Here is a 57,671-nt window from a genome sequence, read left to right as displayed (position 1 = left end):
TTTCGATTCTCTTCAGAAATAATCATGCTCCCGATCTCTCCGGCATACCCGTGCGCGCCATGGTAAATTTCGTTGTGCACAATCATACCGCTCGCGATTCCAGTGCTTACGGTAATGTACATCGAATGGCTGCAGCCCTTTGAGACTCCTTGCTCTGATTCTAGAATTGCAATCACATTCACATCGTTTTCAAAATAAACCTCGTAACCTGGAAAGTACGTATGAATTGTTTCAATCGGCATGTTCTCCAAACAAGGGATGTTAGTCGCATCCACGATGTATTCGGCGCCGTTCCTCCAGGGCACGGGCATAGCGATCCCGATCCTGCGAGCTCTCCGGTCTTCATCGACAAACTCGATCATCTGCCGGATTCCAGCAAATAACGCATCAGCGCTCCCGAAGCTATCCGTTAGGGCCGTCTGTTTCCTCGTTAATTCGAGATTCTCATTCACCAATCCGACCCTGATATTCGTGCCTCCAATATCTACACCGATCACACATTCATTCATGGTTCGTACTCCTCAGTTGTTAGTGCCTTCAATATATTTCGCCGCTTTCGAATCTAAGAAGAAATCAATATGCGCGTACCCGAGCAGTTCCTGAGCCGGCAGCTTCGCTTCCGGCTCGGTGAAGATATCTCTGACGATTTCAGCTTTTCGTTCGCCGGTAATCGCCACGATCACTCTCCGGCTTCGGACAATTTGTCCTAAACCAAGCGTGATCCCTTTCTCCAGTACCGTTGGGTTCCTGAAATATTTCTGGGCCACTTCACGGGTTATGTCCGATAAGTCCACGATGCTGCTGCGGCCCTGTACTGGGGAGCCCGGTTCATTTAATCCGATATGTCCGTTCATTCCCACCCCCATTAGACTGAACGTAATAGGAAACTCCTCGATATAGCGATCAATTCGTAAACATTCTTGTTGCAAATCTACCTTCGTCCCATCGAAGAATGTAATCTGGGAGCTATCCAGCGGAACAAGCGAGAACAGATCTTCGTTCAACATCTGATAACAACTGCCCTCTGAGCTTCGATCGATTCCAATCCATTCATCGAGACTGACGATCCTAAGGTCTTTAATTCTGCTGTCGGTATCGAGCTCATCGGCAAATTTTCGGTAGCTCTTCTGCGGAGTATTGCCGGATGCCAGACAAAAAACGGGATGCTCGTCTTGGATCAGGCAATGCCGCATTTCGTTCGCAATTTCCTGGGCCAGTTCCTCTTCACTATCAAAAATGCGAATCACGCCGTTTACTCACTTCCCCTCTGTTTGACTTACTAGAAATGAAATAATGTTTATATCGGCTCTCATCGTTTCCAACGATAAGTGGCCACGGTTTTAGCCGGTATGTTCGCCGTAATTTGCTTTCCATCACATAAGATACGGAATTTTTGCTCGTTATCCGTTTGGTTGATAGCAACGACAACCAACGTATGGTCCGGATTATAGAAGGCCACATTGGTTACGGTATCCGTTGATCCATAGTTGCTTTCCACTCTCCGAGCTCCGTGTTGAATGAATTTCGAGAATTGGCCTAATAGATAGTATTCAGGAGTCATCCAGTACTGCTCCGTGTCCGACGCATCTTGAATGATCATCGTCGCTCCGGGCGTATCGACCCATTGGTGCGTTCCGATACGGCTATCGAGCATTGTAACCCACGCGTTATAACTCGAGGCCCAATTGCGGAAATACTGGGCGATGCGATCAGCTCCATAGGTTCCCCATACGGTGCGTTCCGTCATATGCATCGTTTTCTCGGGGTAAGCGCTTTTGATCTCGGTCATGCACGTGGGCTGGCCGTTATAATCGTGAAAAGCGATGCCAGCCGTAGCGGCATAGCCCTCCGCGTCATTGAGGATCGGGGGCACATACATCCAGCTTTCGTAGAAATTATGATCGAATATCCAGATTTTTGTATCCAATCCGTGTTCGTCGAGTTCTTTTCTTGTAGCGACAACGAGCTCTCTTTGACGCTCAGGGCTCATGAAGCAGCTTGGATATTCAATTTCAAGCAAGGGTTCGTTTTGAAGCGTTATTGCGTAAATAGGAATTCCTTGCTCTTTATAAGCTTGGATCGACTTGCGATAATATTTTGCTAATACGTCGGTGAACGCTTTACCCTCTTTCAATTCCCCTTTTTGCAGACTTTCCGTTGTTTTCATCCACGCTGGAGGAGACCAGGAAGAGGCAAAAATCTTCAAATCCGGCGACAGCTTCAGCATGTTCTGAATCGTATCTACGATTCCGAAATCGATGTCCTTCTGGATCGAGAACTTCTCGAGTTCAAAGTCACTCTCCCCTTGCTCTAAATCATTATAAGAATAAAATGTTCGTGCCGTGAAATCGGAAGTTCCGAGCGTAATTCGAATGAAGTCGAACCCGGCGCCGTCTTTCTTGTCTAGAAGAGCTTTATAGAGTTCTTCTTTTTTCGTACGGCTCATTTTCGACATATTAAATACGGTTGTTTCTTCCATCGAAGTGCCAAATCCGAGAATTTCCTGATACACGATATCCGGATAAACGGAAATCGTCGTTAGAGCTTCCGTCTCGGGAGCGGTTAATACCAGATCGGGCTGTTGGCTATTACGATATAGAATGGGTTTTGGACCGTCAAACCAAGAAAATTGTCCGGGGTCTTTCTCTGAACTTAACCAAACCTCTGCTTTGGAAACCATTTATCATTCTCCTTTTCCTCCAGATGCATTTAGGTGCAAGCATCTATTCGATCGTCTAAAGAAGGATCACAATGGAAGCCTTCATTACAAGACTTCCATTCTGATCGAATTCATTGTTTCGTCTGCATATGACTTTATCGCCGTTAGCTTCCCAATCCACGCCTTCAATGCCGTATTTCGTCGTAATTTGGCCTTCCGGCGATGCCAACTAACATGTCCTCATCCAGCAAATAATCTTGAATGGACTTATTGTATGCGATATTATAGGTCAGCTATTTGACCACATCATAATTAGACAAGATGTTGAGCTTATTGGTAATTGGCCATATCGATATTAGATTCGACAACACCTTATTAATCCCTTCATCTTCCATTCTACTTCCCTGGCTCGTCTGATGACTTTCGAAACCTCATTTACAGGTATATTCAAATAACAACAAAAAAGCTGAGCAAAACTTACCGCTTATTTAGCGAAAAGTTTTGTCCAGCTTTCTTTGACATAATAGACAGTCTCACTGCATTAACCTTTGACCGAGCCTGCTGCGATACCTTCAACAATACGGTCACTTAGGAAAAGAAATGCAATCAGAATCGGCAAAATGCTGATCATAAGTGTTGCGCCGATTGCTCCCCAGTCCGTTGTATATTGACCTATGAAGTTCTGTACGCCTACCGTGAGCGTCTTATAAGCGTCCGAGCTGATGAATGTGTTGACGAATATAAATTCATTCCAGTTGTAAATCATGTTAATGATTCCTGTCGTAGCAATAACAGAGCCTGTCATCGGCAATACAATCCGGAAAAAAACGCGGTTCACGGAGCATCCATCAATAACAGCCGCTTCTTCCACTTCACGCGGCAGAGCATAATAGAACCCCAGCAGAATCATGATGGTAATCGGCATATTGAACGCCACATATGACAATATGAGTGACAATGGATGATCAATTAAATGAAGCTTATTAAAAATGCTGAACAACGGGATTAGCGTCGAATGGACCGGAATCATCATCGCCACCATGAACAAGCCTAGTACGAATGAGCTTCCCTTCCATTTCATGCGAGTAATCGCATACGTAACCAGACTTCCCAGAACAATTGTAATTACTGTCGTTACGACCGTAATCCAAACACTGTTCAAAAAATAAACGTCAATATTGCCAGCGCTCCATACCTTCTCGTAGTTTTCCCACCTTGGATTCATCGGCAGCGACAGCGGAGGAAGATTGAACACTTCCTGATTGTTTTTCAGCGAGAAAAACAGCAGCCATACGAGCGGGAAAACTTGTAATATGGCAACGGCGATTAGTACGATATACAACAAGGTATAGCCCAGGCTTACTAATCCCGCGCGGGAGTTTTTCGCCCCGCCCCCAAGCTGTTCTGCAGTTCCAGACATCATGAAGCGTCCCTCCTTACGAATATTGGATCGTATCTTTTGAAGCAGTCAATTTACGGATGATCCAAGTTACGATTAGACATATGACGAGCAGGAAGAACCCAATAGCACTGCCATAGCCGAAATCATACGCCCGGAAAGCTTGGTGATACATATAGGATGCCATTACTTCACTAGAGCCATTCGGCCCTCCATCCGTCATGACATAGATCAGATCAAAGTATTTAAGCGATCCAACGACGGCAAGTACGATCGTTACCTTAATGACTTCCATTGCGAGCGGAAGCTTGATTTTGTAGGCGATTTGGAATGCATTCGCACCGTCAATCTTCGCTGCTTCCTCCAATGAAGCCGGAATGTTCTTAAGTGCAGCATAATAAATCAAAATATAGAAGCCCGCATACTGCCATAGGATTGGTATAAACAAAGCAAATAACACAATCGAAGGCTCAGCGAGCCATGCGGGAGGATTTGCGAATCCAATGGATTCCAGAAGACTGTTCAGAATTCCATTCGTTGGATGAAAAATTTTCAGCCAGAGCTGTGCAATCGCTACGGATGACAGCAGCATTGGAATCAAATAAATTTTGCGGAACAAGTTCACTGCCTTTAACTTGGCGGATAGTACCATCGCAATAATTAAGTAAAGGATAAGACTAATGCCCGAAAATACAGCTAGTAGAAGGGAATGGCCCGCGCTGTTCCAAAACAATTTATCCTTAATCAGGGCCTGATAATTATCCAAACCGATAAAATTCATTGCTCCGATGCCGTTCCATTTATTTAATCCATAATAACCCGTTAGAACAATCGGAATGTATACAATAGCCAATATTAGAAGCAGAGAAGGCAGCACATATAGTGCGATTATCCATTTATTCGACATTACCTTATCCAAATTTACCGACTCCTTTCTCATCATCCGGGAGATGAAGCCTACCCAGCCTTAAGTGCTGGATAAGCTTCTTTCCCTGCTCCCTGTTCTAGAAGCTGTCAGTTTCCTTTGGAAATGGCTGCATCATGCTCTTCAGAAAATTTCTCTGGCGTCACAGCTTTGCCGAATAAGGATTGAATCAAATTAAGATGCGTCTCAGCGGCATTCGCTTGCATTTGAACGTCTGCAAATAAGGTGATGCTGCTTGCTTTACTCATTTCATTGAACAGATCAACGTACAGCTGCGGCAGATCAAGCTTGGAAGTATCCACTTTCGTTGCAGGAATAACACCCGCTCCTGTAACGGCTTGCTCTCCCCATTTCTCTACAAAATATTCGACGAAAGCTTTCGCTTCTGCTTTAACTTTGGAGTTTTCTGCTACGAATAGTCCGACACCCGGACCACCTACCCAGCTGTTGATGTCACCTTTGCCGCCATCTACCGTTGGGAATTTGAAGAATCCAACGCTGTCGCGGAATTCTTTAGGAATGTCTTCATTCGTTGTGAAGTTTGGAAGCTCCCATGTACCCATCATGTACATCGCAGCCTTGCTGTTAAGGAATTCCGATTTCGCTTCTTCATTCGACAAGCCATTGAAGCCTTTCACGAATGCATTGCTGTCCACTAGCGCTTGAACCTCGTTAGCAGCTTTTACTAGATTTTCATCCTTAAATGACCCAGAACCATTGATGGCATTAGCCAATGCTTCTTGTCCTGCAAAGCGGTCTGCAAGGTACATGTACCAAAGCGAACCCGTCCAGCGATCCTTGTTACCGAGAGTGATCGGCGCGATGCCGTTCTCAGATAGCGTTTTCACAACTTGCTTAAATTGATCGTACGTTGTCGGTACTTCTAGATTGTATTTTTCAAAAATCGCTTTGTTGTAATAAATCGGCGAAATGTTGAATTCGAGTGGAAGACCATATGTTTTACCGTCCACTGCATACGCTTCCGTCGTACCGTTAACGAATTTACCGTTCAGCTCTCCGCCCAGAAGATCATCAAGCGGGGTGAACAGCTTGCCCTCTACATAAGGCTGAAGAAAGCCTGCAGCCCAAGTAACGCCTACATCCGGCAGCTGATTAGAAGCTGAAAGCACTTTCAATTTATTCTTATATTGTTCATTATCAAGTACTTCTTGCTTAATCTTAACGTTAGGATGTTCATTCTGATATTCGGTAATAATTTGATTTACAATCTTGTTCTGGCCCGCGGAAACGCCTTCAGGCCACAAATGCATAAAGTTGACCGTCACCTTGTCTGATCCATTCTTATTTGCCCCGTCGCTTGAAGTATCCTTGTCGCCATTATTCGACTTTTGACCACAACCTGCTGCTACGAGTGCAAGGCATAGAGTCAATAACAGAACCGTCCATTTCTTTTTGAACACGTTTACAACCCCTTTTCTGCTGGTGATAGATTTGATCTTTACAAATCTAGTTTAACAACATGAAGATAGCATCGTAAGGGTATATGAATTGGAGATAATACTACTTTTATTGGATTGTCTCTTCGGAATGCGCGATGGTTTTGCGATATTGACCCGGACTCATTCCTTCCAGTGAGCGAAAAACCTTTACAAAGTATTTCGCCGTTTGATAGCCGACTTGATCCGCAATATCAGCTATCGTAAGTCTTGTGCTGGACAGCAATTCCTTGGCTCTTTGCACTCTTCGCCTTGTCAAATAATCACTAAACGTTATGCCCGTCTGCTCCTTAAACAGCACGCTAAGATAGCTTGCATTCATGTGTAAATGCTCTGCCGTATCGCGCATGGTGAGCGGTTCATGCAAATGTTCTTTTAAATACAGAATCGCTTCTTGCACCTGAGGGCTGTAGCTATCTTCTTCTCCCATGCTGTCTAGCAGTTTCGAATCCACCAGCTTCTCCATTCGCTCTATCCTATGCTTGCTTTCTTCCCTCTTCATAGCCGTTTCAACTGCTTTAATGAGTTTAGTCTTATCCAAAGGCTTCAGTAGATATTCAAGCACTCCGAACTGCAGTGCTTTCTGTGCATAATCAAATTCCGGGTGACCTGAAATAATAATGACAACGGGAGGATTCGGCAGTTCGATTATACGCTCGACCAAATCCAGTCCGCCTATCTCAGGCATACGAATGTCAGTGATAAGCAAGTTGGCATCATGTTCCTTCAACCAATCAAGCGCTTCAATTCCGTTTGATGCTGTTTCAATACGATACTGCCCTGTCGACCAAGACTCCAGCACTTTTCGTACGCCTTCTCTTGTTCTCGGTTCATCATCGACGATTAGAATGGTCTTCATTAGCTATACTCCTCCCATGTTCATTCGGTACTTCAAAGGTAATGGTTGTTCCAAAGCCTTTCTCACTTTGAATTTCCAACCCGTTGCTGTCAGAAATGTAATAGAGCTTCAATCTTCTTTCCACATTGCTTATGCCAACACCAGTACCCTTGAAGGAAGAATGATCATGTCCTTTGTCCATTGCTGTATATAAAGCCTGAATTTTCTCCTCATCCATGCCTGGGCCGTTATCTATTACGGCAATTCGAGTAAAGCCCGGACGCGCGGACGGCCCCACTCGAATGGTCACAGTTCCCGCCCCAATCCGCTGCTCGACGCCATGCAGGATAGCGTTTTCTACAAGCGGTTGAATAAGCAGCTTCGGAATCGGTATACTACGGCATTTCTCATCAGCTTCAATTTTCCAGGTCAGCCTGTCGACCATTCGCATATCCATAATTCTCAAATACCGCTCCGCATGGTCAAGCTCATCTCCGACCGTTACCCACTCGTCCTCGTCTGCACGTGAAATGACGTATCTGAACAAACCTGACATCGCAATGACGACTTGGCCCAGCTCCTCTTCCCCCTTCTCGTCAAGCGCCCAGTAGAATGCTTCCAGCGTGTTGAACAAAAAGTGAGGGTTGATCTGCGCCTGCAGCGCTTTGAGCTCTGTCCGGCTTTGAATAATTTCCTTCTGATAAACAACATCTATCAAATCATTCAGGGAGACAACCATTTGATTATACGTATTATTGAGTTCATTAATTTCCATGGTCTTCGAGGTAACCGGAATCGGCCTGAGCGTACCAAATTTGGCATTTCGCATCACTTTAATTAAATTTAGAATCGGCCGCGTAATCATCGTCGACAAAATAAAAGTTAAAAATAGAAATAGCAAGCAGCCGACCATACTTGAAACGATAATAACGGTCCGCAAAACCGAAATGCCCTCAGTAGCGTATTTTAAGGGTGTCAAAATAATAATTTTCCAGCCTGTTGCTTCCGATTGCTTCTCGATTGCCATGTATTTCTCGCCGTCCAGCGTTACCGTCTCATCTCCCTGCTTCAACATCTTCTCCACATCTACTTGCTTGGAAAAGTCGGAAGTAATGGTCTGGTTGTTAGCATCAAATAATCCCATCATTTCACTAGTTTCATTGTCATCGCTTCCATTTGCGTCCGTAAGTTCAAAATAATTTTTATCAATTTGCACCATTAAATAACCAGCATCCGAAAACGAATGGTCGATAAGCCGAACATGACGGATCGCAACGATTGAATCGGGGTACCGAGGGTTCATACCGAACCAGACGAGCGTTCCTTTTCCCTCATCCGCTTCGTTTATCCATTCCATTGGCACTCGGCTATCCAAGCTAATGTCCGTAAGAGGAAACAGCATCCGATAGTCCGTCGTGTACAGCTCCAAGGAACGAATACCCGTTGCGTAAGCTTCCTGCTTTCTCACCTCATGCTGCAAAGACTGCTGCTCGTCAAAGCTAATTTTACTTCCTTCCATCTCCTGTGTCATAAGGCGCTGAATCGTTGCATTGGTCGCCACCTGCATCGTAAACGTATCAATCTGACGCAGCAGCACATCCAGCTTGCCAGTCGCTTGTACAGCCGTTTGTTGAATATGTTTTTCCGCATTATTGCGCAGCAGAACCGACACCTGATCATACATAAAAAAACTAACCGCCCCAAGCACAATGATCATAACGAGCATGAAACCCAGGAAAATTTGATTGCGCAATGTATTCATCTGTCCGAAACGGTTCATGCCTTGCACCCCTGTCCCCATTCTTGTAGGTACTAATATACACAAAAACGGTAAAAAAAAGATACCCCCCGCCTTCCGAAAGTCAGCGAACCGGACGAAGAACAAGAGCCGTTAAGGCATGCTGTATATGGACTAGCCCTGGGCGGGAATAGTATCCATATCTCAACATGCACCTTAACGGCTCTTTTCATGCTTCTTAACTTGAATCAGCTTGAGTTAGTATCTATCTATTTCTGGTCCTTCTCTTCAACACTTATTTCTAGACCTCCGAATTTCATGGCAAATTTACTATAGATAAAAGCACTTAGCATTCCAATCAGACCGTAAATAAAAAGAAATATAATAGGTAATATGATGTAAGGGATTCCTGCTACCAACATGGCTGATTGACCTATCGCTAATCCGATAATCGTAATTAAAATTCCAATGGCACTCATGAAAGCTAATGGAATAAGCGATAAATATACGGTTGCTTTAAAGGCACTTTTTGCTCCAATTTCTTTTATTTCAATTTTCTTCATGTCATTAACCCCTTTCTTATTTAGATAAAATAACGCACATCCAATTCCGCTCACAGTTTTTTATTTCAAAAATAACTTAAAATTTGATTAATATTACATTGTATAATAATAACATGATATAACATTTATTTCCTTACATTTCTCCGTTCGCTAGCGAGGATCAAGAGCTGCTGATGCTGGCCAAGATTATTAATTAGATTAATAATCCATTTCCCGCTCTAATCAGATATAATGAACATTAGCAGCATAGTGCTACCTCAGAAAGGGGATTTTCGATGACTATCGACATTCTACTACGCAATAACGTAAAAGTGTTTGGCAAGGGCGATCAGCCGATTATATTCGCTCATGGCTTCGGTTGCGATCAAGACATGTGGCGTTACATCGTTCCTAGCTTCGAGGAAAATTATCGTATCATTCTGTTTGATTATGTGGGCTCAGGAGAATCACAAAGAGATTATTATCAATCAGACAAATACAGAGACTTACATGGTTATGCGCAAGATGTCATTGAAATTATGGAAACGTTGAATTTAAGAAATGCCATATTCGTAGGGCATTCCGTTAGTAGCATGATTGGATTGCTAGCTTCCATTCGTGATTCGAAATATTTCGAAAGAATTATTATGCTAGGACCTTCGCCTCGCTATCTAAATGACCTACCTGATTATTATGGAGGTTTTAATAGGAACGAAATAGATGAATTACTTCATATGATGCAGATGAATTTTATTGGTTGGGCAAGCTATCTTGCTCCTATTGTCATGCAGAATTCGGACCGAAAGGAATTATCCGACGAATTGGAAAAAAGCTTCTGTTCAAGAGATCCATACATTGCACGGCAATTTGCTGAAGTAACCTTCTTATCCGATTGTCGTGATAATCTTGTGCAGGCTTCGATCCCTACACTGATTCTTCAATGCTCAGACGATAGTATTGCTCCAATCGAGGTAGGTGACTACTTACATTCCCATCTTAAGAACAGTACACTTCGGCATATGGCTGCTACAGGCCATTATCCGCACTTAAGTCACCCAGAAGAGACGACACAGTTGATTAAACAATACTTAGCCAGCAAATAGTACCTGGAGAAAGGCAGTAGTTAAATGGATTCCCAATTAAATTATGCCCCCTGCGGCTATTTTTCTATTTCGAGCAAAGGGCTGCTTCAATCGGTCAATCAAACATTTTTGAATATGCTCCACTATGAGCGGCATGAATTGCTTGATCGACATATTGAATCCACAATGTCTGTCACGAACAAAATGTTTTTTCACACGTATTTTTATCCATTTATTCAATTGTACGGGCATGTGAATGAAATGTACTTTTCGTTTAGAACAAGTGATCATCAAGATGTGCCTGTGCTTCTGAATGGAATTCGACAAGAGCGTGATGGAGAAATGTTTATCGATTGCGTGGTTGTTGAGATGCGTAAGCGGATCGAGCATGAGAAAGATATTCTCCAGTCCAAAACAAAATTAGAGGAATTGTATAAAGCCACTAATGAAGCGAACAAAAAACTTGAATTATTACATCAAGAATACGAAACGAAGCAGCAGGAATTGATCAGCTTAAATCACAAGCTAGAATCACTAGCTTCCACAGACCCATTAACCGGACTAAATAATAGACGGTTTTTCCAAGAAAGCTTACTTGCTAACATCGCATTATTTCAACGAACACAGCAGCCCTTCTCGCTATTTATTATTGATATTGATCATTTCAAATATATAAATGACAACTTCGGGCATCCGGTAGGCGATTTAGTTCTGACCCAGCTAGCACGATTACTTGAGTCCACATCGCGAGAAATTGACATAGTTGCTCGGTATGGCGGTGAGGAATTCGTCATTATTCTTCCGAATACGAATCAAGAGAAGGCGCTAATCGCAGCAGAAAGATACCGCTCCAAGACGGAGAACGCACATTGGGGAGAATACAATATAACGGTTAGTATTGGTGTTGCGACTATTTCGCAGGAGGATACAGAGCAAACCCTGCTTAACAAAGCTGACCAAGCACTCTATAGCTCTAAGAATAACGGGAGAAACCGAATCACTCATTCGGCTGACTTAGAGAAGAACATTCCTTAAATGAAGGGCCGGGTTTCCTCGTTAAAGGAAAACCCGGCCCCTGTGTTTTTATAAAAAAATAAATATCAGTACCGTATTGTCGTCTATTTCGAATAATAAGTACTTAATGCATCCTTAATACCGAGCGGGTTTTTCCGAAGATCCTTGGCGCTGAAGTAGATGTCACCTTTTACTTCTGAATTCCTTTTATTGTACTCAAGCTGGTTGATGATCTCCTGAGCACTTTGCCAGCCCGCTTCGGTCGTTCCCAGCTTATACGGTGAGTGCCCGATATAAAGCTTAACTCCCGTTCCCTTCACTTCTTCTGCCCACCAGTCTACCAGCGTATCGTACCTTGCTTTAGTGAAGGAAAGGCTCCAGTATATTTGTGGAGTAACATAATCAATCCAGCCTTTCTTGATCCAGGTCCGTACATCTGCATATGTACTGTCATAAGCTGTCATACCAGCTTGCGTATCCGAGCCTGTTTTATCCACCGACTTATTGCGCCAAACGCCGAATGGGCTAATGCCGTAGCTTACCTGCGGCTTGGCTGCATGAATAGACTCACCAAGCTGACGGACAAATTCATTAATATTATTGCGGCGCCAATCCGCTTTGATCAGAATTTTCCCAGTGTTATAGAGCTTAAAGGTCGCATCATCCGCAAACTCCACATTCGATGGATAGAAGTAGTCATCCAAATGGACGCCATCAATATCGTAACCATTCACAACCTCCATTATCGTATCAATAATATACTGGCGCGCCTGTGGGATGCCCGGATTAATGTACAGCTTGTCTCCAGCGTTCACAATCCATCCTGCCTGCTGCTTCACGATATGAGTATCGAATAATTGATCCATTTTCGCATCTACACTTGCTCGAAATGGATTGAACCAGGCGTGAAACTCCATGTTCCGCTTATGTGCCTCCTCAATCATAAAAGCAAGCGGATCATAATCAGGGGCAATACCCTGACTACCAGTCAAATATTTCGACCAAGGAGCAAATTTGGATGGATAAAAAGCGTCGCTTGAAGGACGAATTTGAACAAATACGGAATTGAGCCCCATCCCTTGCAAATCATTCAACAGACTGATGAATTCATCCTTCTGCTTCGCTGTATTTTTATAGGATGCTGTGGAAGGCCAGTCCAAATTATAAACAGTAGAAACCCATGCTCCCCGCAGCTCCGTCACAGCCCCATTACCCGTTCCCGTATCTGGTGGTGTCGGCTGTGTGATATCCTCCGGTTCATTATCAATTAAATTTGATAATAATGTAATGAGCTGCTCCTTCTGATTCCAATTTACAATTAATCCTAGCTGCTCGCTGACGAACCGAAGTGGAACCATCGTCCGCCCAGCTTTCACCTGTGCAGCAGCATCCAGCTTAATGCTCTCCCCATTCACTGTGGCAATAGTGCTGCCGCTCGTCATCGTAATGGTTTTATTAACATTACCCTTACCCTGAATGGTTGCTATCTGCTTCACAGCATTCCAGTTCACAATGGCTCCAAGCTCCTCACTGATAATGCGCAGTGGTACCATCGTTACGTTAACCTTTGGAAGGATGAACGGCGAAATTTCACTCTCAATAACTTTTCCATTCAGAATAATGCGAATACCCGCAGCTTGAGCTGCTTGACTGACTGGTGCAGACATGGTCATGCATAAAGCGAATATAAGCAGCCATATGGTCCATTTTGCCGATTTCATGCGTCCAAATTCCCCTATCTGATATAATATTGCTTCCAGCAATTAGACGCTTAATCTAGTTCATTGGTTGCGCATAAAAATATGAGAAAAGCCTAATCAACAAGGTCATTGCAGTTGGATCATATGTATCACAGTAATTCTCCTCCTGTTTCGGTTTCATTTCTTCTAGGGCTTTATGTACATAACTAAATACGGTTAATTTCTGCATCGACAGAAATTAACCGTATAAATAGTAAAGCTCATTATTTCATCACAATTGCTTCCATAGCTAAATATCAAACATAACCTCATCCCGTCTACTGTCGGCTAGACCTTCAGGCGTAAGCACTCGATCCAAGATCAGTTTCTCGAAATGCGCGAATCCACTATCCTTCACACGCGGCCTAGCAAGAGTAATTGGAATATCGAGTGCAACACGGCCCTCTTCAATGAGGATTACACGATCAGCCAATGCAACCGCCTCGCTAACATCATGTGTAACCAAAACAGCAGTAAAACCGCGTGCTTCCCACAACCGTGCGATAAGCCGCTGCATATCGATACGCGTTAACGCATCGAGTGCTCCAAGCGGCTCATCAAATAGTAATAGATGCGGGTGGCCAACCAGAGCTCTAGCCAAAGCGATCCGCTGGCGCTGACCACCCGACAGCACTGACGGCCATTCCTTGGCACGATCCTCCAGTCCCACCAATTGGAGTGCGGAATAAGCCTTTCGATCTGCATCAGACGTGCTTGCTCCAGCCACTCCGATCTTCACATTATCGAGCACGGATAGCCAAGGCAGCAATCTCGCGTCCTGAAACATAAAGCGAGTATCCTGGTCAATACCTGTTACCTTCTGTTCCTGGCGCATTAACGAGCCAGAAGTAACACTATCAAGTCCAGCCAGCAGCCGGAGCAGCGTACTCTTGCCGCATCCGCTTCTGCCTACAATCACGATGAATTTTCCCGGCTCGATCGACAGAGAGAGATCGCTTATGACCGTCTTGTCGCCGAATTTTTTGGACACGCCATCGAGCTGTATAGAAACGCCGCCGCGAGCTATATCATGGGACGGTACAAGCACCTCGGGCATTGCCGCTTGTGCTGATTTTCTATGTTTCCGGTTAAACGATTCATTTTCTATGCCTCCGACTGCGACACTGCCTTTGCGAAATGAGGATGCCACTTCAGCCACCTCCTCTCTAACCATTTGGCCATTAGGTCTGATAATTTGCCTAATAGCGCATACAGTAAGATGCTGAGTACAACGACATCCAATTGAAAGAACTCGCGAGCGTTCATTGCCATATAGCCAATACCTGAGTCGGCAGCAATTGTTTCCGACACAATTAGCGTTAGCCACATAATACCAAGTGCAAATCGAAATCCGACCAATATGGAGGGCATCGCTCCTGGAAGGATCACTTTGCGGTACAGCTGCCAATTACTAAGTCCGTATACTCTTCCCATCTCGATTAAGCCCGTATCGACGGAACGTATCCCAAGCAGTGTATTTAAATAAATAGGAAACATAACCCCTAATGCTACGAGAAATATTTTCGCCTCTTCCCCGATCCCAAACCATGCGATGACAAGCGGAATCATAGCTAGATGAGGTATATTCCGAATCATTTGAAGAAATGAATCCGTTAGCTTCTCCGAAACAGAAATTACACCGTTTAACAAACCGAACACAAATCCAATACCCGCACCGATTAAGAATCCAATCATGGCCCTCCACGTACTAACGCCGATTGCCTCGAATAGTTTTCCGTTGCCCACTAGTGTAATGCCAGCTCGAATGACTTGATCCGGTGAGGGCAGTGTTCGCGTAGAAATAATTCCTGTACTGCTTAATACCTGCCATACCACCAATACGATTAATGGAATATACCAAGGCAACGCCGCAACCGTAATCGCCTTAACTGTCCTGTTCATACCCGCTTGCTCCTTTTCGTTAATGAGCCGAGGCTCTAGCTGTCGGCTTCGTTGCATTAGCGATGATTTCGCCGAATGGGCTAATGGAGGAAGGTCCCGGCAATTGGCTTCTCTCAAGCGATAGCAGCGGGAATAGCAGTTCTGCTACACGATAAGCCTCCTCCAGATGCGGGTATCCAGAAAAGATAAAGGTATCAATACCTAATGACTCATACTCCCTCATCCGCTCAGCCACAATTTCCGGACTGCCGACAAGCGCGGTCCCTGCACCGCCTCGGACAAGGCCAATTCCAGCCCACAGGTTTGGACTAATCTCTAATTGAGATCGGCTGCCTCTATGAAGATTCGCCATTCTTTTCTGACCTACGGAATCGAAACGCTCAAATATGCGCTGTGCTGCATCAATTGTTTCGTCATCTAAGTGTTGGATCAGATCATTGGCAGCCTTCCAAGCTTCCTCTTCTGTCTCCCGAACGATTACATGTAATCGAATGCCGAAGCGAAGCTGTTTCCCCTTCGCTTCAGCAAGCTTGCGCATCTCGACAATTTTGTTAGCTACGTCAGCCGGAGGCTCTCCCCATGTTAGATAAACATCAACATGGTCTGCTGCCACCTGCTGCGCAACCGGCGAGGAGCCTCCGAACCAGAGCGGCGGGTACGGCTGCTGAATGGGCGGATACAACACATGACCGCCTTTCACCTGTAGATGCTTGCCTTCATAATCAACGGTTTCGCCAGATAGCTCTCTCCGCCAAATGTCCAGAAATTCACTGGTAAGATCGTATCGTTCCGTATGATCAAGAAATAATCCATCCCCTGCCAATTCAACCGGATCGCCTCCCGCAACCACATTGATCAGCAATCTGCCGCCAGATATGCGATCAAGCGACGCTGACATACGTGCAGCCAGTGTGGGTGACATTAGACCTGGTCGCACGGCGACCAGAAACTTCAGCCGCTTAGTCGCCGGCACCAGCGAAGACGCCACAACCCACGGATCTTCACAGGATGTTCCCGTCGGAATTAATACACCTTCAAACCCAAGCCGATCTGCGGCAACAGCGATTTGCTGCATGTAGTCGGCATCCACAGCACGCGCGCCTTGGCTCGTGCCGAGATAGCGACCATCTCCATGTGTAGGAATAAACCAGAATACATTCATCATGATCACCTTCACCTATATAATTTTGTTTATTTTAGAATCGCGTCATTAATGTCTATCACCTTCGGAATGAGCTCCAAGCTGTGAAATGTATCCGCAATCGCTTGTTGGCCCTTGATCAGATCTTCATCAATTTTTTGTACGCCATAACTGCGCCGTCCAGCAGCCAACTGAAGCGACTCTACATCAATTCCAAGTTGAGGCGATAGCTTCTCTGCAAGCTCCTTGGGATGATCCTTCGACCAAACATCAATCTTATTCGCTTCTTCCAGCAGAATTTGGACAATATCCGGATACTTCTCTGCGAACGAGCGGGTTGCGAGATAAAATTCATGATTGGATACAACTCCGGTGCCGTTAGCCAGAAGCGTACCGCCAGTAGCTGTCTGAGCAGCAGCTAGGAATGGATCCCAGATCACCCACGCATCAACACTGCCTTTCTCGAAGGCTGCGCGCGCATCAGCAGGCGGCAAAAACTTCACATTAACATCCTTGTAGTCCACACCGGCCTTCTCAAGCTGCTTCACTAGCAAGTAATGCACATTTGAACCTTTGTTTAGCACTACCGTCTTGCCTTTCAGATCAGCCACCGACTTAATCGGAGAATTCTTCGGTACAATGATGCCCTCGCTCTCCGGACTTGCCGGCTCATGCGCCAAATAGACGAGCGGAGCGCCTGCGGCTTGTGCGAATATAGGCGGGGCCTCTCCTGTATGCCCTATATCCAGACTGCCTACATTCAGCGCCTCCAATAATTGCGGCCCGCCAGGGAACTCAATCCATTCAATCTTAATATTGCGCTCCTCCGCCAATCGCTTATCCAGTGCGCCATCCGCTTTCAGAATATTAATCGTTCCATATTTCTGAAATCCGATCTTAATCGTAATATCTCTCGTTTCCTTGCCAGCCGCCGCCTCAGCACTCTTCCCCCCACTGTTGCCACAAGCCGAAAGCACCACCGATAATGCGAGTAACAATACGACAGCTGCCTTGCGATTAACGAAATAATTGCTCCACTTCCTCATCCCAATAACCCCTCTCCCCTATTTCTTTTGGATCGATATAAAAAGACAAAGGTCTCCCGAATCGCAGTATATTGTGCGATTAGAGAGACCTCCGGTGGTCCGGTTCAGTCCGTTATATAATTAATCCTACGTGTTAACTATGATTTAAAGAAATCATAACAGTTCCATAAACTGGCGTCAACAAATAATTATTGAGCATACAATGCAGTAGGCTAATTAACTAAAGCATTGGAGGATTCCGAATGTATAATTATTATGTAGAACGACAGACCGTACCTCATCCCGTTGTAGTGGAGGCGAGACAAGTCGCTGCAAATCAAATTCTCGTTACGTATGACCAGAGGGCAGATGTAGCATCAGCAACAAATATCTCTAATTATTGGATTCGAAGCAATATGGGGCCCGATGGCGTTGCAAGCGTAGGAATGAGTGATGCACTTTCCGCTTCAAATTCAATACGGCCTGAAATGGGAATGATCATGCCTGCTGACAATTCAAAGATGAGATTTCTCATGACATTTAGTCGTAATGTGACGCCAGGATCCTTCTATATTGTACTCCCTTGTTTTGTTAGTTTAGAAGGTAATACAGGATATACAGGAGGCAATTGGGGTCCGTTAAGCAGAAATATGTTTTTTGGTATGTAGACCAGCGTCTACCCGCTTCAATTTGTTCAACTAATTTCATATTCTGATGTTAATCATATTCCGCTTGGAGCAGGCAGAAGCTGATCCGCGTACAGCAATATAACAAAGAAGCAAAACTGCCGAAGAGAAGTAGAACTCTGATCGGCTGTTTTGCTTCTTTCACTCTATAGTAAGGCTTACGGCTAAATTACTTCTTCAGCAGCCGTTTCAGTTCTTCATCCACACGTGCGCTGCGCTGCTCTTGCTGCTGGTCATGAGTAGCCTTGGCTAGCTCACGTTCCGCTTCCCATTCCATTACCTTCTGTTCAATTCGGTCGAAGCCTCTTGAGGCGGAGCTTCCTTGGAGCGAATGCATAGAAGAATGGCCGGTTGTACCAGTAGTTTGCTGTACACGGCTAATGAGCTCCGTACGCTTGCTCTGAAGTCGAATCTTCTCTTCCTTAAGCGTCTGAACGCGCAGCTCGAGGTCAAGCGCGGCTTGCTTGGCAAGCTGCTGCAGTCTCATCACTTCTTCGGCTTGCTCCTGATACAGGATTTTCGCTTCAAGCGCCATCCGTGCATCCACCTCGCGTGCCGCGACAGCCGCCTGCTCCGCTTTGCCTTCATAATAGCTCACTTGCTCATTCAGATCATTGAGCTTTGTTTGCTGCAAACGTTCTTGCACCTGCTGTTGTTCCATTGCGCGTTCAGTATTCATAATTTCCTCATCTAAATCTCTCAAATAATGATTAAGCATCATAACCGGATTCTCAATCTTATCCAACATCTCGTTGGCCGCTGCCTTCGTCATGCTAACTACCCGCTGTAAAATCCCCATTCTACCATCTCTCCTCTATATCATTTATTAGTATTAGTAATGGTCTACAAAGCTGAAATCATTGCTCATTGCTTTCGGAACAAACAATGTAGCGATAAAGTACACCAGTATTACACTTCCGAAGCTAAAGAACGCTGCAATGACGACAAGCAGCCTAATGATAGTTGAATCAATACCTAGCCATTGTCCGATGCCTCCGCAGAGACCAGTAAGCTTGCTGTCCGTAGTGGAACGAAATAGTTTTTTCATATTCGATCGTCCTTTCTTGTTCCTCATCTATATCTTTATTGTAGAGATCATTAGCGGTTTGCGTAACAGTCCTTGGTCTGTTCTAGAAACTAGGCTTTTGTCGGGGATGGACTAAGACGTCAGGCGTGGGAGAACAGCATATCTAGTATTTTCCATATAAGGATCAACAATATATTATTAATTCCAAAACATTCCTCTAACATTCAATCTTTATGCTTAATGGAGAACTTGGATGTGAAAGGATGATTGGAAATGGATATGCAGGAAGGAAAGCTTACTCTGGCTGTTCAGCGTTCCCATAGCTCTCATGCTGTAAGTCGACTGCTGGCTAAAACGATTCGCTGGAGGGAGAATGCTCTTGGTTATTTGTTCCTTGCCCCTTCACTTGTACTATTTACACTGTTTTTATTTTATCCCTTGTTGAAGTCGGTCTATTTAAGCTTTCAATTAACAGATCCAAGAGGAAGAGTAGCTGCCTATGTCGGGCTGGATAATTACACGCAGCTGTTCTCATCCGATATGTTCTGGAATAGTCTGGCCGTTACGGGCTTATTCACCTTGTATACGGTACCTGTTGGTATTGTATTAGGTATCGTGACGGCCGCATTAACGCATATCAAGCTGCCTGGAATGCGTATTTTTCAATTTATGTTTGCCATGCCGCTGGCGTTGTCAGTCAGTACGGCTGCTGTTATTTGGATGATTTTGTTTCACCCATCCCTCGGAATGCTGAATTATATATTATCTTTGCTTGGCGTTTCTCCCATTCAATGGCTTACTAACCCATCAACAGCATTATTATCGATATCCATGATGACGATTTGGATGCAATCGGGCTTCAACTATATCATCGTGCTGAGCGGTCTGCAGAGCATCTCGGATGACATGGTCGAAAGCGCGAAGATCGACGGCGCAGGTCCGGTTCGAGCATTTATGCAAATTGTGCTTCCACTGTTATCACCCACTTTATTTTTCCTTGCAGTCATTTCTATTATTGGAGCCTTTCAATCCTTTGGACAGATCCATCTTCTAACGAAGGGCGGACCAGCCGGATCAACCGAGGTATTCGTATATTCCATCTATAAGGAAGCGTTCATTAATTATCAATTCGGGACAGGCAGCGCTTTGTCACTAGTCCTATTCGCTATCATTCTCATATTGACGCTCATCCAGTTTGTGTTTGTGGAGAAGAAGGTGCATTACCAATGATCGGAATAACTCCTTTCATACGTCGTTCTATGGTATACCTGCTGCTCTCCTTGCTTTCTATTGCTATGCTGTTTCCTTTCATTTACACGTTTCTGCAATCCTTAATGACACCTGAGCAATCGAGTCAATTTCCGCCAAGCTTCTTTCCTAAGAGCTTTTATTTAGGAAGTATATCGAACGTATTTGAGCTGATTCCGGTCGGAACGTTCATCGGGAATAGTTTTCTAATCTCGACCATCATCATGGTTGGACAGGTTTTCATTGCAAGCATGGCTGCTTACGCTTTCGTCTATATCCGTTTTCCAGGCAAAAAATATTGGTTTTCCTTATTCCTGTCTACGATGATGATTCCGTGGGAGGTCACGATTATCCCCAATTATTTGACGGTCAAATCATGGGGATGGCTGGATTCCTATCAGGGCTTAACGATTCCTTTTCTCGCATCGGCCTTTGGCGTTTTTCTTCTGCGCCAATATTTCTTGCAGCTGCCGCGTGAGCTTTTTGAAGCAGCAAAAATAGACGGCAGCGGGCACATCCGTCATTTCCTCGTTATCGTATTGCCCTTATCGCGTCCGGCTATTGCATCATTATCTGTGTATGTATTTCTAAATTCATGGAATATGTACCTATGGCCCTTGCTGACAACGAATAGCGATAAAATGCGAACGGTGCAAATTGGCATTAGCATGCTGCAGTTCGAAGAATTCACAAGCTGGAACATTGTGCTGGCTGGTGTAGCCGTTGTGCTGCTTCCTTCATTATTGCTGCTGGTTCTTGGATTAAAGCAGCTCGTACGAGGAATTACTGCTGGTGCTGTAAAAGGATAGTTTAGCCGATGGCTGCGTCTTTTTAGACGATTCCATATATGTTAGCAAACTAAAAAAATGAGCAGTAGAGAGGGAGAGAAAAAAAATGAAAGCAAGGTTTAAGTTAGGATTGACGATTATGATGGCGGTAATGTTGGTTGTAATAGCAGCCTGCGGAGGCAATGCGCCCACAAACAAAGGCAATGCGGCGCCACCTTCTCCTACGAACACAACTGAAGCTTCATCTACTCCAACTGACACAGCTAAAGAACCTATTAAAGTGGTATGGTGGCACTCAATGGGTGGAGAGCTTGGCAAAGCGGTATCCCAGCTAGTAACAGATTATAATGCTTCTCAAACAGATGTAATCGTGGAGGATGTGTTCCAAGGAACCTATGACGAGAGCTTAAATAAAATGAAAGCATCCATGGATTCCAAATCTGGCCCTTCACTCATTCAAGTGTACGAAATCGGCTCCAAATTCATGATAGACTCAAAGGCAATTACGCCAGTACAGAACTTTGTAGATGCAGAGAATTATGACCTTTCTCAGTTAGAAGAAAATATTACAAACTACTATACATTTGACGGCAAGCTGCACTCTATGCCATTTAACACATCAAACCCGATTTTGTATTATAACAAGGACTTGTTCAAAGCTGCTGGACTAGACCCAGAGAAGGCACCAGCGACGTTCGAAGAAGTAAAGGATGCTGCCGCTAAGCTTACGCAAAATGGACAGACTGGTGCTTCGTTCGCTATATACGGTTGGTTTATGGAACAACTGTTTGCTAATCAAGGTGTAGATTATGTTAACAATGGCAATGGACGTACTGCTCCAGCCACCGAATCAGAGCTGAACAATGAAACAGGTGTCAAAACTTTGACATGGTGGAAGGATCTTATCGACAGCAAATCAGCACTTAATTTAGGACGTAAAACGGATGATACGAAGAAAGCTTTCGCAGCAGGCCAAATTGCGATGACATTAGATTCTACCGCTTCACTACGCGGAATCGTTGATGCAGTAGCTGGCAAATTTGAAGTTGGAACCGGCTTCCTGCCTAAGCCTGCAGATGCTAAGGATGGCGGAGTTGTTGTGGGTGGAGCAAGCTTGTGGATTCTGAACAACAAGCCTGAAGCAGAGCAGAAGGCAGCATGGGATTTCATCAAGTTTCTAGCTAAGCCGGAAACACAAGCTTATTGGCATATTAACACGGGCTACTTCCCAATTACAAAAAAAGCATATGATGAGCAAATCGTAGCTGACAATTTAGCGAAATATCCGCAATTCCAAACCGCTGTCGATCAGCTTCATTCATCTACACCGTCTCCAGCTTCGCAAGGAGCCGTTATGGGCGTATTCCCTGAAGCGCGTCAGCTTGTTGAAACGGCCATTGAGGAAGCATTAGCTGGTACAAAAGCACCGCAAAAAGCGCTCGATGACGCTGCTAAAGCGATCACAGAAAAGATTGCGAATTATAATAAAACAGTCAAATAATAAACGAACAAGGTCAGAAGAGACCTCTTATCACAAAATCTGATGGCACTGACGGAATAGAGCTAGAAACTAGCTTTATTCCACCGTCTCAGCCTACTTTTGGAAAAATAGAGCTAGAAATTAGCTCTATTTCCAATAAAACCAGCATTAATGTGCTCATATGACGGTAGATGAGCAGAATAGAGCTAGAAACTAGCTCTATTACACCATCTCAGCTTGCTTTTGGAGAAATAGAGCTAGAAATTAGCTCTATTTCCTATAAAAGCAGCAAATACAAACACATACGAAGATGGTCGCACAGTCCCCTCAAGCAATGCAGTGAATTCCGCGCTTATCGAGAACGACACCTAGTTATTCTCCAGCTTTGGTAAGGACCTCTTCATACACATCACTCACTACAATGATTTCGAAGCGGCTCTCCTCGTTCCTACACCAGAGCTTAAGGTATCTCGACCTCTTCACCCTTACTATCCGTATACATCCATCTTTGATAACCAGTCTCTTTTTCTTCAGGGGTTGCTTCGTTATTGGCAGCATTATAATAGCTGGTGTATTTATGATATTCGGTTTCTTTCTTATTGCCTTGTTTAATCTCAAAGTTTATTGTGATACTAGGCGGCGGGTAGTTTTCCTCTCCGGGATACATTTTAATATACAATGATTTAATCACTTCATCCTGAAATTGAGCACTTTGAACAATATCCCTCGTTTCAGCAAATATCTCCTCACGGTTGGCTTCCTCAGTGCCCTTCTTCATCTCATAAATAAATCTCACATTTGTTGGAACGAACTGAATCTTCAGATTGTTAATTTGTTTATGCTTCTCTACCATACTTGTTTTGAATTCATCAAGCTGATCCGTCTTCACTTTTTTTGGCTCTGAGCAACCTATAATTAATATCATAAACAATAGCGCAAATACAATCAGGTAGTGCTTTTTCATAGCATTCATCCTCTCCTAATAAATAATAGTTCTATGCAACTTTTTTGCATAGAACTATTATTTATTCTCGCTATTTGTCCTATTGGAAATACATGAGTCCCCCCACAAGCCAACCATTCTGCATAGCGTCAAAATGCACTCGATAATCAATAGAGCGTCTTTGGCCCCATGTTGATACAGCAATCCACCTATTATCATCTATTATTGGCAACGAAAACCATATTGGTATTTTCCGATCGAGCTCCTGCGGAGCGCAAAATAAAAATAGGACGAAGCAGCGGCTACCCTCTGCATCGTCCTATTTTTCTTGCAATTTCAAATTATATACCTTAGGCTCGCGCCATCCTTAGCTGCTCTTCTGCATATTTTCCAGGTGGATATCCAAGTTATCCAACGTTTCCGACATACCTTGAAGCATCCCCATATTGAGCACCGTTTGCAACGCTTCTGGAGATATATATTTCGCAGTGTTAACCAGCTTCGTCTTACCATCTAGCTCAACGAAATCAAGTGTGACCAGCGTTTCTGGCATATTTTCCGCAATATTGCCTTCTGCATCTGAGAACCAATCGGTATAGACTACTTGCTCTGGTACCGAAATTTCCTTGTAGAGTGCCTTGCCCCAAGCCTCCATGCCGTAGAAATCTCCTAGGTTCTTATCCTCGCACTTCATGCAATAATGCCATATACCCCCCGGACGGAAATCGACGTTGCATACAGGAATGGTCCAGCCCTTCGGCCCCCACCAACGTTTCAAATGCTCTGCCTCAGAAAAAGCCTTGAATACAAGCTCACGCGGCGCTTGGAAAATACGCTCCAGTACAAGTGTGCTGCCTTCAACTTTGGATACCATCTGGTTATTCAGGTTAGAATTAGTCATTATAGATCCTCCTCATATTTGTTTGTATAACCAAGCCATATACAGCCTGCTGCTACTCTTGCTTTCCTGTTTCCTTACTTTGCAGCTCCTGCAAATAATCATCCAGCCGATCGTATCGTTCCTCCCATATATGCCGATACGATTCCAGCCAAGCGTCCAATTCCTCAAATGGATCGGGACGCAGCTTGCAGATACGTCGGTTAGCAACCGCCTGCACCTCAACAATGCCGGCATCGCTAAGGACGCGCAAATGCTTGGACGCTTGAGGCTGACGCAGCCCGACCCTTTCGGCAATCTCCCCAACCGTTAAAGGATTCTCGCGCAATAGCTCAACAATCTGCAAGCGGTTTGGCTCAGCTAAGGCACTCATAACGTTAGCATTCATAAGCAAATCATCCATTCGCTTTATTTCATTCATTCGGCCTTATCACAATGTAAACATTGCATCGTTTTAACGACTCCGAAGCGCCTCCTACTTGTATTTCCTTTTGTTGATATGAATATACCATAATGTGAATATTCCCGTAAAAGAATATTTAAACCAACTAAACTCCCATCACTTAAGCTGTCACATTCCTGTTGCATTCATTCTCTCTCATGGTAAAATGAAAGCAAAATAACTGGAAACGACAACCATGTATATTCTTGAAGCTTTATTTCCGGAATTTTCTCGAATACAGAGCTGCGTGCAAATAAATTAGCGAAAACACTTGGGGAGGCATTCCAATAATGAAAAACCGCTCCGTACCTACCGATTCCATTCTTCCTCACCTCTATTATGAGAATATGGACGACGCGCTCGCCTGGTTGATCAAAATGTTTGGTTTCGTCGAGCATTTCCGCTTCGCGTTGCCCGATGGTCAGCTCCACGGTGTAATGATGCATCACGGCGATGCTTGGATCATGCTCAAAAACTCAGGTCCAACGCAAACAAGCCCCGCCAAAAACGGCGTTAATACGCAGTCCCTTTCGGTGTTCCTGGATGATGTTGAAGAGCATTATCGTCATGCGAAATCTTCCGGTGCCCAAATTGTGGAAGAGCTATTTAACACGGAATACGGTGAGCGTCAGTATTCGGCGTTAGATCTGGAAGGCCATTTATGGACGTTCTCGAAACATATTCGAGATGTTAGTCCCGACAGCTGGGGAGCAAAAATAGCTGATCCGGAATAACCATACAAATGCGTCTTACTAAAGAAAGGGTCGGAATGAACCTCAATTGAGGCGTATTCTGACCCTTTGCCTTACTGCATTTATTCTAACTTCTTGCATTAACTAAGCCGCTTGCCGATTTCCCAATGGTGTCCAAACGGATCGACGACGCGCCCTATCCGCCAGCCGTGGCCTTCGCCTATGGGTACGACTTCTGTTGCTCCAGCGGCGACGGCCTGATCAAATACCATATCCGGATCATTAACTGTTAGAATCATTCGAATCGAGCCTCGCCCTCCGAACTCGGGGCTTGAGTCAATGTCCTCTTGAATCCAAAAACCCGCTCCCAGGATGGAAAGTTGAGCTACAGCGAGCTTCCCGTCATCTTCCTCTAAGCGATACAACTCGATTGCGCTGAACGCGGCCTTGTAATATTGTACAGCCTCCGCCGCGTTACTTACGGAAAGCCAAGGCGCGATACTAGTCTCGAACAGCTCAGGCTTTAGCATATCTGTATTCATCATTGTACGGCTCCTGTCTATATGTTATCTACATATCCATTGCTTTAGTTACTATCGGAAGTAATCGGCAAAGAATATCGCGCGAATCCTTCTGCATTGTAACGATACCGTTCGCAGATTGTATAATTGCGTCCTTGGTTCTCGACCCTTAAGCCGTTCTCAGCTATAAATGTGTCAATTAATCGTCCAGTCCCGTCAAAGTCTCCATCTTTACTAGCTGCTACGACACAGCGTTGAGCTGGAATTGTCATCTGTACAAACCATTCCGGCACGCCATCAAATGTAGAAACCTCTACGCTTAAAATATAGGCATGTGTATGGGGTGTATCTTGACCGGGGGCTTGCGGCCACATGCCAAACTGCACATTAGCGTCCACGATTTGGGGCATATGATCGGAGAGACCAAGCAGGCTGTCCTTTGCAAGTCGATACTTACTACCCATATCATTTAAGCCGATACATGGAATGCCGATCAGCTTCATCTCCGCCTGCTCAACAATTTGCGCTTCCATCTCCGGTAAAATAGAAACTATCATCTCATTCATACAACCCCTCCTACAAACTAATATTTACCAATAATCTATTCGTCAATGATTGCAGAACTCCTGTTACGGTTCAATAATCTTAGTAAATACTGCATCGCATTTTAAGTCATTATTCAAATCGTTTTAAACAAGCATCCTTACTTGTATGGCATAAGTTTCAGCAGATACTCATATTCCTATAGTAAACAATCAAGAATCAGCATAAACCAACTAGACAGGTGCACAAAAAAAGTTAGGGAACCCCATTAAGGAGGCTGTTTCTAAATGAAGGTACTTAACGTAATCAGTCTTATTCTGATCATCCTGGGTGGCTTAAACTGGCTATCGGTGGGCGTGTTCAAGTACGACGTCGTTAGTGAGATTTTCGGTGGAACAGAAGAAGTTGGATCACGAATTGTATACATCGTTGTCGGTGTTGCTGCGCTCTACGCACTCTCTCTCTTCACGAAGGTAGCAAGGGAAGATTAATGAAAAACGCAGAGCACGTTCTGTTTAAAGGTCGTGTTCTGCCGTTTGTGTTCGTCGTATTCGATTTGCCAGAAGCTGGCTCTTGATTCCCATTAACTATACTAGCTGTAGACAAGTTTTTCTGCATTGTTTGCACTGGTGAATTGTTAGGCCATCCCAATCGGGATGGCCTAACTTGATTTTTAAGATATATTAACTAGCTGGGTTGCTCTTTGCTCTTCTGAAAGTAAGTCCTCCATTTGCAGCACAAGAATACGTATACCTTTGCCCTAGAATATATACTTGAAACTTGTAATACGATTCGTCTAGCCGTCTACAGCAGCAACTTATTCTTACTGTAATCTCAACAACTCATCTGGAGGTATTTTCTCTACCACCTCATAACCTTTACCCTGTCCTCTTGGCTTTATAACTACGGTACCTAAATAAGGAATTTCGCCCAAACCAACACCATCAGGGAAACTGTGAGCAATGATTACAGTGTTCTTCCCAGAAGGCGGGACTGTCTCCAGCAATGAAGTTAGCGCTGCTAATGTACTATTCCGCTCTGATGGAGTTACATTGCCGCTCAGATTGTAAATTCTAACCCAGAATGGATCTATTTGAACATTATTCACTCCAAAAGCTAATTCAGCCGTTTCCCTTGTTCGACAAAAGGGACTTGCCAGAACTGGAGTTTGAGTCGGAACTTTTAATTTCCTTAGCGCTTCCCCATAACGGACCGCATCCCTTTTGCCTTGCTCGGAAAGATTTCTTTGGGTTGAGCAATCGCTGAAGACCAGATTCTGTTGGTCTTCTCCTACCGTTGCTTCCCCGTGTCTAACGTACAAAATGTAACCACCCTGACGAAGTGATTGTAATAACGATGGGTTCACCGGACTTGCTTGCGTTGTATCTCCTGTCATACAAATCATTTGTGTCAGAAAAATAAGAAGTAAAGTCACCTTGTATGTAAAAGCTAATAATCTTCTCATCTTCGCATCTCCTTTCGTTGAGAACACAAGTTCTAAGGTATATTGTGCGCAAGATGGAAAATAAAAACCTGAATTGTTGTAATTAGCTGTATCATAAATAGAAATTGAAGAGCATGCTCCTTGGAAATACGCTCTCTATAGTCACTTATAATACCGAATATACTATTGAGAAGCTGATATATATCGATTCAAAGATTGTAATAATTTGGAGCATAGAAGAATACATCGCTCAAGAGATATGACTCTTGTGGCGATGTATTCTGAGCTTACATATTGGTATATGCCTTTTGACTTTCTCTCGTCTCCCACAGCCACCGGATTCTTCAGTTCTGCGGAATATATTTTTCATAATATACGATTGTCATTTTGTCGTTTATTACTTCTGTTTTTTCCGTTCGTTTATAACCTAATTTTTCATACAAATAGCAATTTCCCTGTTCCTGCAAAATAGTATCTAATTCCCATTTCCTCGCATCATTATATATCTGCTCAATTGTTTCAAAAACTTTCTGAGCAACTCCTTTCCCTTGGTGTTCAGGCAGTATAAATACTGGACTTACGCGATACGTTTTATTATCTTTCCGTACAATTCTAATACCGCCAACGGGAATATCAAAGCTTTTGATGATGTAATAATCTGTAAACGACTGATTTATTCGACTAACTATTCTCTCTAAAGACTCATTGGCAGGGCTAGTTTCATAATCCTGATATTTTTCCAGTAAGGGCATAAATGCTTTAATCTGCATTTCATGAATAGCCGCAGCATCTCTTAATTCTGATCTACATAACGAAATTCTCATTACGTTCATCCCCCAACAACAACTGTATTGAAATGGGGTGTCTGGTAGAGAAAATTATTCTTCCAGCACATCCGCTTCTAATTCACTCGCAACCTCAATCATTATAGGAATCACAGCTTTATTAGTACCGGATACGTATATATCACCCTGATAATGCCTAAATGGGATTTTTGTATTATCATAGCTCCACATAAAGAAATCCCCCTCAATAGACATGGTGGTAGCGCCCGCAACCGTAAAAACGGATGTATAGGAAAAGTCAGGCTTGGACGAGAAATACTGTTTACACTCTTCCAAAGATATGGTTTGCGATGAATTTCCATTTTCCTGAAATGCTCTTGTAATTCGATAACGTTGACTCATGAGATACCTCCAATATTGTTCTAACAAAGACAGCTCGAATTATTATTAATAACACTATAATACCAGCTTTGCACCCCAAATGCTCTGTATTCAAAATCGATATCAATGCACGACGCCGTACTTATTCCCGTCAGGATCGTAAAGAGGAAAGCCGCGAATGCCATCGTCAAAGCTTTCAATTTCCCCAATGTCGGCCCCCTTTTCCTTCAGAGTCCGATAAGCTCCATCCACATCTTCGGTATGAAAATTGAAATATTGCTCGACTTGGTAATTGTTCCTTGGGAAAGGCCGTTGCTCGATATCAAATGAGAGCACGAGACAGAAGATGATTTTGTAATCGTTCATCATCATCACCGTAGCGTTCGATTCATCGCGATGGGTAATCTCGAATCCCAGCATCTCCTTATACCACTTTGTGGAGTGCTCCAGGTTGCTTACCGGAACAAATATCCCTACGCCAAAAAATGATGGTTTGCCCATATGATCATGCCTCCGATTGTTTGATTAATGGTGAACTCACAGTTAACACATTGCCATCCGGATCCTTGAAATAAAACCAGGCACGCCCATGCATGAAATGCACACGATCAATTTTCACACCAATGTCGGACAGATCGCGGTAAGTACGGAACATCGATTTCGCATCTGCGCTCCGGAACGCTTGCACGAACGCTTCTAACAACTCCGCATCAGCCTTTGATTTGGATGACGCTTCCACAACATGATCTACATCCGTCAGTAAATGAATATGTCTATCAGCTGCTTTCTTGAGCCGTTTCCGCGCCCTGTGAAGTGCAGCTTTGATTGCTGTTATGGGCTGGCCTAGCGCACTCGCGGTGTCCGTGGGCGAAAAACCGAATACGTCCGTTAATACGATTAACGCCGCCTGCCTCGGCTCAAGCGCATCCATTAACACTTCCAATGATTCACGGATGTCATACTTGCTCCAATCCGCGTAGGATAGATCGACTTGATCGGTCAGAAACTCCGGCAGGAATGCGATTTTGCGCCTTCGGCAAATATCGAACCATGCGTTAGCTGCGATGCGGTACATATAGGGCTTGCTCATCTCACGCTCCGGCCATCTTCGGAACCTGCGAAACGCCTTGATAATCGTCTCTTGGAACAGATCGTCGCCGTCCCATTCTGAACCCGCCAAGTTCCTGCAATACCTGCGCAGCTCTGGCTCGAGCGGCAATGTTAATGCCTCGAATGCTGCATCGATCGGCTGACGCGTCATATCTGTCAATCCTTCCGATACTTCCGCTTATGTGCGTAGTAAGCATCAGAGCTTGGCAATTCTTCGACGATCCCGATCAGGTTGCAGTCCGGATCCAGGCAATCAAAGAATCGAACCCCGTCGCTATTCTCGATCGGCATCACTTCAATACCTTTCTCGATCAAAGCGGCATGCGAGTATTCGATATCGAATGATTCGAAGTTGTAGTAGGGAATTTTATACGCCCCAGTGTTGAACTGCATCGGCTGAGGCCGCTCGACTTTCCACAGGTTGATATAAGTCGCTTCATCCGGAAAGGCAAGCCCCGTGCATACATCGGAAGTTTGAATTACCTCCAGGTTGAATACTCTTATGTACCATTCTGTCGAGCGTTCCATATCTGTAACGGGGATAAAGATTCCGCTGATCTTGCTGACGATTTTGCCCAATAGCGATCCCTCCATTATTTGTATTTTCCTTCCTTTACTATAACGGAAAATAGCAGCGTAGAGATACGGGGGTTAGATCAAAAAATTTTCTTTCACTGCTCTTAACACAGCAAAGACCAGTACTACGGGGTTATCAAATCCCGCGTCTGGCCTTCTATATATTCTAAGTGCGTGCATATGCATCCAACAACTGTTCGATTAGTATTCCATTGATCATTAACACTTACATCTGGCATCCTTCTATGTGTAAACCCGACAAATCCACCTCTTTATTCGACGATGCGAATATCTTTCTGCTCCTGACGGGAAAAGGTTAAATTCTCAAAAACGACCTCGCAACCCTTGCCAATTGGCGATTGCGCAACTACGCCCGCCTTCAGCTCGCCCGGACATTTCATTCCGAAGTAACGCACCAGATTCCAGTTTTGAGCGTCAACAGAATAATGAAACGCAAAGCAATCTCCCGATCTAGCTACTCTCAAATACGGCTTTAAGGTACCTGCTTCTCCCGAAATGCAATCATCGGAGTCTCCTTTGGTCACAACGCTTATTATGGAACGCTTTGCTGCAAAAAACTCATTGCAAAGCTTCGCCCAGTTTTGGCCATCCGCCATCACCATCAGACACCCGGAATCATATTGCTCCTTCATTTCAACGCTCACGCGAGTCGTCATGACGAAATCACCTTGCACGGTCGTATAGAGGAATGGCGCAGATGACTTAACCTCTTCTCCGGATGGATTAATGAAGAAATCTCCCATCGCCGGTGCTGAAATAAGCAGTGCTTTACTATCATCAAATGCCCATGTATGAGGTTCATTCATCCATTTCAAATCGGAAATCACCGTTTGCTTTAAACCATTTTCAAATAAATTCACCAACCTACATCCACTCCCTGTTCTGATAGAATAAAAAAATTCCACAATATGCAAATTATATCATTTTTAGAGAGGGGAATTCCAATTTTATGTTACGTACGACTATATTTCAACGATGCGCGAGTTCGGGTGCAATAAGGGGGATAAGGGGAATTCAGCTTTTAAACGGCATATCACTTGTATAGTGAATACATCGGCAGTATTACAGTATATGACGCAAAAAGACTGCTGAAATATATTAAAGGAAGATGACAATGATAAGCAATCATAAATGTGTATCCATCCAATTACAGTACCTTATTTTAAACACAATTCTAGCAGTCAAGGACTATCAGACTTACGGTATTAACGTTCGAGACTTGTGTGCAACGCTAAGTGAAAATTCACAAATTTGGAAGGAGGTTGGATTAAGCAAGGCAGGTAAGTCGTTTCACAAGAGGATGGCTTGGGCATTATCTGCTCTAACGCAAGAAGAGGCCTTGTATTGTAAGGGCAACAAACAATATGGCATGGGTTCCCGTTTCTACGATGTGATGAAGAATCTAATCTCGAATATTAATCATAAGCTCGAGCTTGAGCTAGATTACAGCCATCTGCAGGATGAGTATCAGCGGCAGCTTGAGTCAAATCCACAATTGTTTATACCCGCATTAGCCAGCGGCAACATTGTGGTACAAATGCTAACTTCCGTTTGTGGTAATAAGCTTCATTTGTTCACAGATGAGCAGATTATGAAACTGGCAGAGAACTGCATTATTTATGAGATCGCTATTTAACAGAGGAGGATTACATACACAGATGGCTCTTACAAATGGGCATCCCAAGGAATTCAAGCCAAAAACAATGCAGGATGTTTGGGCGACGGAGCAAAAGAACTTAAAGGTAATTATTTCGAGTTTGTCCGAACAGCATTCATCGTTAGCGTTGTCAGCTCTGAATGAGTATATGATGGATAAGATCGATAGTCAAAGACATGTTGATTCCGAGGTTTTTTCTCGCTGGGATCAAGTGCTGTGGTACGTGGAGGATATTTCAGAGGATGATCTGCCTCCAAATATCAAGCAACAGGCCCGCTGTGTTTTGCTAGCTAAGAATGCAGATTATTTGGGAGAACTGGTTATCTTGTCTAATAGCCTGATGGAATGGCTCGGCAACAGTCACAAGCTAGAGAGCCTGATGCACGATTATGTATTTGAACTTGATTGCCTTCGCAGGAACCTTAATGCTTGGATGAATAACAACATGAGCCCTATCCCCTATGATATCCATTTCGAAAAATTGTGCGAAGCGCTAAGAAGCTTGGATTCATTGATCCGATTAGTCGAAACAGGGATCACCTCTTTATTCCATAACGGCTGGCTATGCTCATCTAACGAGCAAAGGTTTCTCACACAGTTGTATGACGACCAGCTCGTATTCCCTGAATATGAATAGTAGTTTACAATCTGAGGCGGTCCTATTTCATGTTGATCCAAATCACCGCATAACTCCGGAAAAGGACAGCCGTAGTCTCACCCGGGCATGGAGCTTAATAAGTCGGTTCAAGGTCAGATTAAAACTGGTTGGTCACAGCAGCAGCTCCCTTATAGCTATAACGTCAATTGTTGACTTTTTTGAACGTGAATGCCCGGTTGAGCTTGAATGGAGGTTTTCACCAAACGACTTGATGCAGCCTGGAGATATTGTTACAATCCTGATACCTATCGATGGAAATAATAGAGATGATGTGAGGAGCTATTAAGTATGATATGGAATAGTACACGCAATCCGCATGAGTTTGTTCAGAGCATGGTAGCTGGAAGAGCAGGTCTGCAAAAAAAGGAGCTCATATCCATTCTGGAGGATGGCAGCAAAGCTTTGATTGCATTGTGTCAGAAACCAAGATCTGAAAAGAATGAACTCGAATTGTCTCTAATGGAAGAAGAAGAATACTTTAATTTGCAAATTGACATCAAGCGCAAGCTCATTGACCTTAGGAAAATCCGATTAGAAAGCTTTAAAAGCAATGCAAAAAATGGATTGAAATTTCGAACACAACTTATAGCGTATTGCCGGATGTTTTGTAAAGGAATCGAATTGAAAGAAGGACTGTCCCAAGATGTTATAACGAGCATTCAAAGTGAACTTGCACAAATGATTGAATACATACAGAAGTTCGGGCAGAGTCAACAAGCTGCAGTTACTTTAGCAGAAAAAAAGGAGGAGCAACATATGAAGGTAGAAATAGCCAGTCTACGTGAAATTATGGAGAGCTATTTGGATGAATTGACTACCGATCCAGGGGATGAGGCATGGGAAGAGCTTGAAGAGAATCCCGAATATGAAAAATTGGTAGCTTTTCGTCAAAAAACAATTTTGCGTATTCACTCTGAATATTTCCCTGTCGTTTTCATGTTATTTGAAGCGCCGTTGGAGCAATGCTATTATGTCATATGGATTGAGGCGTCGGATAACTATGTAAATCTGAAAGGCTATAGTAATCCGCAACAAGCGTTACTTCACATTCTGGACTTTCTCAATGAAAATGAACAATATTCCATAGATCCGCCTGTTACTGAATTTACAATTAAATATCATCTGGGCGAGCAGTCCTATAATGAAGTGACTTATTACAACGATAATCGGCTGACGCTGGCCCAAAAGATTGATCTTATATTGCAATAATCGGCAACAATTAGTTAAAGATACGGTAGCTAGTGTAGTGTGGGAAAAAGTTATAAATCAGCCGCGGACCAGATTCAGTTTGTACTGTATCTGGTCGTTTTTTTTGAAGATAATAAACCTAGTTACTTCAATTACTCCTGCTATCAAATTCACTCCTATATCCAAGGGATTCAGTTTGTATTAATAGCTATTTAGATTCATTTAGGTTCAATACTGCCCGTTCTGTCCTCCCATTGGAAAATACTCATTCTTTTCAATTGATTGAAATCTAATTTTTGTTTCAGACTCTCCAGTTAGTTTATCAAATATATTTTCAATATGTGAAGAGTATCTGTTATAAAGCCACTCCGCCGAGTACCTTACGCATAGCAGTCTTAAATATTACCCTAACGTTTACTTCACCCGAAACGTCCTCGCCCCATACTTACGTACAAGAATAAGCGCAACAGCCAGGTAAATCAGCGTCACAGCAAATATAATAACAGTAAATGAAACCGCCGGTACCCTCAGTATAATGCTAATTCCGCCCGCGAACGATACGACCATGTTCACGATGAAGTACAGCGGGTTTTTCATATTAAGCTCCGTGGAATACGGTTGGAAAATATAATACATAAACAAATGATGCACGCTGAAAAAAGCAGACAGCGAAATAACGCAGACCCAAAGCATGAGCAGCTCTGTACTCAGCCACTCCTCTCCTGCAGCTGCGGTGATAGCTGTCAGTGACACCCCAAGAGCGGCGGCAATCCCCAGGTTCAAACTCATCACTCTTCTTAGTCGAATCAGAAAGTGCTCATAGACCGCGCTGCGATAGAAGCTGTACCTCATCAGGCTAAGATCGCAATTATAGAATATAGCTTTGCATATATTCTCTCCTATGGACATGAAGTACATAATCAGAATCAAGAATGGGAAGATCTTCTCCAAACTCCATTTCTGGTCCTCTAACTGCTCACGGAATAGGATCATGAGAATGACGCCCACCACTCCGAAAGCACCGATGATAGCTAATCGCTTGTTAATAGGGCTGCTGATCAGGCTGCGATGTCTGAGGAAGAAGAGCGCGTTCAGATAACCATAGCCTTCCTTTGTTTTAAGCTTGTCCTGCTCGTTCAGGTTCACGGTATAGTCGCTATCCTTCGACTTGACACTCTTCTTCTGAGCTTCCGTCATCATACGACCCAGATCCAGCAGAGGGTCATCTCTTTTGGTTGCGGCATCAACAACTGCTCTGTAATCAGAATAACGGGCCAGCCGAATAGCTGCGAACAGGCCACCAGCGGTAATAACGATACTGGCAGGCAGGCTCAGAAGAAACGAATCCGTTGATAGAACCTTGCCCAGCAGAAGCGGCAAATACGCAGCAGCATATCCCAGTAGAATGACGCTCCAGACGAGGGCGGTATGTTTAATCAATACAACGCCGGTTTTCTCAAAAAGCTTGAGATGTGCATATTCCACTAGAATTCGCCATAGCGTGATCAATATCGTTAGAAGAACCGCTTCTATAATAGAGGCTCCCAAGAGTGTACCGAATACAAGCATGGCTGGCAGTAGATACACCATAAAAGTTACATAACGATATCCAAGTGAAGCCTGCATATATCTCGCCCCAGACAATCTCATCAGTTTAACAGCTACATATTTCTCCCGCTTTGGTTCAAGCACAGAAGCGCTGCTGACGGCTGCCACCACAAAGCTAATGACGGTAAATATATGTACAAACTGCTTCAGCTGATCCTCCTCTGACAATCCCTCTCCTAATCCGATTACAGGTAAGTATATAAGCATCCCTAGATATATAAATCGGAGCATTACTCCCCATAGCTGAGTGAACAGTAGCGCAATGACAGTAATGATCTTTTTGAAATCCAAATTACCGTAGAAGCTGTCCCGCACTAGCTTACCGATCAGCGGCAGCTTCTGAATGTAATAAATGAGCAGATTTGCCGTAATGGATATGCGAATAGCAAGCAGTGTATTAAGGGTTCTCAGCATGGGTTTCATCCTTCAGCAGGTTAATGACGGATTGCTCGAATTCCGCGCTGTGCAGCAGCTCTGACGGAACAGCGGACAATTCCCCTTTGTTCAATACAACCAGCTCATCACATAGATCCGAGGCCAATTGCAGAATATGCGTGGAGAAAATCAGAATATGGTCACGCTTCATTTCCCTTAACATATTCTTCATTTCCAGAGCAACAATGACATCAAAGGAGGTGAGCGGCTCATCGAGCAGAATGACTGGCGGCTTCGTTATGAGAAATAGCAGCATCTGCAGCTTATTCTTCATTCCGTGCGAGTAACCTTTAATCAGCCGGTGGCGATCCTCCGTTGTCATGCTCATCATGTCAAAATAATCGTCAATCCCCTGCTCCATCTGCAGCTTGTCCCGGTTAATTTCCATAAAAAACTTCACAAACTCATAACCCGTCAGAAACTCGGGCAGAATCGGCAGCGAATACACATACCCAACATCCCGATCGCTTAGCTTCCGCGTCCGGCCATTCTCTTCCAGCAGCACCTGTCCATCATCCATGCCCTTCTCTCCGCTCAGACAGTCGAACAACGTCGTCTTGCCTGCCCCATTGCGGCCTAGCAGCCCATATATCTTCCCTTTCTCAAAGGTGAACCCGGCTCCTTGAAGCACTTGTTTATCCTCAAATCGCTTGACGATATTCTCTAAGACCAGACGCAATTGCAGCTCCTCCATTCGTTTCAAAATGCTTATCTCCTATTTTTATACGAAAAAGGGAACGGAAGGTCTCGGATTCTAGTGGTGTTCCTCAAGTTATACATCATCTAGCCAGCAGTAAAGCCAGCCCGATGTGGGCTGGCTTTACTAAGGGTTTAATCTAAGGGTCCTTCATAATGTGAGGTTATTTAACTAACAATCCCGCATCCATTGCCTTGTTTTTTGGCTTGCGGTGGAAGAGATTATCGAGTCCTTTGTGCATAAGCGGAAGGACGAAACGGTCTAGTCCGAAGCGGCCTGCATTAGCGCCAGCGAAGATGACAATCATTCCAAGAAGCAGCAGCCAAGGGTTAGTGCTTACAGTACCGGCGAACATAAACATGAAGTTCATCAAAACTCCGAAGAATGCGGCGGTGACAGTCAGTGTACCAAGGATGAGTCCAAGTCCTACAAGAAATTCTCCCCAAGGAATGGCGAAGTTGATGATCTTAATGTTCGGCAGTGCAAAGTTTTCTAGAAAAGCAGTGTAGGTTGGGTAAAGCGCGCCGCCTGTAGCTTTATCGATCACCGGGTTGTTAACAGCTGCATTGAGGAAACCCGTTGCATCGAAAGGCTTTGCTCCCGTAAGCTTATGCCATCCGGCGGTTAGCCATGCAATCCCAGCTACAATCCGGACGATAGTGACTAATAAACCAGCGATTTTATGCTCTCTCCAAAATTTTAACATGATCCTCACTCCCAATTTTCATTTTATGTTTAGGTTGCTTTAGATGGTAAAAGATAAGATTGATTTATAGATATTAGATAAGCTTTGGATTCACCGACATTTGAGATCGCATTCTATTCATCGGAATCACCATCCTCGTTTAGTTTCTGGCTTCTGTTAAACTTGTAGTATTTGATGTCTTTATTATAAAACATAAAACGACCCAACATTGTGATTTAAATCACAATGTTGGGTCTAGACGGTGAACACTTTGTGAATATATTCACTAACTATACTTTTTATCGTATGAATTCCCCTATCCCTATAAAAAAATATCGCTACAAGTGTATGACGCTTGTAACGATGTATCCAAATTCTATATACTGTTATACGCTTTGTTGATTCTGGGTTGACTGCCTTTTTATCTTATGCCGATAGATAAACAACCCGTGGGGAACTGGGTAGTATATGACTATCTTTAAATCTCTAATTTATTAAATAAAAATGGTGCTCCACTTAAGTAATTTTTTATTATAGCCTGTGCGTAGGGCTGTTCTTCTTTTAGTCCCTCTGTTTCTCTTGGGTCAGGAGCATGATGACAATAATTTTCGATCATGACCATCACTGTAAAGCTCTCTAAATCTAGAAGCCAGTCATCTCCTAGTCCCCTAATGCTCCGGTATCCCTTCACTACTAGTTCCCTTTGAGTGGGATAAAGCCCCAAGATTGTATGCGCTATATCATAAAGAAAATATCCAAAACCACATCTTCCAAAATCGATCGGGCGAGGCTCTCCATTATAAAATACAATGTTACCCTGGTGTAGATCACCGTGAATTAACCCGTAGCTTTCGCCATCCTTACGAAGCTTAGTAATCCTAGAGAGTATCCGCTCAGCCGCCGATTGGTACAAAGAAAATTGTGCATCTGTCAAAAATTTATCGTAATGCTGCGTCAACCGCTCCATTGCTTGTTTAAAGCTTTGCTCTCCCCATACAGGGCGTGTAAAGTTAGAAGGTATCTCGAATGACTGTGAAGCTTGATGAAGTTTTGCCAAGAGAACCCCCTCTTTATAAATCTGGTCTTCAGAATATCCTCCACTCTCGTGCACGCCCTCAACCCAGCGCATCAGTGATGCGTAGACGCGGAGACCATTCTCTTGATCAACTGTTACGGTTCTGGAGCCATTGCGATCTAAAACTCCCTTAGGAAGGATAACATTAATCTTTTCATTCAAAGCATCAAGCCAAACAAGTTCGGAATTAATTTCTTCGTGATGATTTTCTGAATGAATACGCAGTAAAAAAGACCCGTCTTTATTTGTCTGTATTATAAATGTACAAGTATCTGATAGTTGATTAAACCGAATGTGTTCCCAATCCAAGTCGAAGTTTTGTAATGCTCTCAAAGCTGCATCTTTTGACTGCATTATTGTTTTCCTAATATTCTCATCAGAATCTATTACAAAATCCCCCACTATGACTGTCCCCCTATTGCATTAACACTTCAACATTACACTTGCGGGAATCCACCCCACAGGTGAATACGGTTCCCATCTAAATCGTAAATTTTAAAGTTATAACCACAGTTTCCATCATTGTTACATTCACCGACCTCTAATCCTTGCTCTTTCAGTTTGCAATGTAACGCCTGCGCATCATCCACTTTGAATGTTACAGCAAACATCTCGTAGCCTTCCGTGTTAATAAAATTTAATGTTTGCTTTTCACGGGTCTCAACAAACATGATGCTTTGTCCTCCAGGCATCCGCAGGGTAGAGAAGCTTCCCTCTCTGTCCGGATTAAGTCCAAAGTGTTTCGCATACCATTGTCCTGCTGCCTCCGTATTCGCAACAGGGACATATAGAGTGTCCAAATACTCGATCAAATCAATCATCCTCTCCGTATTTATTCAATTTAAATAATACGACAAAAGATAATTTTTTCCTTTTTTAGTAACCGTTTCTCCGCCTTCTTGTTTGCAGAAAAACCAAAGAGGACCGCAACAGCCTGCCCTCTCAGCAACCTGTCAAAGCCCCCAACCTTTCAACCGTCTAAGTTTGGCGAGAAATTTGATATATTCATTTGGCTTGTCCGCAACTTACCGCCAGCACAGAACAATAGATTAACTTCAATTTATTGGGATTGAATAAAACATTCGATACCCATTGTTGTCGGTATACCAAACAATTTTATCGCCAACAAGGATAGGATTGCTTTCTGATAAAGCAAAGTTCTTAATCGTATTGATTTTCCCTGTTGCGTTTCCATCTCCATCTATTAACACGTATTTCAAATCACCCGGATGATTGTTCTTATCAAATTCCTGCCACAGTACTATCATCTTGTCGTCTGTTACTTTTACCAGTTTAGGTATAGATGCGATAAGGCTAGTGCCTATATATTTAGCCAAAGTGATATGTTTGACTGAATCGCTGGTCACGTTGGTCTTTGGCAATATACTAAGAATGATATCCCTCTGGTCCGTTTCCAAACCAACCATATCAAATGATGTAAATTCCCTAACTAGAGAATGGTCAATGGTATTCATTGCGACAATATAGTTAGCCGTAGACATTTCAAATCCGCCTATAGAAACACCAGTGGTGTTCGCTCCTATTTTACCGGGAATATTAAACAAGTCTACCTCGCTGTAACTTGTTCCATCCCCTTTATTAAGGGCAATCGAACGGGGGTAAGCATCACCATGATCCACGAGGACATGGGTATTGCCATCGAACAGTACATACTGATCAAAGGAATGACTGACATGGTTTTTTTGAAACCTTCCCATATCATTGGTCACGGTCATAGTAGATGTATTCACAATAATGGTAAGCTGGGATTGATGATTTAATTTATCTTCTGTTGTGTATCTTGTACGAGAGGTGTGAAATACAAGCGTATCTCCATGCTCAGCCATTCTTCCAGAGCCCGCATCAAAAGGCTCTACCGTATAACTCTCACCACCCTTGATAGAGACACTGTCAATTCTATTGAAGCTTTTATCATAACGGACTATCCGAATCACTTCTTTTTTATCATTCTCTTCTCGATTGCCTTGTCCAAAAGCAATATAGTTGTACTTCTCACCGCTGTAAAAGCCACCAAACAGGGGAAGCTCGAAGGCAATGCTTTTATTAGCAATTAGTTCATATTTCTCATTATACGTTTCAATCGTAAGCTCTTTATTAGCCTCAATGACACTAACCGTCTGGTCATTATTGTTTACAAGGTATGAAGTAACCGTACTCCTCCATCTGGGAAAATAAGAAGATACGCCATTACTCGTAGCATTAAATGCTGTTTTAACTCTCTTTGTATTCTTAATAGTCTGAGAGAACAACGATATTTTATTAGATTGAATGTCATATTCAATCTCAAAAGGAATCTTGTCCGCCAAATCTCTCAATTGAAAATAGTTGTTTCCATCAATATTGTAAGCAGTAATACTTTTCAAATTCCCGTCGACTAGAACTTTTGAGGTTGAAATTGTGGCATTATAAGTTCTATTACGGCTATAGTATACTGAATCATCTGTCTTCTCAGGCGAATAACGTTGTCCTGTTATAATCTCTATAGCATTATTCTTATTATTCCAAGATACATCGAATTGGCTTGAAGTACCCGAGAAGTTCTTTGCTATATCCCGCAATCTAAAATAATTGCTGCCTAATATATTGAATCCGTAGCTGTCGCTCTCTTCACCATTAAAATATGTACTACTTACCGTGACCGTAGCCTTCGCAGTATTGCCGGCAAAGACAACCGTGCTCAACATTGGTGTCACCATAAATAGGACCAGCAGTATATTGAAAATCTTCTTCATTCTTTGTTACCTCCATCGAGTATTAATAATTCGTAACGCCAAAACAAAACCAACTAAACAATTATTTAACAGATTAATATAGTGTATGACATGTCAGTGAACTGGTCTACCTAAAAAATGACAAATAATGCGTGTATCATGCTCTTGCAAAGGATTCTTTTTGACGAAACGACTATCAAATTGGACTATTCATGAAGGTAATGGTTTAATATAAGCGGGTTAGGAAAATATGAGGATTAACAATCCGAGGAGGAATAGCCAATGCCGACAGTTCAAGTAGAAGGAAGAGACGCCATTCAGGCAGTTGAAGGCACGAAACTCGTGCTTGCGTTAGAGGATAGTGGGATCGACATTCTGCACCGATGCGGCGGGAATGCCAGGTGCACGACATGTGCCGTAGAGGTGCTCTCTGGTAATGCGGGCGAGATGGAAGAGGCAGAAGCGACAGTCCTTCGTAACAAAGGAATCGAGGATGCCGCTATCCGATTATCTTGCCAAATTCGACTTCATAGCGATGTATCGGTTCGGCTTATCAAGACAGCAACTTCTACAGGCTTAGAACCCGGCACTCGTCCCCAAGAGTGATCGAAATTACCTCTTTATCGCGATATACGGTGTTTGGGAAGTAAGTTGCGAGCACCATGATAAGGTATAGCAGAGGCTAACTGCTAGTAATTTGAAGGGCTGGGATTCCTCGTTTGAGGGCTTCCAGCCCCTTTATTTGTCTATATAGTGCTAGCACTAGCTTCGCTCATGAAACCGATTCCATCATTTTCATAGAAAATCCCCGATTTGGGCTCCGTTCTTGATTGCTTATGCAAATCGCACCCCCATAACCCCAGTGATCAAGCCGAAAATAACGCCGAATAGGCAAGCCGCAAGCCAGATTTTTCTGCTCTGCGCTTCTTTCAAGAAGCACCACCCTACACTGCCTAATAAAATCCCCTCAATCAAAAACCACGGTTCAAAGAGCAATAGATCCCACAACACATAGGCATCTTCATGAATATGAAATGATCCCGACTCCAAACCAACTACCCCACTGATTTGAAGTATGCGATAAACAATTCCAAAAATGCCGTGCGAAGTGGATAACGAACACCCTGCCCAAGATATAAATAGCAACATATAACTAGAAACTCTGCCCTTATTCCAATAAATAAATGCAAGACCAATGAGTCCGGCACCTGTTAGAAATACGGTTGCAATCCAATTAATAAATTCAAAATCAGGCGAATGTACGATATTAGGTTTTAGAATACCCCCACCCATTTTGCCACCTAAAGCCCAATAAAGGTGTGGAAGCATATAGGCAATGGACCAAATAAAAACGGCGTAACCCGACCAAACCAGCGATTTTGTTTTCGATTGTTGAGTTTGTGAATACATATCTATCGGAACACACCTCCTATGACTCTTTCGTTTGATCTACAGTCATTGAACGGGTTTGATACCATATTATACACAAAATGATAAGAAGTATAGCACTCCTGCTGCAGATAGAAATAAACAAATTATATATATTACGGAGAAGACAAGCAGAGTGTTTCGCCCATTCATGTAAAATAAACTTGACATCTTGAATGGTTTTATATACATTATGTATATCGGGCTTTACTTGTAAAAATAACCCAATAGGAGGTATACGGCATGACCTATCAAGAAAAGAAAAGCATCGTATCCATCATCAGCACCATCCTCATTTTCATTTCTTTTAGCGCGTACAAGTACGTGCAGTATCCGAAGGAAGGACTGGAGTCGACGGAAACCTTGCACTATTGGGGCTCCTTCGTCCTCGTCTTGACTTTGGTTTCCATCTTCGCGCATATCGTGATCAGCATCGTTTTCAACATCGTTTTTCGGATCACGACCGGGGAGAAGGAGCCAACGTTCGCGGATGAACTGGATAAACACATCGAATTGAAGGCGAATCGAAACGGGTTCTTCGTATTTATCCTCGGCTTTCTTCTCGCCATGGGATCGCTGGTCATTGATCAGCCTGCACAGGTGATGTTCATCATCTTAATTATCTCGGGATTCATATCCGATCTCACTGGCTCCGTGTCGAAACTTTATCACTATCGGAGAGGAGTCTAAAATGGGCAAAAATCTTGTCGGCAATCACATCCGCAAATTACGATTCAACCATGACGAAATGACGCAGCAGCAATTGGCTGACAAGGTGGGCGTAACCAGGCAAACCATCGTAGCGTTGGAAAAGGGCAACTACTCCCCCTCGTTGGAGCTAGCTTTTCGCATCGCTCATGCCTTCAGCTTGCATTTGGAAGAGGTATTTTTCTACGGGGAACACCCCAGTAAAGAAGAAGATGGAGGTTAAACGTGAAATCAGCCAATATTGCTGGGAAAGTCGTGGGCGTGCTGTTTATCCTTGCGGCGGCTTCGTCGATCGTTGGGCTTGTGCTGTACGATCCGATCCTCAATAATCCCGATTATTTGGTTAAAGGTGCTGCGCACGCCAACCAGGTGATCCTAGGCGCTCTGATGGAATTGATTCTTGTTGTTTCGGCGGTTGGCACGTCCATTATGATGTTTCCATTCTTGCGTAGGTACAATGAAAGCATCGCGCTCGGCCATGTCTGCTTTCGGTTTATGGAAGCCGTCATCATTACCGTCGGCATCGTCAGCGTACTGTCCTTATTAAGCTTGAGTCAGCATTATGTTGCGGCAGGTGCCCCAGATGCGGCCTCATTCCAAGCTTCGGGCACTGTATTGCATGCCGTTCACGACTGGACATTCTTGCTTGGCCCTAACTTCATGCTTGGGATCAATACAATGATGTACAGTTATATTTTCTATCAATCCAAGCTCGTACCGCGTTTTATCTCCCTCTTGGGCATGACGGGGGCGACTCTCGTTTTCATTGCGGCGTTGTTGGAAATGTTCGGCGTATTTTCTCAGCTTTCCGTCTGGGGCGCGCTATTGTCGCTTCCTGTAGCGGCGAACGAGATGATATTGGCGGTATGGCTTATTGTTAAAGGGTTTAATCGGTCTGCGGTTGCACAGTTATCTGCGACAAAGTGATGGCCGTAAATGAATAAAATATAGAGTAGCGGACGCCAAGTATCCGCTACTCTATTTAAAACTCACAAATGATTACAGACCTTTCGGTTTTTCCTCTTCCCCCGACACAAGCAGATTCCTACTATTAGAACTCCAATCGCTCCAGTGTCTTTGCCCGTTAAATCAGCTAACAAACTCGTGAATCTGTTGGTTTTTCCAGAAATCCGAGAAGCGTCCATTAGCTTTAAGCAAATCTTTAGGTGATCCCATCTCCTGCACTCGGCCATTCTCAAGAAAAATAATATAATCGACATCACGAATGGTCGATAATCGGTGTGCGATTATTATTTTCGTGCTGTTACCGGCCCACTTGGGCAAATCGCTTTGAAACATAGCCTCTGTCTCCACATCAAGCGCCGACGTAGGCTCATCAAGAATAAGAATTGATGCTCGTCGAAGAATAGCCCTAGAAATACCGATGCGCTGCCTTTGTCCGTGAGATAGCTTAATTCCCCGTTCCCCTACTCTCGTATCCAATCCTTCCGGCAGCCGTTCAATAAAAGTAGATTGGGAAAGCTTTGCGGCCTGTATGACGTCCTCAATCGCTGCATCCGCGGCGCCAATCTCTATATTCTCCCGAATGGTTCCATCGAATAAATAAACATCCTGTGTGACCGTAGCTAGCTGCTCTCGAAGCGAAGAGACCGTATAGTTCTCAATGGGGTTCTCATTGAGTTTGATCGAACCGCCATCCGGTTCGTAAAACCGATATAACAGCTTAATTAGTGTACTCTTCCCGCTACCGCTCGGACCTACCAATGCCACGGATTTACCTGCTGGAATTTCAAAGCTGACATTGTGCAATACCGGGCGATCAATTTGATAGGAAAAAGATACATTCTCGAACCGAATGGAACAAGGCTCATTGGAAAGCACTTCACCTTGGGTTTTCAGTTCCTGCTCCTTTTCCATAACATCCAACAAATTTTCAGCTCCGGCAGACACCCTCTGAAGGGAACTAATAATAGAAGTAATGCTTATGAAAGGTTCGCTTACCTTATCCAAGAGAGTCAGAAAGGCTATGACCGCGCCAGGCCCAATATGACCATTCACTAGAAGAATTGCGCCAACGGAAATTCCCATGAGATAACCCAGCTTTTCAGGAACCAGACGAACGAACTCGCGTAAAGCCTCCATTTTTTCAACAGAGACCCAGAGACGTATACCCTCCTTACACACCCTTTCGAATCTACTATACACAGAGTGCTCTAATTGATTCATCTTGACTTCACGAATGCCGGAAAGGGTCTCATTCATGTGAAAGAACACTTCTCCCCCATTCGCCTGCTGCTGCGCTATTAGATCTTTAAAAGAGCCTTTTAACACCAGGTTGCTAAGCAGTTGAAGAGGACCTACGAGAATGGCAATTGCCCCGAGCAAAGGATTGACGGTGAACAAATAAACTCCAATCGCAATAAATGAGAAAGGCAAAGAGATTAATCGTAGAACATCAAACACAACAAACTGCTTGAATACTTCTAGTTCATTAAATAGGATATTCTGAGTATGGGCGCTGTGATTACTTTCATGGTATTTAAGCGATATGTTGGTCAGTTGGTTCAGCAACATCTGCCTCATTCTGAACACGATATTGGTATTTACGATTTGGTTGCAAATACGCGCCCCTAGCGAAAAAAGCATGGCCAGTATAACCATCGTTACAATTCCGATAATTAGTTTTACAAGCTCAGGGTGTGATAGTTGTGTTCCGCCATCAAAGATTCTCCTGCTGAACTCAGCGAGCAACAACGTTGCTCCCGTTCCGCCAAGCTGCAAAACCAACACGGACAAGTATAGAAATTGATAGCGTTTACAAAGCATTAAAAACTGTTTAAACCCTTTTCTGTGTATCAGGCTTATGATGCTTCTTTGCTTTTGATTCAAGTAATGTCCTCCCCCCGGTAATAACATCTGCAAAATACAGAATTGTTTGGTTTAATTAGGATTAAAAATGAATTAATAATATCGGAGGAAGAAATGATTACATTTATCCAACCAATAAATAAAAGGAGTGATTTCATATTACCTGATACAAATAACGAAGTAATAGCTGGCATTACCGATAGTCCGATATAGGGCAAACTCATAAAGACCCAAAATCTCTTCTTGGATAGAGTTGCATTGGTATTAAGCCAAAAAAATATGCCTCTGAATGTTAGGCTAATATCACCTTTAGTGTTTATAACAAGAATGTGAAGGATTTCATGTGTGATAAAAACAGAAGCGATAATTAAGATAAGAGGGAACTTCGTAATAGGAGTGAACTCGGCCCCAAGCCAAAAGGGTGCTAGAAAAAATATAATCATCAATAGATAAACAAACTTCATATAATGCTTTCTAAACCAATTATTTTGGATGAATGGTTTCCATTCTGACACATCCATACTCATCTCTGGCAAATGTCGAAACCACACTATCATAACTTCCCCGCCTTCTCTAGCACCTACTCTCATCAAATCAAAAAAATTATAACATATATTTCATTTTTTGTGTGATGATGCACTATTAGCGAGATACTATCATTTCAATCGCCTATCAATCTGCCGATACTCGGCTGCGAGCTTTAAGCAACTACGAAAAAAAAGCCGCTCATCTACGCCGTAACAGGCAGAGACAAGCGGCATTTCTTAATAAACAACTGAAAGTATTTTCAGAGAGCGAGTATTGGGCAAAAACATTCGGTGGACGATCATCTATTTCTAATTTAAATGACAGGTGTCTGATTCATCCTCAGCTCTTCTTCTGTTGTAAGACCGTCCTTCAACGCATCTTGGCGTAATGTTAGGTAAAGCTCCGCCTTCGTGGCATTAATATACGGCATCACAAACAGGACACCGACGAAGAATACCAACATGCCGAGAAGGATCCAGCCGAGAAAGCTTAGATCAAGAACGAATATGCGAAATTTGTGTCCCCTTGTCATTTGCTTACTTAAAGCCACCGCGCGCCTATACCCAATATTGGGGTTGTCCGCCAAAATAAACGGTACCATGCTGTATGCGTAGGATTTTACGATTCCAGGGATGATGAGAAGCAAAAACCATAAGAAATTCAGAAAAGCTCTCCACAACATCGATTTCACGATATCCAAATATCTGTGTTTGTTAAAAGCGTAGCCTAATTGGTTTAGATCCGCCTCATGTTCCGAAGCTTGCTTGAAGTAGCGCATCGAACCGACCTCAAGTGGAAAACAGAGAAAGATACGAAACGCAAGTGCAAACAAAAAGATAACAATAATGACGATTATCGCAATAGCAAGAAAAGGCGCGAGGATTCCCCAATCCACATCCGCTCCGGAGGATCCGGAAGTACCTGAGAAACCGGATGATCCAAAGTTAAAGGTCGGAGGACTGCCTCCTCCACCGACAAATGCCAATATAATACTCACCAAAAATGCCTTCCAATACGATGTTCGCAGCACCTCCTTGGCTTTTCGTTTCAATTCTTTACGATTCCACATCGCTATCCCTCTCCCCTTCAATACTTTGTTTTCCGTCTTACAATAGATACCATATTTAATATAGTACGACATGCATGGAATCATTCTTGTAATTTTAACTATGAAGGATTGTGGATACAACAAAGTTGGCAGTAATATATATCCAAATGGATCTTTTTTGCATTGTCATTGCTAATATTGATCCTATTATTATCAACAATCCAATAGTCTTATTAATCAAAATCGCCGCCTTCACTCATTAGCTACAGCGTTTAATAAGATCTGCCCATTTGCATAAACAATATCCGATATAAAATCGGTTCCCTCCGTGTTGAAATGAGCAAAGTCCACCATGTTTGATATGGCTGCCCCAAAAAGGGTCAGGCTGCCGTCTCGGTTATTCACTAGTGTCATATCCGCATTTAAATGTGTGTACGCTAAGGTTTTAATTTCTTTGGTTGCTGGACTGTAATAAGCCGCATGAGAGCGATGAAGGCCGGAACCCCATGAATAAGTAAAATACAATTCCGATTCCCCGTCATTGTCCATATCTGCTAGAGCCATGCTTGTTAAGCCAAGGCCGCCGAACCACTCTCCGAGCGGATAGACTTCTCCCTTATATAGCAAAAATGATGCGGAAGATTTGTCATATTTGAAAATGCTATAATCAGAGTTTTCTTTAATAGATTCAGGTGTGATGTTATAGCACTTGTCTGCGTCATAGCCTGAATTAAAATCCTTTTGCAAAGCTAAAAAAGCCTCGACACCATCCTGAGTTCCCGCTATAGCTTCAATCCCTGATATTTCATCGTCAAGCTTCGAAATTTTATAAATGCTCCACATATATTCACTCTTTAAAGTATTGACGGTATCCTTGTGTATTTTCGCCAACCATAGCTCATCATCCAGCAGAAAAAGACGATATTGAGGATCAACGGCTGAATCAGTCAGTACGTACTCATATCGCTCCTTATACCCGGAAATATTGGGAACATTAATGCTGGGCAGCATAAAGCTGTCTTTAAACTCCTGCTCATCTAAAGCTTTCCGTTCATAAGCAGCCTTCAATTTCTGTTGATTGCCGGCTTCGTTGGTTATGGTAAGCGAGTCTTCGGTGAGTGTATAGTATTCCTTAAACCCTTCAAAAGGCATAAACGAGCTCAGTGGATTCATATACACCTGCTTCTCAAAGCGATAGCTGCCGTACGGTTCTCCAGTCTCTTTCAAGGTTCCGTTCACAATTGGATTCGTAGCACAGACGGCAACAGCTATTATACAGGCACCGGCGGAGAAGGCGATAACCCGTTTTTTGGGCGCCCTAAAGCGTAGTATATTTTTAACGCGCTCCCGGATGCCCGTCTCTCCGAAGGCTAGCGGGCTTGCAGACGGTAAACGGCGGTTTGTCGCAAAGGAGAGCAGTGACGTGCAATATTCCTTCGCGATGCCTGAACCGGTCTCCGACAGAACCTTTTCATCGCAGCTCATCTCCATGTCTTTGGCCATCAATGCGAAGGCAAGCCAAACAAGCGGATTAAACCAGTGAAAGGCAAGTATAACAAATGCGAGCGGCTTGATTAGGTGATCTTTCCTTTTTAAATGGTAGGCTTCATGCTTCAGGATGTAGACGCGTTCCTGCTCCCGAAGTCCAAAGGGTATGTAAATTCGCGGATTGATAAAGCCAAGAATAAATGGCGACCGAATGATGTCAGACTCAAATATATGGTTATCTAGACGGATTGCTGTGACCATGCGGCGTTTCAAGTGGAAATAGGACACCATGCCGTAAATAAGCAACGCAAGGCTACCTGAGAACCACAAAACTGTGCCGATCTGTATCCATATTTGCAGAGGATTCGCGCTAGCGGCCTGATCAGCCGAAGGAAGGGTGTCGCTTATCATCACATTCATGGTCGGTATGCCCACCGTCATCCCCGGATTCTCCATATAGCCAATATCCGCAGGGACATAGCTCAGCGAAGCTTGGCCGCTCTTTTGCGCTGCGGTCATATCAAAGGGAGGAGCATTAAAGAGGCTGAGCTCAGAGGAAATGGATACCGGACAGACAAGGCGGAACAGAACAATAGCCCACAACAAATAGGAATACTTCTTCGGTGCCCTTTTCAGCAGCAGACGAATGAGAAGCACCGCTACGATCACATAAGCCGCTGTGAGGGTCATATTGAGTATTTTCAAAAACAACGTATCCATACTCACCCCTCCTTATGCGCGTCAATCAAACGCTTTAGTTCATCAGCTTCCTTATTGGAGAGTGCTTTATTTCCGAAAAAAGAAACGAGAAACTGGGGCAGCGAGCCCTCGAAGGTCCGCTCAATAAAATGCTCGCTCTCATACGCTTGGATCTGCTCCTTTGGAATAATAGAGCTTACAATCGTATCCTCATTTTTAAGCAGTCCTTTTTCACACATTTTCCGAAGCACTGTATAGGTGGTGGGCTTCTTCCAGCCGAGCTTCTCTGAACATAAGGTTACCAGCCTCCCCGACGCCACCGGCTCGTTTTCCCACACTACAAGCATAAAGCGATAATCACTTTCACATAGCTTCAAATTATTCATAATAACCCTCCTATCAGGTTTATGATTATAAACCTACGAGCTTAGTTTATAACTATAAACCACAATAGTCAATAAGATGGTTGATCTTGCTCCTCTCGAGTAAACATAAAAAGGTAAGGGGAAATTCCCCTTACCTTTGCCCAGGCGTACGGCACCAACTTATGTGCTTCCTCATGGGTCTCCATGCTTCACCAGTCACATATGTACATCCCCTGGTTAACCTGACAGCATAGCTCAATCTTAATAAACCAATATCGTTGAATGGAAGGTTCTCTTAAATACGTTTCCGATTATTCAGGTTGCTCAGTGATTTCACATTCAAACCGGGCATTCTCCAGCCACTCGCCTGCAGCGAAATCTCGCCCCCTGACGATAACACAATCTGCATAAACTTCGATGAACAGCCCCTGGCTCCCTTCTTTATGCTCGTCTTCATCCGTCCATAAGTAAGCGACAGATGCTGCATTAAACATAGCTGGTAGTCGTTCCTGCCCGTCGAACATCGTATGCGACGCCTCTAGCTCCCAGTGAGTATGTCCGCTGAACAGGATGGCGTTCCGATGTTTGGACAACACTTCCTTGAGCGCTTTATCCTGAGTAACACCGTACCATCGCTGCGACTCGTAAGATCCCGCGACCGTGTTTTTGAGCGGTTGATGCAGGAAAACGAAGGCTGGGCGAGCCGCGTCCTTCCTCTCGGTTAGCTTGGCGTCTAGCCATGACAGCTGGGCTTCTGACAAGGATGCGAATAGCTCCAGCCCCTCTTCGGTTCCGAGAAAGATAAAGTGATACCCATTCACCCAGTGATCATGATAGGGTCCTCTCATCTCCGTGGCATCCAAAAAAGCTCCCAAACGCGAAGGCCAATGACCCAAACCGACATCATGATTGCCGGATGCGAAATAACTGTCCGGCAATCCCGCTCCATTCTCCCTCCATATTCTGAGAAACTCCGCGTATTCCTCCGCATGCCCGTGGTCAGTAATATCACCTGCAAGCATAATACCGTTGCTGTCCGGTGCTTGCCGTTTAATATCTTCCAGCGCCCTTGCCAAATTACGGTTGTACACATGTTCAGGGTCGGCCTTCACGTGCGTATCGGTGATAACCTGGAATTGGAGAAGCATATCTCCCTTCCGGTTTCCTCCTTCGTCGTTCCATATTTTCAAATCCTTCTTCCCCCTTCATTACATAAGGATATTTAATATAGCCATCTGCGTAGCTTTTAAAGGCATGAGTAAAGGCTAACACGTCTCCTAAAAAAGAGAAACCTGATGTCCTCAAAAAGACTCAGGTTTCTCTACGATTTAACTGACTGCTGCAAGTAAGCATCGGTTTCTATATTAAAAGAAGAGATATTTGATAATGACAGAACTTCATAAGTTCATTCAGGCTAAATTAATAGCTTTGATTGTGGCCAATGGAATTTTCGGCTTGCGTTCTTCAGTGAGAAGCCCGTTAATTTCCTGCTGGACGTCGGTAAGCTGCGTATAGCAGTATCCACTTATATACTTAACGTCCTTAATCGCTTGGGTGATGCCGCGGAAACGCTCAATGAATTCCTCTTCCGAAACCACTTGATCTCCGTAGCCCCAGCCTTTGTCCGACTGGAACGCGATACCTCCGAATTCACTGATGATGATCGGCTGACCTTGGTATTCGCACCCTTCGGCTAATGCGTACTTCCATTGATTGCAAGTCGTTTCATTGGCCAAGATCGCTTCCTTGTCGGCATAACGCTTCAGGAAGCCGTCACCTGTAGCGACATAGTCATGAAGAGTTAGAATGTCGGACACCGTATGCTCCCAGCCATCGTTCGTAATGACCGGACGGTAAGGATCGATTGCTTTAGTCAGATGATAGATGCCCTCGGTAAACTTCTGCTGCCGTTTATCGCGCAGAATTAACGGGACGCCCCATGATTCGTTAAATGGTACCCAAGTAATAATACTTGGATGGTTATATTGCTGCCTCACAATTTCCAGCCATTCCTTTGTGAACGCATCGACCGCCCGGTCATGAAACTCGAAGGTGGCCGCCATCTCGGACCACACAAGCAGACCTTTCACGTCGCACCAATAGAGAAAACGAGCATCCTCGATCTTCATATGCTTACGAACACCGTTATAGCCCATCGCTAGAATATGATCGATATCTTCTATTAAAGCTTCCTCGCTTGGTGGCGTCAAATGGCTTTCTGTCCAATAGCCCTGATCCAGAATCATTCGCTGGTAGATGGGCACATTGTTCAGCAGCACCTTTCCGTTCTTAATGGAAATTTTCCGCATGCCAAAATAGGAGAACACCCTGTCTACGACCTGATCCTTCGCATACAGCACAAATTCCACGTCGTATAAGTTCGGATGCTGCGGCGACCAGAAGCTTCTTTTCCATGGCCCGTTTGCCTCATGCAGCAGATCAACCTCGACGGTTAGGCAAGGGCGGTCGATCGCTAGACTAACCCGTTTCACAAGCTTGCCTTTGAACATAACGATAGCTTCCAGCCTTAAGTCACCGGCTCCGGCTTCCTCTACCCCTTGAACCTCATAGTCGAAACGGACGATGGAACGGTCGAAATCCGGTGTGATTTTAACCGCGTCAAGACGTTGTTCCTCCACGTATTCCATCCATACCGTCTGCCAGATCCCTGTCGTCTGAACATAGAAGCATTCGAAATTGTTCTCGGTCCAGCGCTGCTTGCCACGGGGCTGATAGCAGCTATTGCTGTCTTCAGCCTTCACCGTGATTTGATTATCAGCTCCGAATGCGAGATACGGGGTAATATCAAACGAAAAAGCCGCATAGCCGCCCTTGTGCTGGCCTGCTAACGTTCCATTCACCCACACCTTAGCTTCGTAATCCACCGCTTGGAAATGAAGGATGACCCTTTTCCCTTCGACTTCCTTCGGGATATAGACAGCTTTGTTGTACCATACTTGCGGATGGAATTCTTCGACTCCAATTCCGCTCGCTTTGGTTTCATATGTAAAGGGCACGTTGATTTTGTGCGTCTCTTCGAATTTCTCGTGCCACTTCTCTTTCTCCCCCACGCTATGGTCATCGAAACGGAAGCTCCATTCGCCGTTTAAGGAGAGCCAATTATCGCGTACGAATTGCGGCCTGGGATAGTCTTTAATATATGCCTTTGTTGTCATGCCTTGCCTCCTATTTATAATGCTTTGCCTTCATTTCTAGTACATACACGGAAGCAGGGCGCAGCGGGTAGCCGCGCTGCCAGTCTTCGGCAGGAACGACTCTTTCCTTGCATATAATCCGTTCTGGCTCGAACACGGAATTGATATCGTCATAGGAATCTCCCGTAATTTCATAAAGAATCGTTTCTTCCGAAGCTTCGAACGCTTGCAGGTCAAGCGCCGCCTTCACCTCGTTCAAGCTGCGGTTCACGATATATACGGTGACGGAGCTGCAGTCGTCGTTCGTACCTGCCACAATGTCAAGATCAGGCAGCGCGTTGAGCGCGATAGGAGTCTCCATAAGCGACGGAACGGCAAACGTCCCGCACTCGGCTGCAACGGGGAGAATATGCCGAACATCCCGATTCGCATAAAGCTTCATCACTTCATAAGTTGGCGTTCCGTATACAGTAAGAGGCAATCCACTCCAGCCGGGCTCCTTGCCGCAATATTGGTCGGCATAATGATCACCTACGCGAATGCATCCGCCAAGCCAGCCATTCACCAGATCAGAGAAGCTGCCAATGTGAACCATATCGCTGCAGCGTATCATTTCGTTCAGGTTAGCGGCATTAGCGACAGCCGCGCCCAACGTATGCTCGTTCGGCAGCCCTTTCCGAATCGTGTTCGGATAATACATCGTATTGTATTCGGTAATAGCCAGCTTCACATGGCTATGCTTCGCGTCTGCTAGAATATGATCGGCCGTCTGCTTGATATGATGACGGGTAAACTCGGGATAAGAAGCGATCGCCTTATAACGATCCTCCGCTGGCGTATTTCGATTCATGCCGAAGGGACCGTAGCCGTGATACAAGTGCAAGGTAAGATAATCGAAATGCTCGCCGGCTATATCAAGAACGGTCTTGTTCCACTCCTGCTCGAAGTGGCCGCAGGCCAAAACCACGATTGAGGGATCGGCCGCCTTCATGGCTTCGGCGAAGGAAACCGTGCGCCTAGCGAACTGATCCGCGGTGCAAGTGCCTACCTGCCACTGTCCCCACACCTCGTTGCCTATCTCCCAATAGCGGACGTTATACGGCTCGGGATTCCCGTTCGCCGCACGCAGCGCTCCCATGGGAGTATCGACGCCGCCGTTGCAGTATTCAATCCACTCAGCGGCTTCCTCGGGCGTACCTGATCCATCATTTACACAGATGAGGGGCTCCACCTGAAGCTCGCGGCAAAACTGAATAAATTCGTCCGTGCCGAAATATTTGCTGGTCCAGCCGCCCCACGCTTCGTTGTACATAACTGGCCGCTCAAGAACCGGACCTATGCCATGCTCCCAGTGATAGGCGCTGATGTTGTTGCCGGCTAGCCTCATCATCCCCGCATTCAGATCCCGCGTCATGTCGATTACTTCGCGCTTCACCATGGCAATACTGTCGACCGGCAATAGAGACATATGGTCGAGCCACAGCATACCGGTGGACACATGATCGATCCACCTCGGGTGATCGGCCGGAACGTATACGCGGATTTCGGCGTCGACGCACTCGCGGATAATAGATAGCCGCGCCTCATACTCGCGCCAGTTGTGGCTGCCCAGCTCGATCAGGACTCTTCCTAGAAGCTCTTCCGAGCGCCGGTCCACCGCTTCGACGATGATCGACTTCAGTTCGACGGAGGCACGGGCCACAAGCTTAACCGCGTAATCCGCTGATCCCTTGAGCGCGGCCTTCTGAGCGATTCCCGCATAGGCTTCATCATCACTCAGAAGGCGAATGCGCTGGGCGCGCCCTGAATGCTTCGGTGCTGGAGCCTCCAGCGCGTACTTAGTGTTCCGCCCGTTCGTATAGGCGTACCAGCTACCGGATATCTCTTTCTTCGTCTCGGCTTCGCTTTCGAAGTCCATATCCTTCAGCGGGAACGCGAGCATCGCTTCCATATGATCCCGAATGTCTTCAACGAAATGACCGAACAGGTAAGGGTTAACCGTATGCTCGCTCGCCTTGCTGCAATCAATCGTAATCTTTGCGTTAGTTTTCAAAATAAACCTCCAGCTGATTTGTCGTAATGGTTGCGGATTTAACCTTTAATAGATCCGATCATAACGCCCTTGACGAAATGCCGCTGCACGAATGGATACATGATCAATACCGGCAAAGTAGAGACGATAATGACCGCGAACTTGATGCTCTCGGCAAGCAGAATCTGATCCTCCAGCCCGACACTTCCGCCCTCGATGCCTGCCGATTGGCTGATCATAAGAATTTCACGCAGCACAAGCTGAAGCGGATGCAGAGCTTCGTCGCGGATATAGATCAGCGCTGCGAAGTATGAATTCCAATGGCCCACCGCATAGAATAGAACCATGACAGCCAGTATCGGTTTGGATAGAGGCAATATAATGCTAAACAGCAGTCGCCAATTGGAGCAGCCGTCCATGTGAGCTGCCTCCTGCAGCTCCCATGGAATACTTGATTGAAAGTAAGTCCGCATAACGATCAGATTGTACGTGGCGATCGCCCCGGGGACGATCAGTGCCCACATGGTATTCACCATCCCCAGCTCCTTAACCAGCAAATAGGTTGGAATCAATCCGCCGCCGAAAAACATAGTGAGCGTGATCAAGATCATAATTGCGCCCCGTCCGGGAAGGTCTGGCCTGGACAACGGATACGCCGCCAGTATTGTCATGATGATATTGATAACCGTGCCGACCACGGTATAAACAATCGTATTGCGGTACCCTGTCCATATTTTATCGTTGTGCAAAATGCTCTTGTACGCTTCCAAGGTCACGCCCTTCGGCAGCAGCCATACATCTCCATTCAGCACCTTAGACGGATCGCTGAACGAAGCGCTGACAATAAAGAGCAGCGGATACAGCACAATGATGATGATGATTGCGGCGATCACGTATACGACGAAGTCGAACGCCCGTTCATCCGACGGTTTTCTTATGGCTTGTTGCTTCGACATGCCTGGGTTCCCTCCTCTACCATAAGCTCGTCTCCGATGTCTTGCGCGCGAACCGGTTCACCATAAACAGCAAGATGAGATTGATGACCGAATTGAACAGTCCGATAGCCGCCGTGTAGCTGTATTCTCCCTTCAATATGCCTGTCGTATAGACAAACGTGGAGATAACGTCGCTTGATTCCAAATTCAAGTTATTTTGCATGAGCAAAATTTTCTCAAAGCCGACGTTCATGAAATGGCCGATATCCAGAATGAGCAGGATCACGATGACCGGAGCTATGCCCGGAAGCGAGACATGCCATATGCGCCTCAGCCTCGACGCTCCGTCCATCTTGGCTGCTTCATATAGCTGCGGATTCACTCCGCTGAGTGCCGCAATGTAAATAATCGATTGCCACCCCATGTTTTGCCATATGTTCGAGCTGATGAAGATCGTCTTGAACCAGCCGGCTGCCTCCATGAATCGGACCGATGTGCCGCCGAATGCCTCGATTAGCATATTGATCGGTCCTGTTGGCGATAGGAATACGTTCAATATGCCTACGATAACGACAACCGAAATGAAATGGGGGATATACGTAATATTTTGCAGCCATTTGCTAAAGGTTTTGCTTCGGATTTCGTTAACAATTAGAGCCAGCATAATCGGAACCG

Annotated in this window: 61 protein-coding genes and 1 riboswitch (2 of these 62 running past the window's edge); of the genes, 15 read left to right on the top strand and 46 right to left on the bottom strand. The window is 44.4% G+C overall.

Going from position 1 to position 57,671, the window contains the following annotated elements; genetic code table 11:
* The 10 genes from CEF13_RS03160 to CEF13_RS03120 form a co-directional block, all read right to left on the bottom strand.
* Window positions 1-509 carry the 5' portion of an ROK family protein gene (locus tag CEF13_RS03160; protein WP_102709379.1) on the bottom strand. 412 nt of this gene lie to the left of the window's left edge, so the window shows 509 of its 921 coding nt (coding positions 1-509); its start codon is at window positions 507-509; its stop codon lies beyond the left edge, outside the window.
* Between the two features lie 12 nt (window positions 510-521).
* Window positions 522-1,247, bottom strand: a complete 726-nt coding sequence (locus CEF13_RS03155; RefSeq protein ID WP_102709378.1) for a 6-phosphogluconolactonase — start codon at window positions 1,245-1,247, stop codon at window positions 522-524.
* A 62-nt stretch (window positions 1,248-1,309) separates the two neighbouring features.
* Entirely contained in the window at window positions 1,310-2,680 is a 1,371-nt protein-coding gene (locus CEF13_RS03150) for a glycoside hydrolase family 30 protein (protein WP_102709377.1), read from the bottom strand.
* A 55-nt stretch (window positions 2,681-2,735) separates the two neighbouring features.
* Window positions 2,736-2,888, bottom strand: a complete 153-nt coding sequence (locus CEF13_RS28670) for a hypothetical protein (RefSeq protein ID WP_166742842.1) — start codon at window positions 2,886-2,888, stop codon at window positions 2,736-2,738.
* Between the two features lie 312 nt (window positions 2,889-3,200).
* Entirely contained in the window at window positions 3,201-4,082 is an 882-nt protein-coding gene (locus tag CEF13_RS03145; RefSeq protein ID WP_102709376.1) for a carbohydrate ABC transporter permease, read from the bottom strand.
* Between the two features lie 13 nt (window positions 4,083-4,095).
* On the bottom strand, window positions 4,096-4,977 hold the full coding sequence (locus tag CEF13_RS03140) for a carbohydrate ABC transporter permease (RefSeq protein ID WP_102709375.1): 882 nt from the start codon (window positions 4,975-4,977) through the stop codon (window positions 4,096-4,098).
* Window positions 4,978-5,072: 95 nt separating this feature from the next.
* On the bottom strand, window positions 5,073-6,404 hold the full coding sequence (locus CEF13_RS03135; RefSeq protein ID WP_102709374.1) for an extracellular solute-binding protein: 1,332 nt from the start codon (window positions 6,402-6,404) through the stop codon (window positions 5,073-5,075).
* Between the two features lie 106 nt (window positions 6,405-6,510).
* The gene (locus CEF13_RS03130; RefSeq protein ID WP_102709373.1) at window positions 6,511-7,299 is read right to left on the bottom strand and encodes a response regulator transcription factor; all 789 of its coding nucleotides are present in this window, start codon (window positions 7,297-7,299) and stop codon (window positions 6,511-6,513) included.
* Window positions 7,274-9,058, bottom strand: coding sequence for a cache domain-containing sensor histidine kinase (locus tag CEF13_RS03125; protein WP_102709372.1), 1,785 nt, complete (start codon window positions 9,056-9,058; stop codon window positions 7,274-7,276). Before CEF13_RS03125 ends, CEF13_RS03130 begins: the two co-directional genes overlap by 26 nt.
* Before the next feature lie 227 nt (window positions 9,059-9,285).
* Complete coding sequence (locus CEF13_RS03120; protein ID WP_102709371.1) at window positions 9,286-9,579, bottom strand: hypothetical protein; 294 nt, start codon at window positions 9,577-9,579, stop codon at window positions 9,286-9,288.
* Between the two features lie 275 nt (window positions 9,580-9,854).
* Between CEF13_RS03120 and CEF13_RS03115 the strand changes: the two genes are divergently transcribed.
* Both CEF13_RS03115 and CEF13_RS03110 read left to right on the top strand, forming a co-directional pair.
* Window positions 9,855-10,661, top strand: coding sequence for an alpha/beta fold hydrolase (locus CEF13_RS03115; protein WP_102709370.1), 807 nt, complete (start codon window positions 9,855-9,857; stop codon window positions 10,659-10,661).
* Window positions 10,662-10,685: 24 nt separating this feature from the next.
* The gene (locus CEF13_RS03110) at window positions 10,686-11,675 is read left to right on the top strand and encodes a sensor domain-containing diguanylate cyclase (RefSeq protein ID WP_102709369.1); all 990 of its coding nucleotides are present in this window, start codon (window positions 10,686-10,688) and stop codon (window positions 11,673-11,675) included.
* An 83-nt stretch (window positions 11,676-11,758) separates the two neighbouring features.
* Here the strand turns inward: CEF13_RS03110 and CEF13_RS03105 are convergent, their stop codons facing one another.
* From CEF13_RS03105 to CEF13_RS03085, 5 genes are all read right to left on the bottom strand, one after another.
* Window positions 11,759-13,375 (bottom strand): family 10 glycosylhydrolase, encoded by a 1,617-nt coding sequence (locus CEF13_RS03105; protein WP_102709368.1) that lies wholly within the window; start codon window positions 13,373-13,375, stop codon window positions 11,759-11,761.
* Window positions 13,376-13,643: 268 nt separating this feature from the next.
* Window positions 13,644-14,450, bottom strand: coding sequence for an ATP-binding cassette domain-containing protein (locus CEF13_RS03100; RefSeq protein ID WP_102716183.1), 807 nt, complete (start codon window positions 14,448-14,450; stop codon window positions 13,644-13,646).
* 47 nt (window positions 14,451-14,497) lie between these two features.
* Entirely contained in the window at window positions 14,498-15,295 is a 798-nt protein-coding gene (gene ssuC / locus CEF13_RS03095) for an aliphatic sulfonate ABC transporter permease SsuC (protein WP_102709367.1), read from the bottom strand.
* A 19-nt stretch (window positions 15,296-15,314) separates the two neighbouring features.
* Window positions 15,315-16,457, bottom strand: a complete 1,143-nt coding sequence (gene ssuD / locus CEF13_RS03090) for an FMNH2-dependent alkanesulfonate monooxygenase (RefSeq protein ID WP_102716182.1) — start codon at window positions 16,455-16,457, stop codon at window positions 15,315-15,317.
* A gap of 29 nt (window positions 16,458-16,486) precedes the next feature.
* Window positions 16,487-17,482, bottom strand: coding sequence for a sulfonate ABC transporter substrate-binding protein (locus tag CEF13_RS03085; protein ID WP_102709366.1), 996 nt, complete (start codon window positions 17,480-17,482; stop codon window positions 16,487-16,489).
* A gap of 242 nt (window positions 17,483-17,724) precedes the next feature.
* On the opposite strand from CEF13_RS03085, the gene CEF13_RS03080 reads away from it, so the two are divergent.
* Window positions 17,725-18,129: a hypothetical protein gene (locus CEF13_RS03080; RefSeq protein ID WP_102709365.1), complete on the top strand. Its 405-nt coding sequence runs from the start codon at window positions 17,725-17,727 to the stop codon at window positions 18,127-18,129.
* A gap of 187 nt (window positions 18,130-18,316) precedes the next feature.
* On the opposite strand, the gene CEF13_RS03075 is transcribed toward CEF13_RS03080, so the two are convergent.
* Both CEF13_RS03075 and CEF13_RS03070 read right to left on the bottom strand, forming a co-directional pair.
* Window positions 18,317-18,946, bottom strand: a complete 630-nt coding sequence (locus tag CEF13_RS03075) for a PspA/IM30 family protein (RefSeq protein WP_102709364.1) — start codon at window positions 18,944-18,946, stop codon at window positions 18,317-18,319.
* Between the two features lie 33 nt (window positions 18,947-18,979).
* Complete coding sequence (locus CEF13_RS03070) at window positions 18,980-19,195, bottom strand: PspC domain-containing protein (protein ID WP_102709363.1); 216 nt, start codon at window positions 19,193-19,195, stop codon at window positions 18,980-18,982.
* A gap of 252 nt (window positions 19,196-19,447) precedes the next feature.
* Here CEF13_RS03070 and CEF13_RS03065 point away from each other — a divergent pair, with 252 nt between their 5' ends.
* The 3 genes from CEF13_RS03065 (at window position 19,448) to CEF13_RS03055 (ending at window position 22,711) form a co-directional block, all read left to right on the top strand.
* On the top strand, window positions 19,448-20,404 hold the full coding sequence (locus CEF13_RS03065) for a carbohydrate ABC transporter permease (protein ID WP_102709362.1): 957 nt from the start codon (window positions 19,448-19,450) through the stop codon (window positions 20,402-20,404).
* Complete coding sequence (locus CEF13_RS03060; RefSeq protein WP_102709361.1) at window positions 20,401-21,231, top strand: carbohydrate ABC transporter permease; 831 nt, start codon at window positions 20,401-20,403, stop codon at window positions 21,229-21,231. The genes CEF13_RS03065 and CEF13_RS03060 overlap by 4 nt, the downstream gene beginning before the upstream one ends.
* A gap of 85 nt (window positions 21,232-21,316) precedes the next feature.
* Window positions 21,317-22,711, top strand: a complete 1,395-nt coding sequence (locus CEF13_RS03055; protein ID WP_102709360.1) for an ABC transporter substrate-binding protein — start codon at window positions 21,317-21,319, stop codon at window positions 22,709-22,711.
* A gap of 439 nt (window positions 22,712-23,150) precedes the next feature.
* Here the strand turns inward: CEF13_RS03055 and CEF13_RS03050 are convergent, their stop codons facing one another.
* The 3 genes from CEF13_RS03050 to CEF13_RS03040 form a co-directional block, all read right to left on the bottom strand.
* The gene (locus tag CEF13_RS03050) at window positions 23,151-23,654 is read right to left on the bottom strand and encodes a hypothetical protein (RefSeq protein WP_102709359.1); all 504 of its coding nucleotides are present in this window, start codon (window positions 23,652-23,654) and stop codon (window positions 23,151-23,153) included.
* 346 nt (window positions 23,655-24,000) lie between these two features.
* Entirely contained in the window at window positions 24,001-24,534 is a 534-nt protein-coding gene (locus tag CEF13_RS03045; protein ID WP_102709358.1) for an SRPBCC domain-containing protein, read from the bottom strand.
* Window positions 24,535-24,586: 52 nt separating this feature from the next.
* Entirely contained in the window at window positions 24,587-24,919 is a 333-nt protein-coding gene (locus tag CEF13_RS03040) for an ArsR/SmtB family transcription factor (RefSeq protein WP_102716181.1), read from the bottom strand.
* A gap of 344 nt (window positions 24,920-25,263) precedes the next feature.
* On the opposite strand from CEF13_RS03040, the gene CEF13_RS03035 reads away from it, so the two are divergent.
* Complete coding sequence (locus CEF13_RS03035) at window positions 25,264-25,707, top strand: VOC family protein (RefSeq protein WP_102709357.1); 444 nt, start codon at window positions 25,264-25,266, stop codon at window positions 25,705-25,707.
* Between the two features lie 98 nt (window positions 25,708-25,805).
* Here the strand turns inward: CEF13_RS03035 and CEF13_RS03030 are convergent, their stop codons facing one another.
* Together CEF13_RS03030 and CEF13_RS03025 are read right to left on the bottom strand one after the other, a co-directional pair.
* Window positions 25,806-26,210, bottom strand: coding sequence for a VOC family protein (locus CEF13_RS03030; protein WP_244917038.1), 405 nt, complete (start codon window positions 26,208-26,210; stop codon window positions 25,806-25,808).
* A 41-nt stretch (window positions 26,211-26,251) separates the two neighbouring features.
* The gene (locus CEF13_RS03025) at window positions 26,252-26,752 is read right to left on the bottom strand and encodes a GyrI-like domain-containing protein (RefSeq protein WP_102709356.1); all 501 of its coding nucleotides are present in this window, start codon (window positions 26,750-26,752) and stop codon (window positions 26,252-26,254) included.
* 264 nt (window positions 26,753-27,016) lie between these two features.
* Between CEF13_RS03025 and CEF13_RS03020 the strand changes: the two genes are divergently transcribed.
* Entirely contained in the window at window positions 27,017-27,220 is a 204-nt protein-coding gene (locus tag CEF13_RS03020; protein ID WP_102709355.1) for a DUF378 domain-containing protein, read from the top strand.
* Between the two features lie 332 nt (window positions 27,221-27,552).
* On the opposite strand, the gene CEF13_RS03015 is transcribed toward CEF13_RS03020, so the two are convergent.
* From CEF13_RS03015 to CEF13_RS02985, 7 genes are all read right to left on the bottom strand, one after another.
* Complete coding sequence (locus CEF13_RS03015; protein ID WP_166742841.1) at window positions 27,553-28,194, bottom strand: histidine phosphatase family protein; 642 nt, start codon at window positions 28,192-28,194, stop codon at window positions 27,553-27,555.
* A 323-nt stretch (window positions 28,195-28,517) separates the two neighbouring features.
* Window positions 28,518-28,997 carry a GNAT family N-acetyltransferase gene (locus CEF13_RS03010; RefSeq protein WP_102709354.1) on the bottom strand — a complete coding sequence of 160 codons (480 nt, stop codon included), beginning with the start codon at window positions 28,995-28,997 and terminating at the stop codon, window positions 28,518-28,520.
* A gap of 54 nt (window positions 28,998-29,051) precedes the next feature.
* On the bottom strand, window positions 29,052-29,360 hold the full coding sequence (locus CEF13_RS03005; protein ID WP_102709353.1) for a hypothetical protein: 309 nt from the start codon (window positions 29,358-29,360) through the stop codon (window positions 29,052-29,054).
* Window positions 29,361-29,462: 102 nt separating this feature from the next.
* On the bottom strand, window positions 29,463-29,840 hold the full coding sequence (locus CEF13_RS03000) for a VOC family protein (RefSeq protein ID WP_102709352.1): 378 nt from the start codon (window positions 29,838-29,840) through the stop codon (window positions 29,463-29,465).
* 4 nt (window positions 29,841-29,844) lie between these two features.
* On the bottom strand, window positions 29,845-30,600 hold the full coding sequence (locus CEF13_RS02995) for a sigma-70 family RNA polymerase sigma factor (RefSeq protein WP_102709351.1): 756 nt from the start codon (window positions 30,598-30,600) through the stop codon (window positions 29,845-29,847).
* Window positions 30,601-30,605: 5 nt separating this feature from the next.
* Window positions 30,606-31,028, bottom strand: coding sequence for a VOC family protein (locus tag CEF13_RS02990; RefSeq protein WP_102709350.1), 423 nt, complete (start codon window positions 31,026-31,028; stop codon window positions 30,606-30,608).
* A 269-nt stretch (window positions 31,029-31,297) separates the two neighbouring features.
* Window positions 31,298-31,906, bottom strand: coding sequence for a DUF1349 domain-containing protein (locus CEF13_RS02985; RefSeq protein WP_102716178.1), 609 nt, complete (start codon window positions 31,904-31,906; stop codon window positions 31,298-31,300).
* Window positions 31,907-32,160: 254 nt separating this feature from the next.
* Between CEF13_RS02985 and CEF13_RS02980 the strand changes: the two genes are divergently transcribed.
* The 3 genes from CEF13_RS02980 (at window position 32,161) to CEF13_RS02970 (ending at window position 34,570) form a co-directional block, all read left to right on the top strand.
* The gene (locus CEF13_RS02980) at window positions 32,161-32,682 is read left to right on the top strand and encodes a hypothetical protein (RefSeq protein ID WP_102709349.1); all 522 of its coding nucleotides are present in this window, start codon (window positions 32,161-32,163) and stop codon (window positions 32,680-32,682) included.
* Window positions 32,683-32,704: 22 nt separating this feature from the next.
* Window positions 32,705-33,340 carry a hypothetical protein gene (locus CEF13_RS02975; RefSeq protein ID WP_102709348.1) on the top strand — a complete coding sequence of 212 codons (636 nt, stop codon included), beginning with the start codon at window positions 32,705-32,707 and terminating at the stop codon, window positions 33,338-33,340.
* Window positions 33,341-33,649: 309 nt separating this feature from the next.
* The gene (locus CEF13_RS02970) at window positions 33,650-34,570 is read left to right on the top strand and encodes a hypothetical protein (RefSeq protein ID WP_102709347.1); all 921 of its coding nucleotides are present in this window, start codon (window positions 33,650-33,652) and stop codon (window positions 34,568-34,570) included.
* A gap of 393 nt (window positions 34,571-34,963) precedes the next feature.
* On the opposite strand, the gene CEF13_RS02965 is transcribed toward CEF13_RS02970, so the two are convergent.
* From CEF13_RS02965 to CEF13_RS02940, 6 genes are all read right to left on the bottom strand, one after another.
* Window positions 34,964-36,571, bottom strand: coding sequence for a hypothetical protein (locus CEF13_RS02965; RefSeq protein WP_102709346.1), 1,608 nt, complete (start codon window positions 36,569-36,571; stop codon window positions 34,964-34,966).
* Window positions 36,555-37,286 (bottom strand): ABC transporter ATP-binding protein, encoded by a 732-nt coding sequence (locus tag CEF13_RS02960; protein ID WP_243864657.1) that lies wholly within the window; start codon window positions 37,284-37,286, stop codon window positions 36,555-36,557. The genes CEF13_RS02965 and CEF13_RS02960 overlap by 17 nt, the downstream gene beginning before the upstream one ends.
* Window positions 37,287-37,452: 166 nt before the next feature.
* Window positions 37,453-37,995, bottom strand: a complete 543-nt coding sequence (locus tag CEF13_RS02955; protein ID WP_208414565.1) for a DoxX family protein — start codon at window positions 37,993-37,995, stop codon at window positions 37,453-37,455.
* Window positions 37,996-38,452: 457 nt separating this feature from the next.
* Window positions 38,453-39,451: a phosphotransferase enzyme family protein gene (locus tag CEF13_RS02950; protein WP_244917037.1), complete on the bottom strand. Its 999-nt coding sequence runs from the start codon at window positions 39,449-39,451 to the stop codon at window positions 38,453-38,455.
* 35 nt (window positions 39,452-39,486) lie between these two features.
* Window positions 39,487-39,870: a VOC family protein gene (locus CEF13_RS02945; RefSeq protein WP_102709344.1), complete on the bottom strand. Its 384-nt coding sequence runs from the start codon at window positions 39,868-39,870 to the stop codon at window positions 39,487-39,489.
* A 234-nt stretch (window positions 39,871-40,104) separates the two neighbouring features.
* Complete coding sequence (locus CEF13_RS02940) at window positions 40,105-41,802, bottom strand: hypothetical protein (protein WP_102709343.1); 1,698 nt, start codon at window positions 41,800-41,802, stop codon at window positions 40,105-40,107.
* A 261-nt stretch (window positions 41,803-42,063) separates the two neighbouring features.
* Here CEF13_RS02940 and CEF13_RS02935 point away from each other — a divergent pair, with 261 nt between their 5' ends.
* A complete protein-coding gene (locus CEF13_RS02935) occupies window positions 42,064-42,387 on the top strand; it encodes a 2Fe-2S iron-sulfur cluster-binding protein (protein ID WP_102709342.1) in 324 nt (107 codons plus the stop codon).
* Between the two features lie 228 nt (window positions 42,388-42,615).
* Here CEF13_RS02935 and CEF13_RS02930 read toward each other — a convergent pair whose 3' ends face one another.
* Window positions 42,616-43,191: a DUF3995 domain-containing protein gene (locus CEF13_RS02930; RefSeq protein ID WP_102709341.1), complete on the bottom strand. Its 576-nt coding sequence runs from the start codon at window positions 43,189-43,191 to the stop codon at window positions 42,616-42,618.
* Between the two features lie 261 nt (window positions 43,192-43,452).
* Between CEF13_RS02930 and CEF13_RS02925 the strand changes: the two genes are divergently transcribed.
* Genes CEF13_RS02925 through CEF13_RS02915 form a run of 3 tightly spaced genes read left to right on the top strand, consistent with a single transcriptional unit; the run spans window position 43,453 to window position 44,844 of the window.
* Complete coding sequence (locus tag CEF13_RS02925) at window positions 43,453-43,899, top strand: hypothetical protein (RefSeq protein ID WP_102709340.1); 447 nt, start codon at window positions 43,453-43,455, stop codon at window positions 43,897-43,899.
* A gap of 1 nt (window position 43,900) precedes the next feature.
* Window positions 43,901-44,140: a helix-turn-helix transcriptional regulator gene (locus tag CEF13_RS02920; protein WP_102709339.1), complete on the top strand. Its 240-nt coding sequence runs from the start codon at window positions 43,901-43,903 to the stop codon at window positions 44,138-44,140.
* 2 nt (window positions 44,141-44,142) lie between these two features.
* On the top strand, window positions 44,143-44,844 hold the full coding sequence (locus CEF13_RS02915) for a DUF4386 domain-containing protein (protein WP_102709338.1): 702 nt from the start codon (window positions 44,143-44,145) through the stop codon (window positions 44,842-44,844).
* Window positions 44,845-45,006: 162 nt separating this feature from the next.
* Here CEF13_RS02915 and CEF13_RS02910 read toward each other — a convergent pair whose 3' ends face one another.
* The 10 genes from CEF13_RS02910 to CEF13_RS02865 form a co-directional block, all read right to left on the bottom strand.
* The gene (locus CEF13_RS02910; RefSeq protein ID WP_166742840.1) at window positions 45,007-46,767 is read right to left on the bottom strand and encodes an ABC transporter ATP-binding protein; all 1,761 of its coding nucleotides are present in this window, start codon (window positions 46,765-46,767) and stop codon (window positions 45,007-45,009) included.
* Window positions 46,764-47,303 (bottom strand): metalloprotease family protein, encoded by a 540-nt coding sequence (locus tag CEF13_RS02905; protein WP_243864647.1) that lies wholly within the window; start codon window positions 47,301-47,303, stop codon window positions 46,764-46,766. The genes CEF13_RS02910 and CEF13_RS02905 overlap by 4 nt, the downstream gene beginning before the upstream one ends.
* A gap of 284 nt (window positions 47,304-47,587) precedes the next feature.
* A complete protein-coding gene (locus CEF13_RS02900) occupies window positions 47,588-48,343 on the bottom strand; it encodes a DUF975 family protein (RefSeq protein ID WP_102709336.1) in 756 nt (251 codons plus the stop codon).
* 231 nt (window positions 48,344-48,574) lie between these two features.
* Entirely contained in the window at window positions 48,575-50,530 is a 1,956-nt protein-coding gene (locus CEF13_RS02895; RefSeq protein WP_102709335.1) for a M56 family metallopeptidase, read from the bottom strand.
* Window positions 50,531-50,532: 2 nt separating this feature from the next.
* Entirely contained in the window at window positions 50,533-50,895 is a 363-nt protein-coding gene (locus CEF13_RS02890) for a BlaI/MecI/CopY family transcriptional regulator (RefSeq protein WP_102709334.1), read from the bottom strand.
* 131 nt (window positions 50,896-51,026) lie between these two features.
* Window positions 51,027-51,104: riboswitch (ZMP/ZTP riboswitch) on the bottom strand.
* A gap of 81 nt (window positions 51,105-51,185) precedes the next feature.
* On the bottom strand, window positions 51,186-52,022 hold the full coding sequence (locus CEF13_RS02885; protein WP_102716174.1) for a metallophosphoesterase family protein: 837 nt from the start codon (window positions 52,020-52,022) through the stop codon (window positions 51,186-51,188).
* Window positions 52,023-52,283: 261 nt separating this feature from the next.
* On the bottom strand, window positions 52,284-54,050 hold the full coding sequence (locus CEF13_RS02880) for a glycoside hydrolase family 2 protein (protein WP_102709333.1): 1,767 nt from the start codon (window positions 54,048-54,050) through the stop codon (window positions 52,284-52,286).
* Between the two features lie 10 nt (window positions 54,051-54,060).
* Window positions 54,061-56,082, bottom strand: coding sequence for an alpha-L-arabinofuranosidase C-terminal domain-containing protein (locus tag CEF13_RS02875; protein ID WP_102709332.1), 2,022 nt, complete (start codon window positions 56,080-56,082; stop codon window positions 54,061-54,063).
* A gap of 38 nt (window positions 56,083-56,120) precedes the next feature.
* Window positions 56,121-57,017 carry a carbohydrate ABC transporter permease gene (locus tag CEF13_RS02870; protein WP_102709331.1) on the bottom strand — a complete coding sequence of 299 codons (897 nt, stop codon included), beginning with the start codon at window positions 57,015-57,017 and terminating at the stop codon, window positions 56,121-56,123.
* A gap of 16 nt (window positions 57,018-57,033) precedes the next feature.
* On the bottom strand, window positions 57,034-57,671 hold the 3' portion of the coding sequence (locus tag CEF13_RS02865; protein ID WP_102709330.1) for an ABC transporter permease. Its footprint extends 319 nt past the window's final position; the window shows 638 of its 957 coding nt (coding positions 320-957); its start codon lies off the right edge, out of view; its stop codon occupies window positions 57,034-57,036.

Source organism: Paenibacillus castaneae, from assembly GCF_002884445.1.
GTDB lineage: Bacteria > Bacillota > Bacilli > Paenibacillales > Paenibacillaceae > Pristimantibacillus > Pristimantibacillus castaneae.
This window is presented reverse-complemented; position numbering and strand designations above follow the sequence as displayed.

Coding starts and splice junctions, on each gene's coding strand:
- CEF13_RS02900 (WP_102709336.1), bottom strand. CDS start 48,343: ATGTGGAATCGTAAAGAATTGAAACGAAAAGCCAAGGAGGTGCTGCGA.
- CEF13_RS02895 (WP_102709335.1), bottom strand. CDS start 50,530: ATGGATACGTTGTTTTTGAAAATACTCAATATGACCCTCACAGCGGCT.
- CEF13_RS03145 (WP_102709376.1), bottom strand. CDS start 4,082: ATGATGTCTGGAACTGCAGAACAGCTTGGGGGCGGGGCGAAAAACTCC.
- CEF13_RS03040 (WP_102716181.1), bottom strand. CDS start 24,919: ATGAATGCTAACGTTATGAGTGCCTTAGCTGAGCCAAACCGCTTGCAG.
- CEF13_RS02885 (WP_102716174.1), bottom strand. CDS start 52,022: ATGCTTCTCCAATTCCAGGTTATCACCGATACGCACGTGAAGGCCGAC.
- CEF13_RS02935 (WP_102709342.1), top strand. CDS start 42,064: ATGCCGACAGTTCAAGTAGAAGGAAGAGACGCCATTCAGGCAGTTGAA.
- CEF13_RS02940 (WP_102709343.1), bottom strand. CDS start 41,802: ATGAAGAAGATTTTCAATATACTGCTGGTCCTATTTATGGTGACACCA.
- CEF13_RS03085 (WP_102709366.1), bottom strand. CDS start 17,482: ATGAGGAAGTGGAGCAATTATTTCGTTAATCGCAAGGCAGCTGTCGTA.
- CEF13_RS02890 (WP_102709334.1), bottom strand. CDS start 50,895: ATGAATAATTTGAAGCTATGTGAAAGTGATTATCGCTTTATGCTTGTA.
- CEF13_RS03065 (WP_102709362.1), top strand. CDS start 19,448: ATGGATATGCAGGAAGGAAAGCTTACTCTGGCTGTTCAGCGTTCCCAT.
- CEF13_RS03070 (WP_102709363.1), bottom strand. CDS start 19,195: ATGAAAAAACTATTTCGTTCCACTACGGACAGCAAGCTTACTGGTCTC.
- CEF13_RS03115 (WP_102709370.1), top strand. CDS start 9,855: ATGACTATCGACATTCTACTACGCAATAACGTAAAAGTGTTTGGCAAG.
- CEF13_RS03005 (WP_102709353.1), bottom strand. CDS start 29,360: ATGAGTCAACGTTATCGAATTACAAGAGCATTTCAGGAAAATGGAAAT.
- CEF13_RS03055 (WP_102709360.1), top strand. CDS start 21,317: ATGAAAGCAAGGTTTAAGTTAGGATTGACGATTATGATGGCGGTAATG.
- CEF13_RS02945 (WP_102709344.1), bottom strand. CDS start 39,870: ATGATTGATTTGATCGAGTATTTGGACACTCTATATGTCCCTGTTGCG.
- CEF13_RS03025 (WP_102709356.1), bottom strand. CDS start 26,752: ATGAATGAGATGATAGTTTCTATTTTACCGGAGATGGAAGCGCAAATT.
- CEF13_RS02920 (WP_102709339.1), top strand. CDS start 43,901: ATGGGCAAAAATCTTGTCGGCAATCACATCCGCAAATTACGATTCAAC.
- CEF13_RS03050 (WP_102709359.1), bottom strand. CDS start 23,654: ATGAAAAAGCACTACCTGATTGTATTTGCGCTATTGTTTATGATATTA.
- CEF13_RS03045 (WP_102709358.1), bottom strand. CDS start 24,534: ATGACTAATTCTAACCTGAATAACCAGATGGTATCCAAAGTTGAAGGC.
- CEF13_RS03120 (WP_102709371.1), bottom strand. CDS start 9,579: ATGAAGAAAATTGAAATAAAAGAAATTGGAGCAAAAAGTGCCTTTAAA.
- CEF13_RS03030 (WP_244917038.1), bottom strand. CDS start 26,210: ATGATGAATACAGATATGCTAAAGCCTGAGCTGTTCGAGACTAGTATC.
- ssuC (WP_102709367.1), bottom strand. CDS start 15,295: ATGAACAGGACAGTTAAGGCGATTACGGTTGCGGCGTTGCCTTGGTAT.
- CEF13_RS02925 (WP_102709340.1), top strand. CDS start 43,453: ATGACCTATCAAGAAAAGAAAAGCATCGTATCCATCATCAGCACCATC.
- CEF13_RS03010 (WP_102709354.1), bottom strand. CDS start 28,997: ATGAGAATTTCGTTATGTAGATCAGAATTAAGAGATGCTGCGGCTATT.
- CEF13_RS02970 (WP_102709347.1), top strand. CDS start 33,650: ATGATATGGAATAGTACACGCAATCCGCATGAGTTTGTTCAGAGCATG.
- CEF13_RS02980 (WP_102709349.1), top strand. CDS start 32,161: ATGATAAGCAATCATAAATGTGTATCCATCCAATTACAGTACCTTATT.
- CEF13_RS03060 (WP_102709361.1), top strand. CDS start 20,401: ATGATCGGAATAACTCCTTTCATACGTCGTTCTATGGTATACCTGCTG.
- CEF13_RS03125 (WP_102709372.1), bottom strand. CDS start 9,058: ATGAACCGTTTCGGACAGATGAATACATTGCGCAATCAAATTTTCCTG.
- CEF13_RS03075 (WP_102709364.1), bottom strand. CDS start 18,946: ATGGGGATTTTACAGCGGGTAGTTAGCATGACGAAGGCAGCGGCCAAC.
- CEF13_RS02905 (WP_243864647.1), bottom strand. CDS start 47,303: ATGATAGTGTGGTTTCGACATTTGCCAGAGATGAGTATGGATGTGTCA.
- CEF13_RS03035 (WP_102709357.1), top strand. CDS start 25,264: ATGAAAAACCGCTCCGTACCTACCGATTCCATTCTTCCTCACCTCTAT.
- CEF13_RS02960 (WP_243864657.1), bottom strand. CDS start 37,286: ATGGAGGAGCTGCAATTGCGTCTGGTCTTAGAGAATATCGTCAAGCGA.
- CEF13_RS02880 (WP_102709333.1), bottom strand. CDS start 54,050: ATGACAACAAAGGCATATATTAAAGACTATCCCAGGCCGCAATTCGTA.
- CEF13_RS02870 (WP_102709331.1), bottom strand. CDS start 57,017: ATGTCGAAGCAACAAGCCATAAGAAAACCGTCGGATGAACGGGCGTTC.
- CEF13_RS03130 (WP_102709373.1), bottom strand. CDS start 7,299: ATGAAGACCATTCTAATCGTCGATGATGAACCGAGAACAAGAGAAGGC.
- CEF13_RS02965 (WP_102709346.1), bottom strand. CDS start 36,571: ATGCTGAGAACCCTTAATACACTGCTTGCTATTCGCATATCCATTACG.
- CEF13_RS02955 (WP_208414565.1), bottom strand. CDS start 37,995: ATGTTAAAATTTTGGAGAGAGCATAAAATCGCTGGTTTATTAGTCACT.
- CEF13_RS02975 (WP_102709348.1), top strand. CDS start 32,705: ATGGCTCTTACAAATGGGCATCCCAAGGAATTCAAGCCAAAAACAATG.
- CEF13_RS02995 (WP_102709351.1), bottom strand. CDS start 30,600: ATGACGCGTCAGCCGATCGATGCAGCATTCGAGGCATTAACATTGCCG.
- CEF13_RS03105 (WP_102709368.1), bottom strand. CDS start 13,375: ATGAAATCGGCAAAATGGACCATATGGCTGCTTATATTCGCTTTATGC.
- CEF13_RS03100 (WP_102716183.1), bottom strand. CDS start 14,450: ATGCCCGAGGTGCTTGTACCGTCCCATGATATAGCTCGCGGCGGCGTT.
- CEF13_RS02930 (WP_102709341.1), bottom strand. CDS start 43,191: ATGTATTCACAAACTCAACAATCGAAAACAAAATCGCTGGTTTGGTCG.
- ssuD (WP_102716182.1), bottom strand. CDS start 16,457: ATGAATGTATTCTGGTTTATTCCTACACATGGAGATGGTCGCTATCTC.
- CEF13_RS03150 (WP_102709377.1), bottom strand. CDS start 2,680: ATGGTTTCCAAAGCAGAGGTTTGGTTAAGTTCAGAGAAAGACCCCGGA.
- CEF13_RS03000 (WP_102709352.1), bottom strand. CDS start 29,840: ATGGGCAAACCATCATTTTTTGGCGTAGGGATATTTGTTCCGGTAAGC.
- CEF13_RS03015 (WP_166742841.1), bottom strand. CDS start 28,194: ATGAGAAGATTATTAGCTTTTACATACAAGGTGACTTTACTTCTTATT.
- CEF13_RS03080 (WP_102709365.1), top strand. CDS start 17,725: ATGTATAATTATTATGTAGAACGACAGACCGTACCTCATCCCGTTGTA.
- CEF13_RS03020 (WP_102709355.1), top strand. CDS start 27,017: ATGAAGGTACTTAACGTAATCAGTCTTATTCTGATCATCCTGGGTGGC.
- CEF13_RS03110 (WP_102709369.1), top strand. CDS start 10,686: ATGGATTCCCAATTAAATTATGCCCCCTGCGGCTATTTTTCTATTTCG.